General features: G+C 73.2%; 54 protein-coding genes and 1 tRNA gene (2 of these 55 only partly in view). 34 read left to right on the top strand and 21 right to left on the bottom strand.

Going from position 1 to position 56,103, the window contains the following annotated elements; genetic code table 11:
- The 4 genes from O7603_RS21385 to O7603_RS21370 all read left to right on the top strand — a co-directional run.
- Positions 1–400 carry the 3' portion of a GAP family protein gene (locus O7603_RS21385; RefSeq protein ID WP_281571581.1) on the top strand. Its footprint begins 251 nt before the window's first position, so the window shows 400 of its 651 coding nt (coding positions 252–651); the start codon falls outside the window, past its left edge; it ends in the stop codon at positions 398–400.
- A 136-nt stretch (positions 401–536) separates the two neighbouring features.
- Positions 537–1,322 (top strand): NAD(P)H-binding protein, encoded by a 786-nt coding sequence (locus O7603_RS21380; protein ID WP_281571580.1) that lies wholly within the window; start codon positions 537–539, stop codon positions 1,320–1,322.
- Between the two features lie 37 nt (positions 1,323–1,359).
- Positions 1,360–1,554 carry a hypothetical protein gene (locus O7603_RS21375; protein WP_281571579.1) on the top strand — a complete coding sequence of 65 codons (195 nt, stop codon included), beginning with the start codon at positions 1,360–1,362 and terminating at the stop codon, positions 1,552–1,554.
- A 158-nt stretch (positions 1,555–1,712) separates the two neighbouring features.
- On the top strand, positions 1,713–2,261 hold the full coding sequence (locus O7603_RS21370; protein WP_281576755.1) for a YbaK/EbsC family protein: 549 nt from the start codon (positions 1,713–1,715) through the stop codon (positions 2,259–2,261).
- Between the two features lie 81 nt (positions 2,262–2,342).
- Here O7603_RS21370 and O7603_RS21365 read toward each other — a convergent pair whose 3' ends face one another.
- From O7603_RS21365 to O7603_RS21350, 4 genes are all read right to left on the bottom strand, one after another.
- Positions 2,343–2,978 (bottom strand): DsbA family oxidoreductase, encoded by a 636-nt coding sequence (locus tag O7603_RS21365; protein WP_281571578.1) that lies wholly within the window; start codon positions 2,976–2,978, stop codon positions 2,343–2,345.
- A gap of 20 nt (positions 2,979–2,998) precedes the next feature.
- Positions 2,999–3,427 carry a SufE family protein gene (locus O7603_RS21360; RefSeq protein ID WP_281571577.1) on the bottom strand — a complete coding sequence of 143 codons (429 nt, stop codon included), beginning with the start codon at positions 3,425–3,427 and terminating at the stop codon, positions 2,999–3,001.
- Between the two features lie 58 nt (positions 3,428–3,485).
- The gene (locus O7603_RS21355) at positions 3,486–3,911 is read right to left on the bottom strand and encodes a CBS domain-containing protein (protein ID WP_281571576.1); all 426 of its coding nucleotides are present in this window, start codon (positions 3,909–3,911) and stop codon (positions 3,486–3,488) included.
- 67 nt (positions 3,912–3,978) lie between these two features.
- On the bottom strand, positions 3,979–5,736 hold the full coding sequence (locus O7603_RS21350; RefSeq protein ID WP_281571575.1) for a proline--tRNA ligase: 1,758 nt from the start codon (positions 5,734–5,736) through the stop codon (positions 3,979–3,981).
- A gap of 166 nt (positions 5,737–5,902) precedes the next feature.
- Between O7603_RS21350 and O7603_RS21345 the strand changes: the two genes are divergently transcribed.
- Complete coding sequence (locus O7603_RS21345) at positions 5,903–6,433, top strand: SigE family RNA polymerase sigma factor (protein ID WP_281571574.1); 531 nt, start codon at positions 5,903–5,905, stop codon at positions 6,431–6,433.
- Positions 6,430–7,596 (top strand): hypothetical protein, encoded by a 1,167-nt coding sequence (locus O7603_RS21340; protein ID WP_281571573.1) that lies wholly within the window; start codon positions 6,430–6,432, stop codon positions 7,594–7,596. The genes O7603_RS21345 and O7603_RS21340 overlap by 4 nt, the downstream gene beginning before the upstream one ends.
- Before the next feature lie 201 nt (positions 7,597–7,797).
- Here the strand turns inward: O7603_RS21340 and O7603_RS21335 are convergent, their stop codons facing one another.
- Both O7603_RS21335 and O7603_RS21330 read right to left on the bottom strand, forming a co-directional pair.
- Positions 7,798–7,983, bottom strand: a complete 186-nt coding sequence (locus O7603_RS21335) for a DUF397 domain-containing protein (protein WP_281571572.1) — start codon at positions 7,981–7,983, stop codon at positions 7,798–7,800.
- On the bottom strand, positions 7,974–8,777 hold the full coding sequence (locus O7603_RS21330) for a helix-turn-helix transcriptional regulator (RefSeq protein WP_281571571.1): 804 nt from the start codon (positions 8,775–8,777) through the stop codon (positions 7,974–7,976). The genes O7603_RS21335 and O7603_RS21330 overlap by 10 nt, the downstream gene beginning before the upstream one ends.
- A 159-nt stretch (positions 8,778–8,936) precedes the next feature.
- Between O7603_RS21330 and O7603_RS21325 the strand changes: the two genes are divergently transcribed.
- From O7603_RS21325 to O7603_RS21315, 3 genes are all read left to right on the top strand, one after another.
- The gene (locus O7603_RS21325) at positions 8,937–9,287 is read left to right on the top strand and encodes a hypothetical protein (RefSeq protein WP_281576754.1); all 351 of its coding nucleotides are present in this window, start codon (positions 8,937–8,939) and stop codon (positions 9,285–9,287) included.
- 96 nt (positions 9,288–9,383) lie between these two features.
- Positions 9,384–10,151: an SGNH/GDSL hydrolase family protein gene (locus O7603_RS21320; RefSeq protein ID WP_281571570.1), complete on the top strand. Its 768-nt coding sequence runs from the start codon at positions 9,384–9,386 to the stop codon at positions 10,149–10,151.
- Between the two features lie 94 nt (positions 10,152–10,245).
- The gene (locus tag O7603_RS21315; RefSeq protein WP_281571569.1) at positions 10,246–11,148 is read left to right on the top strand and encodes a sulfurtransferase; all 903 of its coding nucleotides are present in this window, start codon (positions 10,246–10,248) and stop codon (positions 11,146–11,148) included.
- Positions 11,149–11,266: 118 nt separating this feature from the next.
- On the opposite strand, the gene O7603_RS21310 is transcribed toward O7603_RS21315, so the two are convergent.
- The 3 genes from O7603_RS21310 to O7603_RS21300 all read right to left on the bottom strand — a co-directional run bounded on the left by O7603_RS21310 (position 11,267) and on the right by O7603_RS21300 (position 13,626).
- The gene (locus tag O7603_RS21310) at positions 11,267–12,457 is read right to left on the bottom strand and encodes a hypothetical protein (protein ID WP_281571568.1); all 1,191 of its coding nucleotides are present in this window, start codon (positions 12,455–12,457) and stop codon (positions 11,267–11,269) included.
- Positions 12,454–12,981 carry a SigE family RNA polymerase sigma factor gene (locus O7603_RS21305; protein WP_281571567.1) on the bottom strand — a complete coding sequence of 176 codons (528 nt, stop codon included), beginning with the start codon at positions 12,979–12,981 and terminating at the stop codon, positions 12,454–12,456. Before O7603_RS21305 ends, O7603_RS21310 begins: the two co-directional genes overlap by 4 nt.
- Positions 12,982–13,050: 69 nt before the next feature.
- On the bottom strand, positions 13,051–13,626 hold the full coding sequence (locus tag O7603_RS21300; RefSeq protein WP_281571566.1) for a TetR family transcriptional regulator: 576 nt from the start codon (positions 13,624–13,626) through the stop codon (positions 13,051–13,053).
- Positions 13,627–13,733: 107 nt separating this feature from the next.
- Here O7603_RS21300 and O7603_RS21295 point away from each other — a divergent pair, with 107 nt between their 5' ends.
- A complete protein-coding gene (locus tag O7603_RS21295; protein WP_281571565.1) occupies positions 13,734–14,924 on the top strand; it encodes an FAD-dependent oxidoreductase in 1,191 nt (396 codons plus the stop codon).
- A gap of 9 nt (positions 14,925–14,933) precedes the next feature.
- Positions 14,934–15,503, top strand: a complete 570-nt coding sequence (locus tag O7603_RS21290; RefSeq protein ID WP_281571564.1) for a VanZ family protein — start codon at positions 14,934–14,936, stop codon at positions 15,501–15,503.
- On the opposite strand, the gene O7603_RS21285 is transcribed toward O7603_RS21290, so the two are convergent.
- Positions 15,394–16,731 carry an MFS transporter gene (locus O7603_RS21285; RefSeq protein WP_281571563.1) on the bottom strand — a complete coding sequence of 446 codons (1,338 nt, stop codon included), beginning with the start codon at positions 16,729–16,731 and terminating at the stop codon, positions 15,394–15,396. The genes O7603_RS21290 and O7603_RS21285 overlap by 110 nt on opposite strands.
- Positions 16,732–16,853: 122 nt before the next feature.
- Here O7603_RS21285 and O7603_RS21280 point away from each other — a divergent pair, with 122 nt between their 5' ends.
- The 8 genes from O7603_RS21280 to O7603_RS21245 all read left to right on the top strand — a co-directional run bounded on the left by O7603_RS21280 (position 16,854) and on the right by O7603_RS21245 (position 30,725).
- On the top strand, positions 16,854–18,641 hold the full coding sequence (locus tag O7603_RS21280) for an HSP90 family protein (protein ID WP_281571562.1): 1,788 nt from the start codon (positions 16,854–16,856) through the stop codon (positions 18,639–18,641).
- 3 nt (positions 18,642–18,644) lie between these two features.
- Positions 18,645–21,557 carry a hypothetical protein gene (locus O7603_RS21275; RefSeq protein WP_281571561.1) on the top strand — a complete coding sequence of 971 codons (2,913 nt, stop codon included), beginning with the start codon at positions 18,645–18,647 and terminating at the stop codon, positions 21,555–21,557.
- A gap of 155 nt (positions 21,558–21,712) precedes the next feature.
- Positions 21,713–22,312, top strand: coding sequence for a TetR/AcrR family transcriptional regulator (locus O7603_RS21270; protein ID WP_281571560.1), 600 nt, complete (start codon positions 21,713–21,715; stop codon positions 22,310–22,312).
- Positions 22,313–22,504: 192 nt separating this feature from the next.
- A complete protein-coding gene (locus O7603_RS21265; protein ID WP_281571559.1) occupies positions 22,505–23,842 on the top strand; it encodes a biotin carboxylase N-terminal domain-containing protein in 1,338 nt (445 codons plus the stop codon).
- A gap of 209 nt (positions 23,843–24,051) precedes the next feature.
- Positions 24,052–24,972, top strand: coding sequence for a hydroxymethylglutaryl-CoA lyase (locus O7603_RS21260; RefSeq protein WP_281571558.1), 921 nt, complete (start codon positions 24,052–24,054; stop codon positions 24,970–24,972).
- Between the two features lie 175 nt (positions 24,973–25,147).
- Positions 25,148–26,680: an acyl-CoA carboxylase subunit beta gene (locus O7603_RS21255; protein ID WP_281571557.1), complete on the top strand. Its 1,533-nt coding sequence runs from the start codon at positions 25,148–25,150 to the stop codon at positions 26,678–26,680.
- A 70-nt stretch (positions 26,681–26,750) separates the two neighbouring features.
- A complete protein-coding gene (locus tag O7603_RS21250) occupies positions 26,751–27,899 on the top strand; it encodes an acyl-CoA dehydrogenase family protein (RefSeq protein ID WP_281571556.1) in 1,149 nt (382 codons plus the stop codon).
- Between the two features lie 162 nt (positions 27,900–28,061).
- Complete coding sequence (locus O7603_RS21245; RefSeq protein ID WP_281571555.1) at positions 28,062–30,725, top strand: helix-turn-helix domain-containing protein; 2,664 nt, start codon at positions 28,062–28,064, stop codon at positions 30,723–30,725.
- A 269-nt stretch (positions 30,726–30,994) separates the two neighbouring features.
- Here the strand turns inward: O7603_RS21245 and O7603_RS21240 are convergent, their stop codons facing one another.
- On the bottom strand, positions 30,995–31,513 hold the full coding sequence (locus O7603_RS21240) for a MarR family transcriptional regulator (protein ID WP_281571554.1): 519 nt from the start codon (positions 31,511–31,513) through the stop codon (positions 30,995–30,997).
- A gap of 100 nt (positions 31,514–31,613) precedes the next feature.
- Here O7603_RS21240 and O7603_RS21235 point away from each other — a divergent pair, with 100 nt between their 5' ends.
- Positions 31,614–32,195 (top strand): YceI family protein, encoded by a 582-nt coding sequence (locus O7603_RS21235; protein ID WP_281571553.1) that lies wholly within the window; start codon positions 31,614–31,616, stop codon positions 32,193–32,195.
- Positions 32,196–32,484: 289 nt separating this feature from the next.
- Positions 32,485–33,963, top strand: coding sequence for a glutamate--cysteine ligase (locus tag O7603_RS21230; RefSeq protein ID WP_281571552.1), 1,479 nt, complete (start codon positions 32,485–32,487; stop codon positions 33,961–33,963).
- Between the two features lie 103 nt (positions 33,964–34,066).
- On the opposite strand, the gene O7603_RS21225 is transcribed toward O7603_RS21230, so the two are convergent.
- Positions 34,067–35,488, bottom strand: a complete 1,422-nt coding sequence (locus O7603_RS21225) for a hypothetical protein (protein ID WP_281571551.1) — start codon at positions 35,486–35,488, stop codon at positions 34,067–34,069.
- Positions 35,489–35,600: 112 nt separating this feature from the next.
- Here O7603_RS21225 and O7603_RS21220 point away from each other — a divergent pair, with 112 nt between their 5' ends.
- Positions 35,601–36,266 (top strand): PASTA domain-containing protein, encoded by a 666-nt coding sequence (locus tag O7603_RS21220; protein ID WP_281571550.1) that lies wholly within the window; start codon positions 35,601–35,603, stop codon positions 36,264–36,266.
- A 121-nt stretch (positions 36,267–36,387) separates the two neighbouring features.
- The gene (locus O7603_RS21215; protein ID WP_281571549.1) at positions 36,388–37,281 is read left to right on the top strand and encodes a PASTA domain-containing protein; all 894 of its coding nucleotides are present in this window, start codon (positions 36,388–36,390) and stop codon (positions 37,279–37,281) included.
- Positions 37,282–37,291: 10 nt separating this feature from the next.
- On the opposite strand, the gene O7603_RS21210 is transcribed toward O7603_RS21215, so the two are convergent.
- Together O7603_RS21210 and O7603_RS21205 are read right to left on the bottom strand one after the other, a co-directional pair.
- Complete coding sequence (locus tag O7603_RS21210) at positions 37,292–37,747, bottom strand: hypothetical protein (protein ID WP_281571548.1); 456 nt, start codon at positions 37,745–37,747, stop codon at positions 37,292–37,294.
- 100 nt (positions 37,748–37,847) lie between these two features.
- The gene (locus tag O7603_RS21205) at positions 37,848–38,132 is read right to left on the bottom strand and encodes a hypothetical protein (protein WP_281571547.1); all 285 of its coding nucleotides are present in this window, start codon (positions 38,130–38,132) and stop codon (positions 37,848–37,850) included.
- A gap of 659 nt (positions 38,133–38,791) precedes the next feature.
- Between O7603_RS21205 and O7603_RS21200 the strand changes: the two genes are divergently transcribed.
- The 3 genes from O7603_RS21200 (at position 38,792) to O7603_RS21190 (ending at position 40,529) form a co-directional block, all read left to right on the top strand.
- Positions 38,792–39,673 carry a helix-turn-helix transcriptional regulator gene (locus tag O7603_RS21200; protein WP_281571546.1) on the top strand — a complete coding sequence of 294 codons (882 nt, stop codon included), beginning with the start codon at positions 38,792–38,794 and terminating at the stop codon, positions 39,671–39,673.
- Positions 39,643–39,864: a DUF397 domain-containing protein gene (locus O7603_RS21195; RefSeq protein WP_281571545.1), complete on the top strand. Its 222-nt coding sequence runs from the start codon at positions 39,643–39,645 to the stop codon at positions 39,862–39,864. The genes O7603_RS21200 and O7603_RS21195 overlap by 31 nt, the downstream gene beginning before the upstream one ends.
- Positions 39,865–40,127: 263 nt before the next feature.
- Positions 40,128–40,529: a hypothetical protein gene (locus O7603_RS21190; RefSeq protein ID WP_281571544.1), complete on the top strand. Its 402-nt coding sequence runs from the start codon at positions 40,128–40,130 to the stop codon at positions 40,527–40,529.
- Here the strand turns inward: O7603_RS21190 and O7603_RS21185 are convergent.
- On the bottom strand, positions 40,497–41,096 hold the full coding sequence (locus O7603_RS21185; protein WP_281571543.1) for a hypothetical protein: 600 nt from the start codon (positions 41,094–41,096) through the stop codon (positions 40,497–40,499). The two genes, O7603_RS21190 and O7603_RS21185, sit on opposite strands and share 33 nt — an antisense overlap.
- Positions 41,097–41,306: 210 nt before the next feature.
- Here O7603_RS21185 and O7603_RS21180 point away from each other — a divergent pair, with 210 nt between their 5' ends.
- Complete coding sequence (locus O7603_RS21180; RefSeq protein WP_281571542.1) at positions 41,307–43,175, top strand: S8 family serine peptidase; 1,869 nt, start codon at positions 41,307–41,309, stop codon at positions 43,173–43,175.
- A 111-nt stretch (positions 43,176–43,286) separates the two neighbouring features.
- Here the strand turns inward: O7603_RS21180 and O7603_RS21175 are convergent, their stop codons facing one another.
- The 3 genes from O7603_RS21175 to O7603_RS21165 form a co-directional block, all read right to left on the bottom strand.
- The gene (locus O7603_RS21175) at positions 43,287–44,090 is read right to left on the bottom strand and encodes a WecB/TagA/CpsF family glycosyltransferase (RefSeq protein ID WP_281571541.1); all 804 of its coding nucleotides are present in this window, start codon (positions 44,088–44,090) and stop codon (positions 43,287–43,289) included.
- On the bottom strand, positions 44,087–45,160 hold the full coding sequence (locus O7603_RS21170; RefSeq protein WP_281571540.1) for an NAD-dependent epimerase/dehydratase family protein: 1,074 nt from the start codon (positions 45,158–45,160) through the stop codon (positions 44,087–44,089). The genes O7603_RS21175 and O7603_RS21170 overlap by 4 nt, the downstream gene beginning before the upstream one ends.
- A gap of 108 nt (positions 45,161–45,268) precedes the next feature.
- Positions 45,269–45,354: transfer RNA gene (locus O7603_RS21165), tRNA-Leu, on the bottom strand.
- A gap of 207 nt (positions 45,355–45,561) precedes the next feature.
- On the opposite strand from O7603_RS21165, the gene O7603_RS21160 reads away from it, so the two are divergent.
- From O7603_RS21160 to pknB, 7 genes are read left to right on the top strand one after another with little or no spacing between them, the layout of a single operon-like run.
- A complete protein-coding gene (locus tag O7603_RS21160; RefSeq protein WP_281571539.1) occupies positions 45,562–46,350 on the top strand; it encodes a DUF3662 and FHA domain-containing protein in 789 nt (262 codons plus the stop codon).
- Between the two features lie 6 nt (positions 46,351–46,356).
- Positions 46,357–46,842: an FHA domain-containing protein gene (locus O7603_RS21155; RefSeq protein ID WP_088996760.1), complete on the top strand. Its 486-nt coding sequence runs from the start codon at positions 46,357–46,359 to the stop codon at positions 46,840–46,842.
- The gene (locus tag O7603_RS21150) at positions 46,839–48,293 is read left to right on the top strand and encodes a protein phosphatase 2C domain-containing protein (RefSeq protein ID WP_281571538.1); all 1,455 of its coding nucleotides are present in this window, start codon (positions 46,839–46,841) and stop codon (positions 48,291–48,293) included. The genes O7603_RS21155 and O7603_RS21150 overlap by 4 nt, the downstream gene beginning before the upstream one ends.
- Before the next feature lie 28 nt (positions 48,294–48,321).
- The gene (locus O7603_RS21145) at positions 48,322–49,815 is read left to right on the top strand and encodes an FtsW/RodA/SpoVE family cell cycle protein (RefSeq protein ID WP_281571537.1); all 1,494 of its coding nucleotides are present in this window, start codon (positions 48,322–48,324) and stop codon (positions 49,813–49,815) included.
- Entirely contained in the window at positions 49,812–51,320 is a 1,509-nt protein-coding gene (locus tag O7603_RS21140) for a penicillin-binding protein 2 (RefSeq protein ID WP_281571536.1), read from the top strand. The genes O7603_RS21145 and O7603_RS21140 overlap by 4 nt, the downstream gene beginning before the upstream one ends.
- A gap of 1 nt (position 51,321) precedes the next feature.
- On the top strand, positions 51,322–52,761 hold the full coding sequence (locus O7603_RS21135) for a serine/threonine-protein kinase (protein ID WP_281571535.1): 1,440 nt from the start codon (positions 51,322–51,324) through the stop codon (positions 52,759–52,761).
- Entirely contained in the window at positions 52,758–54,572 is a 1,815-nt protein-coding gene (gene pknB / locus O7603_RS21130; protein WP_281571534.1) for a Stk1 family PASTA domain-containing Ser/Thr kinase, read from the top strand. The genes O7603_RS21135 and pknB overlap by 4 nt, the downstream gene beginning before the upstream one ends.
- Positions 54,573–54,772: 200 nt before the next feature.
- Here pknB and O7603_RS21125 read toward each other — a convergent pair whose 3' ends face one another.
- The 3 genes in view from O7603_RS21125 to O7603_RS21115 are tightly spaced (at most 6 nt apart) and all read right to left on the bottom strand, a layout consistent with a single transcriptional unit that may run on beyond the window.
- The gene (locus tag O7603_RS21125) at positions 54,773–55,423 is read right to left on the bottom strand and encodes an aminodeoxychorismate/anthranilate synthase component II (RefSeq protein ID WP_281571533.1); all 651 of its coding nucleotides are present in this window, start codon (positions 55,421–55,423) and stop codon (positions 54,773–54,775) included.
- 4 nt (positions 55,424–55,427) lie between these two features.
- The gene (locus O7603_RS21120) at positions 55,428–55,718 is read right to left on the bottom strand and encodes a hypothetical protein (protein WP_281571532.1); all 291 of its coding nucleotides are present in this window, start codon (positions 55,716–55,718) and stop codon (positions 55,428–55,430) included.
- A gap of 6 nt (positions 55,719–55,724) precedes the next feature.
- Positions 55,725–56,103, bottom strand: partial view of a class E sortase gene (locus tag O7603_RS21115; protein ID WP_281571531.1) — the end only. Its footprint extends 1,553 nt past the window's final position; the window shows 379 of its 1,932 coding nt (coding positions 1,554–1,932); the start codon falls outside the window, past its right edge; the stop codon is at positions 55,725–55,727.

The raw sequence follows: 56,103 nt of genomic DNA, 5'->3' as shown, positions 1-56,103 counted from the left end.
GGTGCTGGCGCTGCTGGTCGTCCTCGCGGTGATCGTCTACCTGCGCCGGCACGAGACCGGGCCGCCGCGGTGGATGCGCCGGCTCCAACGCGCCACGCCGGGCGACGCCGCGCGGTTCGGGGCGATCCTCCTCGTGACCTCGCCGACGGACGACCTCACGATGGCAGCCGTCGGCGCCAGCGCCGCCCGGCACGATCTCGCGTGGTGGCATCTGCTGCCGTTCGTGCTGCTGACCCTCGCGCTGCTCGCCCTGCCCCTGCTGGTCCTGCTGCTGGCCGGCCGGCGGGCGACCAGCGCCCTGCCCCGACTGCGGGACCGGGCCAACCGGCACGCCTGGGTGGTCAGCGAGGTGGTGATCGCGTTCTTCGCGCTGGTGACCGTGCTGGACCTGCTGCGGTGAGGCCGGCCGCGATGATCTGCCGCACAGGCCGTCACCTCGGGCGGGCCGGTCTCGTCATGGCGGCGCAGGGGCAGTGCCCGGCGGCGACGAGGCCCGCGAGCGGTGCCGGCCGCCGAGGCCGACGAAGGAGGACGAGATGAGGGTGCTGGTCACCGGGGCCGGAGGTCACCTTGGGCGCGCCGTGCTGCCGCGGCTGCTCGATGACGGCTTCACCGTGCGGGCGACGAGCCGGCGGCCGCGTACCGATCCGGTGGTGGAGTGGACGGTGGTCGACCTGGCCACCGGGACCGGGCTGGCCGAGGCGGTGGACGGGATCGACGCCGTCCTGCACCTCGCGTCGTTGCCGCGCCCGGGGCGGCGTACGCACCAGGTCGACGTGCTGGGCACCCGCCGGCTGGTGGTCGCCGCCGGGCAGGCGGGGGTCCGGCACCTGGTCTACATCTCCATCGTCGGCGTGGACCAGGTGCCGTTCCGGTACTACCGGCACAAGCTCGCCGCCGAGCAGGTCGTCGCGGCCGGTCCGGTGCCCTGGTCGGTGCTGCGCGCCACGCAGTTTCACCAGTTCCTCGACGACCTGCTGAGCACGGCGAGCCGGCTGGGCCCGACGATCGGTGACCGGTCGATCCTCGCCCAGCCGGTCGACCCGGGCGAGGTCGCGGCCCGGCTCGCGGCCCGGCTGGTCGCGGGGCCGCTGCGCGGCATCGAGGAGTACGGCGGGCCCGAGGTGCTCCGCTTCGACGAGGCGGTACGCGCCTGGCGGGCCGCTCGGCACTCGCGCCGGCCGCTGCTGCCGGTCCACCTCCCGGGGCGGCTCGGACATACCCTGCGCGCCGGCGGGCTGGTCAGCGATGCCCTGCCCCGGGGCAGCCGGACCTGGGCCGACCACCTCGCAGACACGTACGGGGGAACCGGCGGGAGATGAGAACCTGTCCCGTTCATGTTCGGCCTAGCGTGACCGCATGTTCGCTGTCGTCACCGCTGTCATCCTGTACTGCTTCGGATTCGTCTTCCTCTACGGCGTGATCCGGCTCGCCGTCCGGCACGGGCTGGAGGACCTGGAGGTCCGCCGCGCCCAGGTCGCGCGGGCCGAGGAGCTCGCAACCCACCGGGACCGCACGTTCCTCAAGGAGAACGCCTTCCTCGCCGGCAGCTGAGCCGGTCCGCGCCGGCGGCCGAGCCAGTTAGCGCGGCCGTCGCCAGTCGGGCGGCCGCGCCCGCGTCGGCCAGCCAGGCCCGCGAGCGTGGCCGATCCGGCGGTCGCGGCGCTTCGGGTGGGCGGTACGGCGTGGCGGGTGCGAGGATCGCACCCGTGATGGGGACGCTGAAGACCGAACCCGCCCGGACCCGCCTCGACCTGCTCGCCCCGCCGGTCGCCGCGGCGCTCGGGCAGTGGCCCGCCGACGCTCCGGTGGACGTGGACGACGTGCTGGTCGCGCCGATCGACGCCGACCTCGCCGACACCGCCGCGTTCTGCGCGGCGTACGAGGTGGGGCTGGATGTGTCGGCCAACTGCGTGGTGGTGGCCGGCAAGCGGGAGGGCGTGGTCCGCTACGCGGCCTGCGTCATCCTCGCCACCACCCGGGCCGACGTGAACGGGGTGGCCCGGCGGGCGCTCGACGTGCGCAAGGCCAGCTTCGCGCCGATGGCGGAGGCGGTCGATCTGACCGGCATGGAGTACGGCGGGATCACCCCGATCGGCCTGCCGGAGGAGTGGCCGATCCTGGTCGACGCCCGGGTGGTCGCCACGCCGCACGTGATCATCGGCTCCGGCGTGCGGCACAGCAAGATCGCGTTGCCCGGCCCGGCGCTCGGCGCGCTGCCCGGCGCGCGGGTGATCGAGGACCTGGCCCGCCCGGCCTGACCGGCCACTCGCCGACATCGATGCCGTTTCACATGAAACATCATCGATGTCGATGTCCGGCCGGTCAGCAGCCGGTCGTGGTCAGTCGGTGCCGGACTCCCGGCGCTCGACCTCGGCGAACGCGGCGAGCAGGGTCGCGCTGTCCTGGGCGCCCTGGATGCCGTACTTCCCGGCGAGCACGAAGGTCGGCACGCTGCTGACCCCGAGGTCGCGGGCGGAGGCCAGGTCGACGGCGACCTCCTTGGTGCCCTCGTCGGAGTCGAGGTAACGGCGGGCGTCGGCGCCGTTCAGGCCGACCTGCTCGGCGAGCGTGGCCAGGGCCTCGTGCGACCCCAGGTCGACGCCGTCGACGAAGTGCCCCCGGTAGAGCGCGTCCAGCATCTCGCTGGCCCTGCCGTGCTCGGCGGCGTACCGGGCCAGCCGGTGCGCGTCGAAGGTGTTTGCGGTGACCGCCCGGTCGTAGTCGAGGGCGAGACCCGCGCCCGCGGCCACCTGGGTCACCCGGTCGATCGCCTGCCGGGCGCTGTCCGGGCCGCCGAACTTCGCGGCGAGCGCGTCGCGCAGCGGCAGCGGCTCGGACACCGGCGACGGGTCCAGTTGGAACGGACGGAAACGGACGGTCACGTCGCCGTCGTACAACTCCAGTGCCTCGTCCAGCCGGCGCTTGCCGATGTAGCACCACGGGCAGACCACGTCGGCGTAGATCTCGATCTCCATGATCAGTCCCAACTCCCCGCTCAGCCGACTTGTTCCCGGACCTGGCGCTTGAGCCGGGCCAGGATCGCGGTGCCCCCGCGCACCCGCAGCGGGCTGATCGCCTGGGCCAGGCCCATCCGCTGGTAGAGGTCGTCCGGCACGGCGAGCACCTCGTCCGGGCTCGCCCCGGCCAGCCCCTCGGCGAGGATGCCGGCGAAGGCGCGGGTGGTCGGCGCCTCGGGCGGGCAGTCGAAGAGCGTCTCCACGGTCTTCTCCGGCGTCACCCGGGCGCGCAGGAAGAAGGCCGTCTGGCACTCCGGCACCTGTTCCATGCCCTCCCGCTCGGCGCTGTCGGGCGGCAGCGGCGGGAGGACGTCGGCGTACTCCAGCAGCATCTCGAGCACCACCTCCCGAGGGGCGGCGGCGAACTCGTCGACGATCTCGGCCAACCTGGCCGGCATGGCGGACATGACTCGAAGGCTACCGCCGGTGATCAGGGCTCCCCACCGCTACGGGCAGGGGCCCCGATCACACCGTCGGCGCCTGCTCGCTGATCTCGCTGAGCGCGGACTGCGGGTCGAGCTGCATCGCCAGGTCGCCGAGGGAGACGATCCCGACCAACTTGCGGTCGCTGTCGCAGACCAGCACCCGCCGGATCCCCCGCTCGCGCATCAGCGCCGCCGCCTCTCCGGCCGTGGCGTGCTGCTCGATCATCACCACCTCGCGGGTGATGATCGAGCCGATCGTGGTGGTGGCCGGGTTCGCGCGTTCGGCCACCGCCCGGACCACGATGTCCCGGTCGGTGAGCATGCCGGCGAGGCTGGCGCCGTCGGTGACGACGACGTCGCCGATGTCGGCCTCCTTCATCACCTTCGCGGCCTCGTCCAGGTTGGTCTCCGCAGGCAGGTAGACGACCTGCCTGGTCATCACGTCGCTGACCCGGTAACCGGTCATGAGATCCTCCGAAAACGCATACGCCGATCGGAGTGCGGTACCCCGTGACGTGGCGGATACACCAGGTTCACACGCTCGCGGCCACCTCGTCGACCAAACGGGCCACCAACCCGTCGACCGGTAGTTCGGTCCGCTCGCCGCTGGCCCGGTCGCGCAGTTCGACGTACCCGTCGGCGAGGCGGCGGCCGACCACGACGGCGCGCGGGATGCCGATCAGCTCGGCGTCGGTGAACTTCACCCCGGCGGACACCGCCGTGCGGTCGTCCACCAGCACCCGCAGGCCGGCCGCCGAGAGCTGACCGCCGAGGTCGAGCGCCGCGTCCAGCTGCGGCCCCTTGCCGGCGGCCACCAGGTGTACGTCGCACGGCGCGACCGCCGCCGGCCAGACCAGGCCCCGGTCGTCGTGGTGCTGTTCGGCGACCGCGGCCACCGCGCGGGACACCCCGATGCCGTAGCAGCCCATGGTGGGCCGGACCGGCTTGCCCTGCGGGCCGAGCACGTCCACGGCGAAGGCGTCGGTGTAGCGGCGGCCGAGCTGGAAGATGTGCCCCACCTCGATGCCCCGCCGGATGGTCAGCTCGCCCTCGCGGCAGCTCGGGCAGGGGTCGCCGGCCCGGACCTCGGCGGCCTCGACGGTGCCGTCCGGGGTGAAGTCGCGGCCGCAGACCACGTTGGTGGCGTGCCGGCCCGGCTCGTTCGCCCCGGTCAGCCACGAGCTGCCGGCCACCACCCGGGGATCCACCAGGTAGCGGAACCCGAGCTTCGACATGAGCTGCGGGCCGATGTAGCCGCGGACCAGCTCCGGGTGCGCGTCCCACTCCTCGAAGACCGCCACCGTCGCGGGGGCGAGCGCGGCGTCCACCCGCTTGAGGTCCACCTCCCGATCACCCGGCACCCCGATCACCAGCAGCTCCGTCTCGGCCACCCCCGGCCGGCGTACGGTCAGCACCACGTTCTTCAACGTGTCGGCGGCGGTCCAGTCGGTGCGCCCGGCGAGGGCACGCGCGTTCGCCAGCTCGACCAGCGACGCGATGGTCGGCGTCTCCGGGGTGTCGTACACCTCGGTGGCCGGGTGCGCCTCCGGGTCGCCGGCCGCCGGGGCCCGGGTGGTGACCGCCTCCGTGTTCGCCGCGTAGTCACAGGCGGTGCAGCCGACGAAGGTGTCCTCGCCGACCGGCGTGGCGGCCAGGAACTCCTCGGACGCCGAGCCGCCCATCGCACCGGACATCGCGCGCACCACCGTGTAGTCCAGGCCGAGCCGGTCGAAGATCCGCTGGTACGCGACCCGGTGCCGGTCGTACGCGGCCTGGAGACCCGCCTCGTCCAGGTCGAACGAGTAGGCGTCCTTCATCAGGAACTCCCGCCCGCGCAGCAGGCCGGCGCGGGGCCGGGCCTCGTCGCGGAACTTCGTCTGCACCTGGAAGAGCGTCACCGGGAAGTCCCGGTAGGAGGTGAAAAGGTCCTTCACCAGCAGCGCGGCCAACTCCTCGTGGGTCGGGGCGAGCAGATGCTCGGCGCCCTTCCGGTCGGCGAGGGTGAAGATGTCGTCGCCGTACTCCGTCCACCGGCCGCTGGTCCGGTACGGCTCCGCCGGCAGCAGCGCCGGGAAGTGCACCTCCTGGTCGCCGATCGCGGTGATCTCCGAACGCACCACCGCGGCGATCCGGTCCAGCACCAGCTTGCCGAGCGGCAGCCACGTGTAGCCGCCCGGGGCGGCGCGGCGGACGTAGCCGGCGCGCAGCAGCAGCCGATGGCTCGGCACCTCCGCGTCCGCCGGGTCCTCGCGCAGGGTCCGGAGCAGCAGGGTCGACATCCGTAGCAGCATTGCCGCAGCGTACGACCGGCGGTTCCGCGGCGGCGACGCAATTCGTCCGGGTTGCCGGCCGGGACTGTCGGAAATCGGCGTGCGGAACGGCAACCACCGTCGCCCGGGGAGGCGTCTGGGAGGGCGTCAGAATGCTGCGCACCACTACCCCCAAGGATCGGCTCGTGTGGACCCTCTGCTGAGTGAGTTCGACTCGTTCGTCCGTACCCGAACGCCGGCGCTGCTGCGCTCGGCCTACCTGTTGACCGGCGACCAGCACCTCGCCGAGGACCTGGTCCAGTCGGCGCTGGCCAGGACCCACCGCTCGTGGAACCGGCTGCACCACAGCGGCAACGCCGAGGCGTACACCCGCCGGACGATGTACCACCTCCAGGTCTCCTGGTGGCGGCGGCGCCGGGTGGCCGAGTCGATGCCGGGCGACCTGCCCGAGCCACGCGGAGGCGACTCGGCCCCCGACCACGCCCACCAGACGACCCTGCGGCTCACCCTGCGGGCCGCGCTGGCCAGGCTCTCCGCGAAGCAGCGCGCCGTGCTGGTGCTGCGCTTCTTCGAGGACCGCACCGAGGTCGAGGCCGCCGACCTGCTCGGCGTCACCGTTGGCACCGTCAAGAGCCAGACCGCCAAGGCGCTGGCCAAGTTGCGCACCGTCGCCCCCGAACTCGCCGAGCTGTACGTCCTGGAAGGGAGCACCCGATGAACGACGACCGTCTCCGGCTCGACCTGGCCAGCCTGGCCGACGAGGTCACTCCGGTCGACCTGCGGGACCGCGCGTTGCGGACCTCCCGCCGGCTCGGCATCCAGCGGGCCGTGGCCACCACCGCGGCGGCGTTCGTGCTCGTCGGAGCGGCGACCGGCACCGCCTTCGCCATCCGCCCGGACGCGACCGCGCCGACGCCGCTGCCCGCCGACTCCCCGTCGATCGTCGACACCACTCCGCCGGCTCCACCCGCTCCGCCGACGCCGTCGGTCGCGCCCAGCACGCCCACCCCGCCGGCGGCGCCCACCGCGACCATCGGCCGGCTCCAGTACGGCCCCGGCCCGGGCACCCTCGGCGAGGGCAGCAGCCCCACCGCCCACCTCTACTCGTGGCAGCCGGGCAGTGGGCCGAAGCAACTGCTGGCGATCCCACGGGAGGTCGCCGTGCTCAACGCGGCGGTGTCTCCCGACGGCCGCCGGGTGGCCTGGGTCGTCGAGGACGCGCTCTGGGTGTCCGACGTGGACGGTTCCGGAAAGCGGAAGCTGCGGGACGGTGTCGACCGGCACTGCTGGACCCCGGCCTGGTCGCCGGACTCGCGGCGGCTCGCGATCGGCACGCTCACCAAGACCCACCCGGACGACTACCGGGCCGGCGTCATCGACGTCGCCTCCGGCACGTTCACCGAGTCGGGCGAGCTGCCGGGATGCCACCCCGTCTGGTCCGCGGACGGCGACTTCATCGCGTACGCCGACGGCTCGACCGGTGCGGTGCTGCTCACCCGCCTCGACGGCCCGGTCCGACGTGCCATCCCCGGTCTCGGTAGCGGTTCGAACTACCGCAGCTTCGACCTGGCCAGCCTCTCGCCGGACGGTGGACGGATCGCGCTCCACCGCCGCAGCCCGGACATGGAGGCCGGCGACGTGGCCCGGGAACTGGACGCCAACGTCGTGCTCGACACGCGCACCGGCAAGGAGGTGCGGCTGCCGCTCGGCGGGCGGGAACTGCGGCAGGTGTACTTCCAGGCGGACGGGACTCTGGTGGCCCGGGTGAAGTCGGGTGGCGGCTTCGCGGTGGTGCTGGTCGACGCCGAGGGGCGGAAGATCAGTGAGTCGGCCGAGCCCGCGGCGCTGAAGGACATGCAGATCCTCGGGGTGGCCGGCTAGGTCACCCGCGACCGTCACGGAAGGCCCTCGGCGACCGCGCCGGGGGCCTTTCCGTGAACCGGCGCCGGGGATTCGGCCAAACCGTGCCGAGGCTCGGTCAAACCGTGCCGGGGTTTGTCGGTGATCGACTCCGTATCCCTGATATCGGGGTGTCCGAGTGTCGGGGATACCGCGATATCGCTGACACGGAGTGGACCTTGGTCAGTGGCGCTTGGCGTACTCCACGAACGACCGCCAGGTCCGCGGGTCGAGGGTGAGCACCGCGCCGGACCGATCCTTGCTGTCGCGCACGAGCACCACACCGGGCAAGTTGTCGGCCACCTCGACGCACTCGCCCTGGGTGCCGCTGCGAGTGGACGTGCGCCAGACGGCTCCGATCAGCTCCATGACGTCATCACTTCCTTCATCAGCTCGATCGACTGCCGGCGAGGCAGTGCCTCACTTCGGACGCTCTCCCACCTCGACAGCAGGATAGACAGATCCTCATCCCTGTCGACCACCATGCCGCCGAGCTGGGTCTCCAGGTGACCGATCCATCCGCCATCGTTGCCGAGGGCCAGAACGAAGGGCCCGACCAGGCCGACGTGCACACTGACCACCGCGGGAATGACGTGCACGCTGATGTGCGGGTTCTCCGCGCACCCGATCAGATGGTCGATCTGCTGGGTCATCAGTCCACGAAAGCCCTCGTCCGCGCGCCGCAGCACCGGCTCCTCGATGACCGCCACGAACATGGGCGGATCGGCGCGGAGGAAGATGGACTGGCGGTCCATCCGCACGGCCAAGCGCCGCTCCACCTCGTCATTGGTGATGCCGTCGTCGCACCGGATCAGCGCCCGGGCGTAGTTCTCGGTCTGGAGCAGGCCGGGTACCAGGCTCGGCTGATAACAGCGCAGCTGCTGGGCGTTGCGCTCCGCTTCGAGCCAGGGGCGGAACCAGCTTGGTTGGCCGTCGCGCTCGGCCATCTTCAGCAGGGAGCTGAGCAGGCCGCCGGTCTTCAGCACCTCGTCGGCCCGCCCGAGGATGAACCGGTCGAGCGGCCGTTGGCCCAACTCGACGGCGGACACCTGCGAGCCCGAGAAGTGCACGAGCTTCCCGAACTCCTCCTGACTCAGGTCGGCGTTCAGCCGCAGCCGCCGCAGTTGTGCCCGGATCAGCTCGGCCGTCGGTTCACCTTCCACAGTTCCTCCACACCGGCACCCCTCCCCGAGGCGCGCCTCCCGGCCGGTCGGCCGCCCACCCGGCCCTCGCCCCGACCTCCGCCGATCTCTATCCGACCGTAGTCAGTCGGACGCACAGTGTCACGTGACCGTGTCCCCGGAGAGGAGGTCGTCGTGGATCTGCCGATCCGCCACCTGCCGGTGCCCCGCCTCGGGCCGTACGCCGATCGACCCCGGCCGTACCCGCCGGGCCATCCGCCGCACCAGCCCGTACGCCCGCTCTGGCTCTGCCGGGCCTGCGGCGGGCCGTGGCCCTGCGCGGAGGCTCGGCTCCTGCTCCGGGTCGAGTACGACGGCCGGTACCTCGACCTCGCGATCTACCTCTCCGGGCTGTACCACGAGGCGACCCACGACCTGTTCCGGCTGAACCCGGACGACGGGCCGACTCCTCGTGAGCTGTTCGAGCGGTTCGTCGCCTGGGGGCCGTACCGCAGACCGATCGTCGATCCGCCCGGTGGCGTGCCGCGATGACCTGTGCCACGTTCGGCCGGCGAGGGGAACCACGGCCGCCGGTCGCGGTGCAAAACTGGTCGCCGCAGGCAACGAGGGAGCGTTGAGGGGGGCCCGGTGCGCTGGCGGAGTTTCGTGGCGGTCGGAGACAGCTTCACCGAGGGAATGGACGACCCGTACCCGGACGGCACCTACCGGGGCTGGGCCGACCTGGTCGCCACCCGGCTGGCGGCCGAGGCCGGGCCGGACTTCCGCTACGCGAACCTCGCCATCCGGGGGCGGCTCTTCCCGAACATCGTCGACCAGCAGGTGCCGGAGGCAGTCGCGATGAAGCCGGACCTGATCAGCTTCGCGGCCGGCGGCAACGACGTGCTGCGCCGCACCTTCGACGGCGCGGACCTGATCAGCCGGTTCGACGAGGTGGTCCGCGAACTCCGCTCCGGCGGCGCCGACGTGATCGTCTTCCGGTTCGCCGACGTGATGGCCCGGCTCCCCGGCCAGCGTCTGGTCGCGCCCCGGGTCGAGCTGCTCAACCAGGCCGTCGGCGAGACCGCCGAGCGGCACGGGGCGATCCTGGTCGACCTGTACGCCGACGACACGTACCTCAACCCGATGCTGTGGAGCACCGACCGGCTGCACCTCTCTCCGGCCGGGCACCGCCGGGTGGCCGGCCAGGTGCTGACCGCGCTGGGCGTGGGCTGCGACGAGGAGTGGCTGATGGTGCCGCCGCACCCGGCACCGACGCCGTGGCTCGCCTCCCGCGCGGCCGACCTGCGCTGGGTCGGCCAGCACCTGGCGCCCTGGCTCAAGCGCCGGCTGACCGGCCGGTCGTCCGGCGACACCGTAACCGCGAAACGCCCGGCGCTCGGCCCGGTCGGCGACTGACCCGGCGGCCCGACCGAGCCCTGCCCACTATGCCGGATGGGGGGCCGGTCACGTTTTCCGGTTGGTCTCCGGGATCCGGCGTAGGTTGGGGATCATGTCTGTGCCGAGCGATCCTGATCCGCGCCTGCAGGCGTACGCGGATCCGCAGCGCCTGGTCACCACCGAGTGGCTGGCCGAGCACCTGGGCGACGAGGGCCTCGTCGTCATCGAGTCCGACGAGGACGTGCTGCTCTACGACACCGGGCACATCCCGGGCGCCGTCAAGGTGGACTGGCACCTGGAACTGAACGACCAGGTGACCCGCGACTACCTGGACGCCAAGAGTTTCGCGGAGCTGTGTGCCGCCAAGGGCATCGGCCGCAACGACACGGTGGTGTTCTACGGCGACAACTTCAACTGGTGGGCCGCGTACGCCCTCTGGGTCTTCTCGCTCTTCGGCCACCCGGACGTGCGGCTGGTCGACGGCGGTCGGCAGAAGTGGATCGCCGAGGGGCGGGAGCTGAGCCGCGAGAAGGTGACCCGGCCCCGGGCCGACTACCCGGTGCCGCAGCGGGACGACGCGCCGATCCGGGCCTACCGCGAGCAGGTGATGGCGCACGTCGCCGCCGGGCGGCCGCTGGTCGACGTCCGTTCGCCCGGCGAGTACACCGGCGAGATGCTGCACATGCCGGACTACCCGCAGGAGGGCGCGCTGCGCGGCGGCCACATCCCGGGGGCGGTCAACAAGCCGTGGAAGTCCGCGGCCAACGACGACGGCACGTTCAAGTCCCCGGACGAGCTGCGGGCGATCTACGCCGACCAGCTCGGGTTGACCCCGGACGACGACATTGTGGCGTACTGCCGGATCGGTGAGCGGTCCAGCCACACCTGGTTCGTGCTGCGGCACCTGCTCGGCTACCTGCAGGTGCGCAACTACGACGGCTCGTGGACCGAGTGGGGCAACCTGGTCCGGGCTCCCGTCGCCAAGGGCGACCAGCCGGGCGGCCTCAACCCCTGAGCGGCGACCGGCCCGGCGGCCTCGACCCCTGAGCGGGCGACCGGCCCGGCGGGATCAAGGCCGGCCCCGCGCGACGGCTTCCGCCCCACGCGCGGGGCACGGCCTGGCCCGCCGGGGGTCAGCCGGTGGCGAGCGAGACCTGGCCGTAGAGATCGCGGACCACGCCGGTGACCGCCCCGGTCGACGGCTGCCAGCGGACCAGCCCGCCCGGGTTGTGCCGCAGCAGCACGGCGCCGTCCCGGTCCCAGCCGAGCACCTCGCAGCAGCCCTTCCAGCGGTCCCGGCCGAGGTCGAGCAGGCGGGTGACCACGCCGGTCCCGGTGTTCAGCACCGCGGCCCCTTCCAGCCCGCTCGTGTTGCCGCTGGTGATCCAGCCGGCCCGGGCCACCTGGTCGCCGCGCTGCCAGCCACGCCCGTAGAACTCGTCGACCCGGTTGTCGGCGGGTAGTGCGCGGAAGTCGAGCGGCTGGTCGTGTCGCTGCGTGCCGGCGGCCGTCGACGTCCGCCGGCTCAACGTCATCCCCTCCCGCATTCCACCCACCGTCAGCAGGTCGTCGGTGCGGGCGGACGGGTCCGGGGTGACCACGTCCCAGGGCGACACCGTGGGCACCTCCCGGGTCGCGCCGGTGCCCCGGTCCACCTCGTACAGGGTGTCGTCGTCACCGACGAGCAGCCGGTCGCCGGCCCAGACGACGTGCTCCAGGTAGCCGCTGAGCGGGTAGCGGCGGACACCCGGGGTGGCCAGGTCGACCACGATCACCTCGTTCGTCTGGGCGAACGCGGCCAGCCGCCCGTCCGGCGAGAGGCTGCCGCTCTTCAGCGCGACCGCCGTGTTGCCGGCGGCGTCCCGGGTCGGGGCCGGAGTGACCACGTCGAGATCCCGGACGAGACCGTCGTCGCCGAGAACGCGGATCCGTCCCTCGACGCCGGTGTTCCGGTCGACCGGCTGGTACAGGGCCAGCGCCTGGCGAACCGGTCGGGCGGACAGCGGCGCGATCGGCGGGTCGCCGAGGCGACCGAGCGGGCCACCCGGATAGGTCAACTGGTCCGGCGGCCGCTGCACCGGCGAGGCGCTCGGGACCGGAGCCGCGGTCACCGTGGCGGGGCCGACGGGCGGCGGCCGGTCCGCGGGCCGCAGGGCCAGCGCCGTGGCCGCGGTGAGCAGGACGACCGCCACGGCGACGGCTCCGGCGGCCCGGCGGGTGCGGCGGGTGCGGCGGGCCCGCTCCCAGCCGGTGGACGCGGGGAGCGTCGGCCGTACGTCCTCGGTGGCCAGCGTCAGCAGTCGGGTCAGCTCCTCCTCGCTCACGGGTTCACCTCCATCCCGCTGGTCAGGCCGTCCTCGCGGCCCAGTTCCGGCGCCACCTCGCGGAGCCGGCGCAGCCCGGCGTGGCACTGGCTCTTCACCGTGCCCACCGTCACGCCCAGCACCTGGGCGGTCGCCGTCTCGGTCAGGTCCTCGTAGTAGCGCAGCACCAGCACCGCCCGTTGGCGCGGCGGCAGTTGGCTGAGCGCGTCGTGCAGCGCGAGTCGGAGCGCGCCGTCCCGGTCGGCGCCCACCTGGTCCGGAGGTTGCGCGCTCAGCCACTCGCGGCGTCGTCGCCGCCACCAGGACACCGCGTCCCGGTAGAGGATCGTCCGCACGTACGCGGCCGGGTCGCCCTCGCGCACGCTGGTCCAGCGCAGCGCCAGCTTCAGCAGCGCGTCCTGGAGGAGGTCCTCGGCCTGGTGCCGGTTGCCGCAGACCAGGTAGGCCGCGCGCAGCAGCCGGTGCTGATGGTTCTCCACAAAGGCGACGTAACCGTCCCGCCCGTCGCTTGCCGTCGGTGCCATCCGCCCCCTCCCCGGCCGTCGCGTACCCGCGTCATCTGGCAGACGCACGGGAGGCGGGAAAAGGTTGGGTCACTCCTCGGGCTGACCGGTCAGGTAGCGCTGGATCGTCGGCGCGACCCAGGCGACCAGCTCGTGCGGCGTCATCTCGGCCATCGGCGGCAGACGGACGATGTAGCGGGTGAAGGCGAGGCCGAGGATCTGACTGGCCACCAGCCCGGCCCGTCGGCCGGTGGTCGCCGGGTCGGTGCCGAACCGGGCCACGGCCGCGCTGAGCTGGCTGGCGAAGAGGTCGCGCATCTTCTCGGCCGCGCCCGGGTTGGTGCTGGCGGCCCGCAGCAGCGCCGCGAGGGTCTCGTCGCCCTCCCAGCGGTCGAGGAAGTGGCCGACGAGCACTCGACCGAGCCGGGCGGGCGGGACGTCGGTCAGGTCGGGCAGCCGCAGGTCGAACTCGGCCGCCGCCGCGAACAGCCCCTCCTTGCTGCCGTAGTAGCGCATCACCATCGACGGGTCGATCCGCGCGTCGGCCGCTATGGCCCGGATGGTCGCGCGCTCGTACCCGTCGGCGGCGAACCGCTCGCGGGCCGCACGCAGGATGGCGGCGCGGGTGGCGTCGGAGCGGCGGGTGCGAGGAGCTGCGGCGGTCATGCCCACAACTGTAGGCCAACAGGCGTTGACATCCGCGGCGACCCACCTCTAGCGTCAAGTCAACAAGTGTTGGCAAACGTACGTTGGCACATCGGAGGTGGGTCATGATGCCCGAGCGCACCGACGTCCTGGTCGTGGGAGCCGGCCCGACGGGTCTCGCCACCGCGCTCACGCTGGCCCGTCGCGGGGCGGCCGTGACGGTGGTCGACCAGCAGCCCGAGCCGCCGGTGACCTCCCGGGCGGCCGTCGTGCACGCGTACACCCTGGAGGTGCTGGACCGGATCGGCGCGGCGACGCCACTGGTCGCCCAGGGTGTGCGGGCGCCGCGATTCACCGTGCGGGACCGGGACCGGGTGCTGCTCGCCGTGCCGTTCCACCGGCTGCCGTCCCGGTTCCCCTACGCGCTGATGGTCTCCCAGTCGGTCACCGAGGCGGTGCTCACCGAGCGGCTGGCCGACCTCGGGGTGCGGGTGCGCCGGCCGTGCCGGCTCACCGGCCTGACCCGCACCGGCGGCGGGGTCGTCGCCGAGGTGGACGGCACCGCCCTGCGGGCCCGGTTCGTGGTCGGCGCGGACGGCCTGCACAGCACCGTCCGCCAGTCGAGCGGCATCGGCTTCACCGGCCCGACCGGCGCCGAGTCCTTCGTGCTCGCCGACGTCCGGGTCCGCAGCACGCTGCCGCGCGACGAGGCGGCGCTCTTCCTCGCGCGCTCCGGGCCGCTGGTCTGGGCGCCGCTGCCGGACGGGGTGGTCCGGCTGGTCGCCGCCGTGCCGAGCGCCCCCGCCGAGCCCGACGTGGCCCACCTCCAGGCGCTGCTCGACGAGCGCGGGCCGGCGCGGCGACCCGACCGGGTGACCGAGGTGCTCTGGGGCTCCCGGTTCCGGGTGCACCACCGGATCGCCGACACCTTCCGGCGCGGGCCGGTGCTGCTCGCCGGGGATGCCGGGCACGTGCACAGCCCGGCCGGCGGCCAGGGCATGAACCTCGGCATCTGCGACGCGGTGGCCGCCGGCACCGCCCTGGCCGACGTCCTCGCCGGCGGGCCGGAGACGCTGCTCGACGACTACACCGCGCGGCAGCGCCCGATGGCCGAGGACGTCCTGCGCTTCGCCGCCGGGCTGACCCGGCTGGCCACCCTGCCCCCGGCCGGCCGGCCGGTGCGCGACGCGCTGTTCCGGGTGCTCGGCGCCCTGCCGCCGGCCCGGCAGCGGATCGCCCTGCGGCTCTCCGGGCTGTCCCACCGGGAGGCCCTGCCCGGCGATTCGGTGCCGGCGGCTGGTCAGCACCCCGCCGGCTAGGCTGCGCCGATGGGGCAGGCGTGGCGAGACTGGGGCGACGTCGTCCTCGCCGTGCTGGCCGGCCTGCCGCCGCTGGTGCTCGTGGTCGCCGGGCTCGCCCGGGTGCGCCGCGACGCCGCGACGGCCCGGGACGCGTGGCGGCGCAGCGTCGCCGAGGTGGGCGCGGTCGCGGGCACCCTGCCCTGGGTGTGGATGATCCTGACCCCGCGCGACGCGCCCCGCGACGTCGCCCTGGTGCCGCTGCGCGACCTGGCCGACCTGCTCACCGGGCCACCGGCGACCGTGGTGGTGCAGGTCGTCGGCAACCTGCTGGTCCTCGCCGCGCTGGGCTTCTTCGCGCCGGTACGCGTGGCCGCCCTGGCCGGCGCCGGCCGGCTCTTCCTGCTCGGCGCGGCCGGTGCGGTGCTGGTCGAGTCCCTCCAGTACGCCCTGGACCTCGGCCGGGTGTCCTCGGTGGACGACGTGCTGCTCAACGCGACCGGTGCGGCCCTGGCCGGGCTGCTGTCCCGACGGTGGTGGGCGGGGCGGCGACCGGCGGTGCCGGGGCCGGCCGCAGCACCCGCCACGCCGCGAGGGTGACCACGACGAACGTCGCGGCGGCCCCCACGGCCACCGGAACCGTCCCGTACGCCGCGCCGACCAGCCCGGCGAGCGCCGCGCCGACCGGTGCGGTGACCAGCCCGAGCATCCGTTGGACGGAACCCACCCGGCCGAGCAGACCGGCCGGCACGTGCCGCTGCCCGTACGACGACCAGAGACTGTTCCAGACCGACGTGCCGGCGGCGAACACGGCCAGCGTGATCCCGCCCGGCACCGGATGCCGGGCCAGCGCGAACCCGGCGAGCGCGACGGTCTGCACGGCGAGCACGGCGCGTAGCGCGGGCACCGTGCCGAGCCGGGCGGCGAGCCGGCCCGCCCCGAGCGCCCCGCCCACCCCGCCGAGGATGGCCGCCGCGGCGAACAACCCGTACCCGGCCGGCGGTACCCGCAGCACGTCCAGCGCGTAGAGCACCATGACCGCGAGCAGCCCGCTGATCGCCAGGTTGCTGGCCGCGGTCAACAACGTGACCCGCCACAGTGTCCGGTCCCCCCGCACGAACCGCACCCCCTCCCGCACCTCCCCCCACACGGACCCCCGCCGGCCCGCCCCCGCCCGCTCTTCCGCGATCTTGCAGTTTTGGCCCTTGTTACGCGGCTTTGCGGGCGATTCGCCGGGGCGGAAAGTGCACGATCGCGGGGGGCTGTGGAGGGTGAGGATCAGCGCGGCGGCCAGCGCGAAGGTCAGGGCGTCGAGGACGAACGGGAGGGCGGGGGTGGTGGTGAAGAGCAGGCCGGCCGCGGGCGCGCCGAGGAAGCCGCCGGCCACCGCCGCGCCGGCCTGGAGGCGGCCGTTCGCGCGGGGCAGCGCCGTCGGAGGCACCACCGCCGGGAGCAGCGCGAAGGAGGCGGCGTCGAAGAGGGTGCCCAGGGCGGCGAGCAGGAATGCCGCCGCCAGCAGCACCGGGATGCCGGCCCGGTGGACGGCGACCGCCACGGCGAGCGCGGCCACCAGGGCGGCTCGCAGCCCGTCCACCAGAGCCATCGTCCGCCGGCGGTCCCAGCGGTCCGCGTACACGCCGCCGAGCAGGCCGAACAGCAGCGGCGGCAGTTGACCGGCCACGGTGACCGCGGCGATCACCCGCGGGTCCCGGGTGAGGGTGGCGGCCAGCAGGGCCAGCGCGGGCGTGCGCAGCGCGTCCCCGAGCCGGGAGCTGACGGCGGCGGACCAGAGCAGGCGGTAGTCGCGGCCGAGCGGGGAGGCGGTCATGCCGGCGATCCTGCGGGCTCGACCGGGTCGAGGGTCAAAACCGCCGGATGAAAGGGGGACGCGGATCGTCGGTGATCATCGGTACGGTGAGCGCCGGCATCGGACCGGGGGAGCATCCAGTCGTGGACCACACCTTCCAGGTCGACCTCCGTGGCGTGGTCGACCTGCTCAGTCACCATCTCTACGGCAGCCCGCGGGTCTACGTCCGCGAGCTCCTCCAGAACGCGGTGGACGCGATCACCGCCCGCCGGGCCACCGAGCCCGACGCGCCGGCGCTGATCCGCATCGAGCCGCCGGCGGTGACCGGCGACGGCACGCTACGCGTGCACGACACCGGCATCGGCCTCACCGAGGCGCAGGTGCACGAGTTGCTGGCCACCATCGGCCGCAGCTCCAAGCGGGACGACCTGGGCTTCTCCCGGCACGAGTTCCTCGGTCAGTTCGGCATCGGCCTGCTCTCCTGCTTCCTGGTGGCCGACGAGATCCGGGTGCTCACCCGGCACGGCGACGAGCCGACGGTGCGCTGGACCGGGCACTCCGACGGCCGCTACGCCGTCGAGTTGGCCGCGCCGGGGGCCGGGCGGAGCGAACCGGGCACCACCGTCACGCTGGTCCCGCGCCGGGACGCCGACCAGTGGTACGCCACCCCCACCGTCACCGACCTGGCGCGGCTGTTCGGTTCGCTGCTGCCGGTCACCGTCCGGGTCGGGGACGTGGTCACCGCCGCCGGGCCGCCGCCGTGGCCGACGACGCCGGGCGCGCCGGTCGACCGCGCCGCCCTGATCCGGTACGCCCGCGAGGCGCTCGGCTTCGACCCGTTCGACGTGCTGCCGCTGTCGGTGCCGGAGGCCGGGCTGACCGGCGTCGCGTTCATCCTGCCGGAGCCGGTGAACCCGGCGGCCCGCGCCGGCCACCGGGTCTACCTCAAGCGCATGCTGCTCACCGAGCACGCCGACGGCCTGCTGCCGGACTGGGCGTTCTTCGCGCACTGCGTGGTGGACGCGAGCGAGCTGCGCCCGACCGCCAGCCGCGAGGCGCTCTACGAGGACACCCTGCTCACCGCCACCCGGGAGGCGCTCGGCGACCAGGTGCGCGGCTGGCTGGTCCGGCTGGCCAAGCACGACCCGCGCCGGCTGGCCGAGTTTCTCCAGGTGCACCACCTGGGGGTCAAGGCGCTCGCGCTGCACGACGACGAGATGCTCCGCCTGGTCGACCAGTGGTGGCCGATGGACACCAACGTCGGTACGCTCACCCTGGCCGAGTTCCGGGCGCGGCACGGCCTGGTCCGCTACGCGGCCAGCCTCGACGAGTTCCGCCAGCTCGCCGCCGTGGCCGCGGCGCAGGACCTGGCGCTGGTCAACGGCGGCTACACGTACGACACCGAGCTGATCGAGCGACTGCCCACGGTGGACCGCTCGGTGCTCATCGAGCGGCTGGAGCCGAGCGACCTGACCACCCGCTTCGACAGCCTCGACCCGCAGGTCGAGCTGGCGCTGCGGCCGTTCCTCACCGCCGCGCAACGGTCGCTGGAGCGCACCGGCTGCGAGGTGGTGATCCGGGCGTACGACCCGGTGTCGCTCCCGGCGCTCTACCTGGTCAGCCGCTCGGCGGCGTTCAACGACCAGCTCGCGGCCAGCCGGGACCGGGCCGACGAGTTGTGGGGCGGCGTGCTCGACGCCCTCGCCGCGTCGGCGCCGCCGGACCGTCCGCAGCTGGTGCTCAACCACCGCAACCCGCTGGTCCGCCGGGTCACCACGCTGACCGACCCGGAGCTGGTCGGGCTCGCCGTGGAGGCGCTCTACGGGCAGGCGCTGCTGCTCGGGCACCATCCGATCCGCGCGGCCGACGCCGCGCTGCTGAACAGTTCCTTCCTCGGCCTGCTCGGTCGGGCCGTACCGGGACGGGAGTGAATGGTGGCCACCAGCGACGAGGACCTGTGGCGGGTGCTGCGCGAGGTCAGCAACATGCCGTACGGGGCGGGGCAGATCGCCGCGCTGGAGCAGCTGCTCCGGCGGGTGGACGCCGCCGACGACCGGGAGCTCGGCTTCGTCACCCGCATGCAGGCCACCACCGGGTACATCTACGGCGGTGAACCGGTCAAGTCCTTCGTGACCTTCTCCTGGTGCCTGTCGGAGTACGACCGGCATCCGCAGCCCTACCACACCCGCTACAGCCGGCAGCTCCTCTGGCACTTCAAGTACATGGTCAACGGGATGCTGAAGTTCCCGGAGCTGCCGCTCGACCGCACGTACGCCGTGCTCGACGACATGGAGCGGCGCTACCGGGCCGGCGGCCACAGCCTCCAGGCGGTCCACAAACACCGGTTCCGGGTCGCCGACCACGTCGGTGACGTCGAGGCGGCGGCGCACTGGTACCGGCTCTGGCAGACCACCCCGCGGGACGACCTCAGTGACTGCGCCGGCTGCGACCCGAGCAGCCAGGTGCAGTACCTGACGGACACCGGCTCGTACGCCGAGGCGGTGACGCTGGCCGAGCCGGTGCTCGCCGGGCGGCTCACCTGCACCGAGCAGCCGCAGGCCATCCTGACCGCGCTCCTCGTGCCGTACCTGCGCACCGGCCGGCACGAGGAGGCGCGTACCGCCCATCGGGAGGCGTACCGCCGGCTGCGCGGCAACCTCTCCGACCTGTGGGACATCGGTGACCACATCGAGTTCTGCACGCTGACCGGCAACGAGGCCCGCGCCCTCGAACTGGTCGAGCGACACCTGGACTGGCTGGACCGGGCCCCCTCGCCGGCCGCCGCGATGCACTTCGCGGCCGCCGCGTCCGCCGCGCTGCGGCAGGTGGACGGGGAGCTGACCGTCTACCGGCGGGCGGCCGGCGACCGGCCGGCCGGCGACGTTCCGGCGGCCCGGCTCGCCGCCGAGCTGGCCGAGACCGCCACCGCGTTGGCCGCCCGGTTCGACGCCCGCAACGGCACGGGTCACCAGTCCGAGCTGATCGCCGGCCGCCTCGCGGTGCGGCCGACCGGTGAGCACCTACCGCTCTCGGCGAGCCTGCGCCGCCGCCCGGCCCGCCCGGCCGACCCGACGTCCTCGCCCGGCTCGGTCGCCGCGGTCGTGGGCGCCGCGGACCGGACGGGCTCGGGCGCTGACGGGGCCGCACCGGTCGTGACGCCCGCCCGGGTGGAGGTGCCCGCCGACGCCGACGCCGACGAGCTGCTGGACCTCGCCGAGGAGCGCTGGCGCAAGCACGACCGGGACACCTTCCGAGCCGCCGTGGCCGCGTACGACGAGCGGTTCGGCGCGGCGGAGCTGCCCCCGGCGACGGTCGCGCACCGGCTGGAGCTGCGGTCGGCCGAGCTGAGCGACGCCGAGGAGATGCCGGCCGCGATCGAGGCCGGCCGCGCGGCGCTGGCCGCGTACCGGGAGCTGGGCGACGAGGTCCGGGCCCAGGTGGTCGCCGGCCGGCTCGGCGTGCTGCTCACCATGACCGAGGAGGGCACGGAGGAGGGGCTGGCGCTGGTCGCCGCCTCCGCCGCCGCGTTGGAGACGATCGGGGACGACCGGCTGCGGGCCGCCGCGCACGACCGCGTCGCGCTGGCGCTGGTGCACGGCCAGCGGTGGGAGGAGGCGCTCGCCGCGCTCGACCGGGTTCCGGCGGACGCGGGCGGCGACCCCTACCTGGCGTTGCGGGTGGCGCTGCACCGCACGCACCTCCTCGAGGAGCTGGACCGGGACGAGGAGTTCCGCGCGGCGGCCGAGCGGGCCCGCGGGCTGGCCCGGGACCTGGGCGTCGGCGAGCTGCTGATGACGGCCTGCCTGGCGTACGCCCGGGCGGCCGGCGACCCGGAGGCGGCGGTGGCCGCCTGCGACGAGGCGCTGCGGGTGGCGCCGGCCGAGGCGCTCCTGGCGACCCGGGTCACCCGGGCCCGGGCGCTGATGGCCGCCGACCGTGCCGGCGAGGCGGTGGACGACTTCGCCGAGGCGGTGACGCTCTGCGTGGAGCGGGGCGCCGACGGGGACGCCTTCCTGCGCTGGGAGCTGGCGAACGCGTACCGGGTCGCCGGTCGGCTGGGCGAGGCGGCCGAGGTCGCCGAGGAGGCCGTGCTCGGGCTCGACCGGCTCGGCGCCCAGGCCGAGGCGGACCGTTGCCGGCACCTGCTGGCGGGCGTCTACCAGCGCCTCGGCGAGATCGATCCGGCGCTGGCGCTGCTGGATCAGCTCGCCGCCAATTTCGACGGGCCGGACAACCTCCCGCACCGTGGGCAGGTGCTGGAGGAGGCCGGCGGGATCCTCTACGACGCCGACCGGGACGCGCTGGCCGCGCAGAAGTTCGCGGCGGCCGGGCGCGCGTACGAGCTGGCCGGGCTGCCCCTGGACCAGCTGCGGGCCCGCCGCCGGGAGGCGTACGCGTGGCTCTGGTCCGGTGACGGCCCGGCGGGGGCACGCACGGTGGAGGTGGTGGACCGCCTCGCGGCGACGTACGCCGGCCGCACGGACCTGTCGCCGCCGGAGACGTACGAGCTGGCGATGGCGGCCGAGGCGGGCGCCCGGGTGCTGGCCGGCGACGGCCGGGAGGGCGACGCGCTCGACCGGCTGGCCGGGGTGCCCGACCGACTCCGGTCGATCGAGGCGTTCGGCGAGGCGGCCCAGACGGAGATGTTCACCGGCGAGCTGCTGCTGCGGCTGGATCGGCCGATCGAGGCGGAGCGGGTGCTGCGCGGCGTGCTCGGCGGGCTGCCAGAAGGCCGCGGGCCGGCGCAACAGGCCGCCTGGCTGCTGGCCCGGGCGCTGGACGAGCTGGGCCGCCCGGAGGAGGCCGCCGCGCTGCGCGAGGAGCACGGGCTCGACCACGAGCACTGATCGTCGCCGGGGGCGGGCGTCGCCCGTCCCCGGCGCGTCGCCCGTCCTGGGGTGGCGGTCCGTCCCTGGGGTGGCGGGGCCGTCCCCGTCAGGTGTGACGAACCGGTCGGTAACCGAGCCTCCACCTCGCGCTGCCACGGGTCTACGCTTGCCCGGTGACGGTGGAGCAACAGGCACGGGGCACGGCGGGCGCTGGTCGGCGCCGCTCCCGCAAGGACGAGATCCTGGAGATCGCGGTCGGTCTCTTCGCGGCCCGGGGCTACCACGGCGTCTCCATGGACGACATCGGCGCGGCCGCCGGGGTCACCGGTCCGGCGCTCTACCACCACTTCGCCGGCAAGGAGGCGATGCTGGCCGCCGCGCTCATCCCGGTGAGCGAGGGGCTGCTCGCCGGGGGCCGGGAGCGCGCCGCGGGCCGCCCGGACGACCCGCGCGGCGCGCTGGAGTCCCTGATCGACTTCCACGTCGACTTCGCGCTCGCCAACCCCGCGGTGATCGCCCTGCACCTGCACGAGTTGGACCGCCTCCCCGACGAGCCGCGCCGCCGCATCCGCCGGCTCCAGCGGCTCTACGTCGAGCAGTGGGTGACCGTGCTGACCGCGCTGCACCCAGGCATGCCGGACGGCGAGGGGCGGGTGCTGGCGCACGCCGCGTTCGGCCTCATGAACTCCACCCCGTTCCTCGGCGGTGAGGTGGACCGGCGACGGCGTGCCGAGCTCCTGCGCGGCGCCACCCTGGCCGCCCTCCTGGCCTGACCCATCCCCACCCCGACTTCCCCTCCGGCCCCCACCTCGGTGATCAAGAGGTCCGCCTCATCTTCGGGGCGAACCATGACGCAAAGCTCTTGATCGATCTGGCTCGGGCTGGACGATGCGGGGCCACTCGCGGGGGGTCCGGGTGGCATGGTTTCCTGACAGCGTCCCGACATCTGGACGCTGGGAGGAAACATGATCGAGTCACTGCTGGTCGCCAACCGGGGCGAGATCGCCCGTCGGGTCATCCGTACCGCCAAGCGGCTCGGTATCCGCGCGATCGCGGTGCACTCGGAAGCCGACGCCGGCCTGCCCTTCGTCACCGAGGCCGACGAGGCGGTCTGCGTCGGCCCGGCCAATCCGGCGCAGAGCTACCGCAACACCGAGGCGATCCTCGCCGCCGCCAAGTCCACCGGCGCACAGGCGATCCACCCCGGCTACGGCTTCCTGTCGGAGAACGCCGACTTCGCCCGTACCGTCGAGTCGAGCGGCCTGATCTGGGTCGGGCCCGGCGCGGACGCGATCACCGCGATGGGCGACAAGATCAATGCCCGGAACCTGATGGCGGCGGCCGGGGTTCCGGTCGCACCCGGCGCCACCGAACCGGCGGCCGACCTGGCCGCGGCGGTCGCCGCGGCGGCGGAGGTCGGCTACCCCGTCATGGTCAAGGCGGCGGCCGGCGGTGGTGGTATGGGCATGGGCGTGGCCGCCGACGAGGCCGCGCTGCGCACCGAGTACGACAAGGTGCGCTCGTTCGCCGAGCGGATGTTCGGCGACGGCTCGGTGCTGATCGAGCGGTACTTCCCCCGGGTGCGCCACGTCGAGGTGCAGATCCTCGGCTTGGCCGACGGGCGGGTCGTGGCGCTCGGCGAGCGCGAGTGCTCGGTGCAGCGGCGCAACCAGAAGCTGGTCGAGGAGTCCCCGTCCCCGGCGGTCTCGCCGGAGCTGCGGGAGCGGTTCCTGGCCGCCGCCGTGCGGGCCGGCGAGGCGGTGAACTACCGCAACGCGGGCACGGTGGAGTGCCTGTTCGATCCGAGCACGAGCGAGTTCTTCTTCCTGGAGATGAACACGCGGCTCCAGGTGGAGCACCCGGTGACCGAGCTGGTCTACGGCCTGGACCTGGTCGAGGAGCAGCTGCGGGTCGCCTCCGGCCTGGCCCCGACGTTCGACCCGGCCGCGCTCGCCCCGCGTGGGCACGCCATCGAGCTGCGGATCAACGCCGAGGACCCGAAGCGCTTCCTGCCCGGGCCGGGCGCGATCACCGCGTGGACCGAGCCGATCGGCGCGGGGGTGCGCGTCGACTCCGGGTACGTCAACGGCAACACCGTCACCCCGTTCTACGACAGCCTGATGGCGAAGCTGATCGTCAGCGGCGCGGACCGGGCCGAGGCGATCGAGCGGGCGAGGGCGGCGGTCGCGGCGTTCGAGATCGCCGGTCCGAAGTGCAACCTGCCCTTCTTCGCCGAGCTGCTGGAGAACCCCGAGTTCCTCTCCGGCGACTACGACACCGCCATCGTCTCCCGCATGCGCTGACCCCCCACCGCCCCGGCCCCCCGGTCATCCCCGTGTTGATCATGAAGTTATTGCCCATCACGTCGGCGTGTCGCGGCAATAACTTCATGATCAACCCGCCGGCGGGCCATCGGGGGGCGAGGGTGCGGCGAGGGTGCGGGAGTGGCCTGCGGGGGTGACATGCTGGGGGGACCAGGACCAGCACCGTGTCACAGTGAGGTGACCCCTTTATGACGAGCCTGCCGAACTCCGTGTCGATCCGGGAGGTCGGGCCCCGCGACGGGCTGCAGAACGAGGACCCGATCCCGACCGACGCCAAGGTGCGCCTGCTCGACGCGCTCTCCGGCACCGGCGTGCAGCGGATCGAGGCCGTGTCCTTCGTGCACCCCAAGGCGATCCCGCAGATGGCGGACGCCGACGAGGTGTGGCAGCGCGCCCGTAGGGTCGAGGGGGTGCGCTACTCGGCGTTGGTGCCGAACAGCCGAGGAGCGCAGCGCGCGCTGGCCGCCGGGTTCACCGAGATCGAGGTGGTGGTCTCGGCCAGCGACACGCACAACCGGCGCAACGTCAACCGCTCGACCGACGAGTCCCTGGACGACATCGCCGAGCTGATCGACCTGTTGCACGGCGCGGGCGCCCGGGCCGAGGTGATCGTGGCGACCAGCTTCGGCTGCCCGTACGAGGGGGACGTCGACCCGCAGCGGGTGGCGGGGATCGTGGACCGGGTGGTCCGGGACGGCGCGGACCGGGTGGCGTTCGGCGACACCACCGGCATGGGTACGCCGCGCCGGGTCCGCGACCTGCTGACCGCCGTACGCGACCGCAACGCGCACGTCCCGGTGCTGCTGCACTTCCACAACACCCGGGGCACCGCGCTGGCGAACCTGCTGACCGCGCTCGAGCTGGGGGTCACCGAGTTCGACGCCAGCGTCGGCGGTCTCGGCGGCTGCCCGTACGCCCCGGGGGCGAGCGGCAACCTGGCCACCGAGGAGGCGGTGCACATGCTGCACGACATGGGCATCGACACCGGCATCGACCTGGACGCGCTGGTCGAGGCCGCCGAACTCGCCGAGCGCCTGGTCGGCCGGCAGCTCCCCTCCGGCGTCCTGCGCGCCGGCCCCCGCACCCGCCTGACGCCGATGCCCGCCTGACCCAGGCCCCTGCCTCGCTCGCGTTGATCAAGAGGTTCGCGTCAGGATCCGGCCCGGATCCGACGCGAACCTCTTGATCAACGCGGACGGGAACGGGCGGCGGGTGGGCTCGCCGGTCGGGGCGTGGATGCGCTAGCCTAACGATCGTTCAGGTCGGTACGGCGAGGGAGTCGGCGTGACGCTCGACGGTGAGGCACTGGAGCAGCTGCGGAAGCACGCCAAGGCCGGCGGTGCGGACAAGTACCACGCGGCGAACGCCGCCAAGGGCAAGCTCTTCGCCCGCGAGCGGGTCGCGCTCCTGGTCGACGAGGGCAGCTTCGTCGAGGACGGCCTCTACGCCAACGCGATGGCCGAGGGCCTGCCCGCCGACGGCGTGGTCACCGGCACCGCCACGATCGACGGGCGGCCGGTCTGCCTGATGGCCAACGACTCGACGGTCAAGGCCGGCAGTTGGGGCGCCCGCACCGTCGAGAAGATCATCCGGATCATCGAGCGGGCGTACACGACCGGCGTCCCGATGGTCTACCTGGTCGACTCGGCCGGGGCCCGGATCACCGACCAGGTCGACCTCTTCCCCGGTCGCCGCGGCGCCGGCAAGATCTTCTGGAACCAGGTCCGCGCCTCCGGCTCGATCCCGCAGGTCTGCGCGCTCTTCGGTCCCAGCGCCGCCGGCGGTGCGTACATCCCGGCGTTCTGCGACGTGGTCGCCATGGTGGACGGCAACGCCAGCATGTACCTCGGCTCGGACCGGATGGTCGAGATGGTCACCGGCGAGAAGACCACGCTGGAGGCGATGGGCGGCGCCAAGGTGCACTGTGCCGAGTCGGGTGTCGGGCACTTCCTGTGCAAGACCGAGGCCGAGGCGCTCGACGTGGTGAAGAGCTACCTGTCGTACCTGCCGGCGAACTGGACGCAGGACCCGCCGGCGGCCGAGGCCACTCCCGCGCCGGAGAAGGCCGACCTCGCCGCGCTGGTGCCGGCGAGCGAGCGGCAGGCGTTCGACATGCGGCGGTACGTCAAGGGCCTGCTCGACGAGGGTTCCTTCTTCGAGATCCAGGCGCTCTGGGCCAAGGAGCTGACCATCGGCTTCGGCCGGTTGAACGGCGAGGTCGTCGGCGTGGTCGGCAACAACTCGATGTTCAAGGGCGGGGTGCTCTTCGTCGACTCGGCCGACAAGGCGACCCGGTTCGTCCAACTCTGCGACGCTTTCAACGTGCCGCTGCTCTTCCTCTCCGACGTGCCCGGGTTCATGGTCGGCAGCGCGGTGGAGAAGCAGGGCATCATCCGGCACGGCGCCAAGATGATCACGGCGATCTCCGAGGCCACCGTGCCGAAGATCTGCGTGGTGGTCCGCAAGGCCTACGGCGCCGGCCTCTACGCGATGGCCGGCCCGGGCTTCGAGCCGGACGCCACCATCGCGCTGCCCACCGCGAAGATCGCCGTGATGGGTGCGGAGGCCGCCGTCAACGCGGTCTACGCCAACAAGATCGCCGCCATCGAGGACGAGGCCGAGCGCGCCGCGTTCGTCGCGGCGCGGCGCGAGGAGTACGAGCGGGACATCGACGTCGTCCGGCTCGCCAGCGAGCTGGTGATCGACGCGATCGTCGAGCCGCACGAGCTGCGGGCCGAACTGGTCCGCCGGTTCGCCGCCGCACGCGGCAAGGAACGGCACTTCTCCCGGCGCCGGCACGGCGTCACCCCGGTCTGACCCGCACGACCCACCGCGTCCCGGCCGGCGTCACAAGCGCCCGGCGGGCCCGTCCCACAGGAGGAACCCGATGGACTTCCGGCTCACCGAGGAGCAAGAGGCGCTGCGGGAGAGCGTGCGGGACTTCGCCCGCGAGGTGGTCGCGCCGGTCATCGCCGAGCACTACGAGAAGCACACCTTCCCGTACGAGGTGATCCGGCAGATGGGCAAGATGGGTCTGTTCGGGCTCCCCTTCCCCGAGGAGCACGGCGGGATGGGCGGCGACTACTTCGCGCTCTGCCTGGCTCTGGAGGAGTTGGCCCGGGTCGACTCCAGTGTGGCCATCACGCTGGAGGCCGCGATCTCCCTCGGCGCCATGCCGATCTTCCGGTTCGGCAACGAGGAGCAGAAGGCGCAGTGGCTGCCGAAGCTGCTCACCGGCGAGGCCCTCGCGGGCTTCGGGCTCACCGAGCCGGGCACGGGTTCGGACGCCGGCGGCACCCAGACGCGGGCGGTGCTGGACGGCGACGAGTGGGTGATCAACGGCTCGAAGGCGTTCATCACCAACTCGGGCACCGACATCACCACGCTGGTCACGGTCACCGCGGTCACCGGCACCCGGCCGGACGGCTCGAAGGAACTCTCCACCATCATCGTGCCGTCCGGCACCCCCGGCTTCACCGTGGCGCCCGGCTACTCCAAGGTCGGCTGGACCGCCTCGGACACCCACGAGCTGACCTTCGACGACTGTCGGGTGCCCGCGGCGAACCTGCTGGGCGAGCGCGGCCGGGGCTTCGCCCAGTTCCTGCGCATCCTCGACGAGGGCCGGATCGCCATCGCCGCGCTCGCGGTCGGTCTGGCACAGGGCTGCGTCGACGAGTCGATCAAGTACGCCAAGGAGCGGCACGCCTTCGGCCAGCCGATCGGGAACTACCAGGCGATCCAGTTCAAGATCGCCGACATGGAGGCGAAGGCGCACATCGCCCGCCTGGCGTACTACGACGCCGCGGCGCGGATGCTCGCCGGCGAGCCGTTCAAGCGGCAGGCCGCGATCGCCAAGCTGCACGCCAGCACGATCGCGGTCGACAACGCCCGGGAGGCCACCCAGATCCACGGCGGCTACGGCTTCATGAACGAGTACCCGGTGGCCCGGTTCTGGCGGGACTCCAAGATCCTGGAGATCGGCGAGGGCACCAGCGAGGTGCAGCGGATGATCATCGCCCGGGACCTCGGCCTCTGACGTCACCGGCGGGCCCGCCCGACGGGCCCGGCAAGCGTCGGCCCGCCGGGTAGAACCGGGCTCGGCGAGGCGGCGCGTCCGCTGTCGGATATCGGCAGCGGGGCGTCGGCAGCCCGACGCTCGACTGCCGGAGGTCGGACCCGATCCGTAGTCTTCCTGCCCATGACGCCGGCTCATGATCGCTCGCCCGGTCCGGGCGGTCGTCCCGTTCTGCCGGACCTGCTGCGGGGGCACCGGCTGGCCGCCGGCCTCACCCAGGCCGAGCTGGCGGACCGCGCGGGCGTGGGCGTCCGGACGGTGCGTGACCTGGAGCGGGGCCGGGCCTCACGACCCCAGCGGACCACCGTCGAACTGCTCGCCGACGCGCTCGATCTCGACGGCGCCGCGCGGGCGGCGTTCTTCGCCACGGCCCGGGGGCCGGCCGCCGAGCCGCCCGCGCCGGCGTCCGCCCTGTCGGAGTCCGAGGTCGCCGGGGAGCCGGACGACAGTGGGCCGCCGGTCGCCCTCCCACCGCCGGTCGAGCTGATCGGGCGGGACCGGGACGTGACCGAGCTGATCGGGATGCTCACCGACGAGCTCGGACCGAGGCTGGTCAGCCTGGTCGGGCTGGCCGGTGTCGGCAAGACCGCGCTGGCCCTGACGGTGGGGCACGCGGTGGCCGGGAGCCACCCCGGCGGCGTGGCGGGGGTCCTGGTCGGGGAGGGGACGGACGGGGCCGACGTGCTCGCCGCCTCGGTGGCCGTGCTCGGCGCGACCCGGGTCTCGGACCTCGCCGGCCGGCTCGCCGGCCGTCCAGCGCTGCTCGTGGTGGACGCCGCCGAGCGGGCGCCCGACCCGGTCGCCGAGGCGCTGCACCGGCTGCTCGCCGCGGCACCGTCGGTGCGCGTGCTGGTCACCGGGCGGCATCCGGTCGGTCTGCCCGGGGAGCGGGTCTGGCCGGTGGCACCGCTCGAGGTCCCGCCGCCCGAGGCCGACCGGTACGGGCCGGCGGCGCTGGCCGGCTGGCCGGCGGTGGCTCTCTTCACCGCCCGGCTCGCGCAGGTGCGCCGGGAACCGCCCGAACCCGACGAGCTGCCGGCCCTGGCGGCGCTGGTCCGCCGGCTGGGCGGGCTGCCGCTCGCCATCGAGCTGATGGCCGCCCGCGGCCGGATCCTCGATCTGACCGAACTGCTCGACCGCTACGGCGACCGCGTCCTCGATCTGGCCACGCCCGGCGACGCCGGGAAGCACCCCGGCTGGGACGGGCCGGGCGGCGCGGAGACCTTCCGCCCGGCGGTCGCGGTCACCCTGCGGGACGCGGTGGCGGCCAGCTACCGGCTGCTCGCGTCGGACGAGCAGGCCGCGCTACGCCGGCTGGCGGCGTTCGGCAACCGCTGGTCGGTCGACCTGGCCGAGGAGATGTTCGGCGACGTGGCGGACGCGGACGGCACGGTGGCCGTCGACCCGGTGCCGGTGCTGGACCGGCTCGCCGAGTTGGGCCTGCTGAGCGTCCGGGGTGCCGGGCCGTTCCGGTTCCGCCTGCTGGACGCGGTCCGGGACTTCGCCACCGAACAGGCCGCCGGGGCCGGTGAGCTCACCTGCATCCGGCGTCGGCACGCCACCGTGATCGCCCGGCTGGTGGCCCGGACCGCCCCCGACCTGGTCGGTGCCCGGCTCACCGATGCCGTCGGGCGGCTCGACCAGGTGAGCAGCGACATCAGCGCCGCGCTGGCGCACGCTGCCACCGACGATCCGCTGACGGCGTTGCGGCTGGCGGCCGGGCTCTCCCGGTGGTGGCGGTTCCGGGGACGGGACGTGGCCGGACGGCAGTGGCTGCGCCGGCTGCTGGCCGACCCGCGTACCGCCGATGCCGACCCGGTGCTGCGGGCCTGGGCGTCGATCGGCGTGGCCCAGCTCGCCGCCGAACACGGGGCCGGCGCGGAGGAGTTGCCCACGGCGCGGACGGCGCTGGACGCGTTCCGCCGGGCGGGCGATGTGACCGGCGAACTCGCCGCGCGTACCGTGCTCGGCGCCCTGCTGGTCGGTGCCGGGCGCCAGGACGAGGCCCGGGAGCAGGCCGAGTCGGTGCTCCGGGTGGCCGCTCGCAACGGCCGGGTGCGGGACATGGCGGTGGCGCAGAACAACCTGGCCTGGCAGGAGATCCGGGTTGCCGACCTGGCCGCCGCCCGGCGTCGGCTCGCCGCGGTCGACCGGCTCGCCGCGCAGTGCGGGGAACAGCGGCTGCGGGTGCTGGCGAGAGCGAACCTGGCCGAGGTCGCCCGCCTGGGAGGCCGGTACGCCGACGCCGTGGACCAGGGCCGCCGGGCGGCGGCGGCGCTGGCGGAGCTGGGTGATCCGGGGCACCGTCGCCGGGTGCTCGGTCGGGTCGGGATGGCGCTTGCCCAGGACGGACGCGGGACCGAGGCCGCCGAGGTGCTGGCCGAACTGCGCGCGTCCAACCCGACGCGGGTCGGCCAGCCAGCCCGACCGGACAATCCCGTACCGCGGCAGCGGACCGGCGGACCGGCGTCCCACCCGGGCGGTGCGGTCGCCGCGCACCCCGAGGAGGGGATCTGCGCGCTGATCGAGGGGAACCTCGCGCTGCACCGGGGGGACCGGGAGTTGGCGGCGGAGTGGTTCGCCGCGGCCGTCGAGGCGGGCGCCGAGGGGCCGGACCGGCGGGACCTGGTCGAGGCGTTGGTGGGGCTGGCTGCCAGCACCGCCGACCCGATGGTGCTCGACCGGCTGAACCGGGCCTGCCGCGAGAACGGGATCCGGCTGCTGCCACAGGAGGAGGGCCTGCTGTACGCGCTGGTGGTGGGACGCGGCGGACGCCTGCCTCGGTGAGAGTGCCCTCGTCGGGGTGCGGCCAGCCGGGCGGCGCGGGCCCCTGTCGGGGTGGGACCAGCTGTGCGGTGGGACGGGGCCGGAGGTGGCGCGAGCGAAGAGCCCCCTGTTGCTACCCCTCGCTGTTCGCCCGCGCCGTCACCCCCCGGTGAATCCCCGCTGATCGAAGACTAGCCAGCGCCGTCCAGGCGGCTTGTCCGATTTCGGGGGCTGTATCCGGATGGCGCGGGCAGTTCTGCCGCTCTTTCTGCCGGTCCGTGGGGTCGGGCTCAGCCGCGGGTCGTGGCCGCCCGGTCGTCGACCGCCTTGTCCTCGGGGTGGGTGGTGCTGCCGGCGGTCGCGCAGGGGTGCACGGCGTCGCGCACCCGGCGGAGCCCGTCGAGGAGCGCCCGCAGGGCCTCCGCGTCGAGTTGGCCGGTGAACCACTCCTCGATGATGCGCAGATGCCCGGGCAGCGCCTCGTCCAGGCGCTGCATGCCGGCGGCGGTGACGACCGCGTACGAGCTGCGCCGGTCGGAGGGGCAGGCCCGGCGCCGTAGCAGGCCGTCGCGTTCCATCCGGTCCACCACGCGGGTCACGCCGCTGGTGGAGAGGGAGGTCTGTGCCGCGAGGTCGGTCATCCGCAGCTGGTTGTCGGGCGACCGGGCCAGCCGGGTCAGCACCTCGAACTCGACCGAGGAGAGGTCGTGCTCCTCGAACTGGGCGGCGAACCGGGCGGACAGTCCGGCGTGCACCTCGTAGAGGAGACCGACGGCGGTGATCCGGGGATCGTCCAACGCGTTTCTCACCCGTTCATCGTACCAGTCCTTGACACGGGGAATATTGCAGCCGCTATAGTTGCTGCGGCAGTCGTTGGGCTACTAAACATTCCCCCTGGAGGAGAGCACCATGACCAGCAGCACCGATGCGGTTACCCGCGACTGGGAGGGTCTCACCATCCCGACCGCCGGCACCTACCTGCTGGATGCCGCGCACGCGCGGGTCGGCTTCGTCGCGCGCCACATGATGGTGAGCAAGGTCCGCGGCGAGTTCGCCGACTCGACCGCCACCATCACCATCGCCGAGGACCCGCTGCAGTCCTCGGTCACCGCGACCATGCAGGCGGACAGCATCAACACCGGCCAGGCCGACCGGGACGGTCACCTGCGCAGCGGCGACTTCCTCGACGTCGAGAAGTTCCCGACGCTGGAGTTCCGCAGCACCGGTGTGAAGTCCCGCCGGGGCAGCGAGTTCGTCCTGACCGGCGAGCTGACCGTCAAGGACGTGACGCGGCCGGTCGAGCTGGAGGTCGAGTTCGAGGGTGTCGGCCGCAGCCCCTTCGGCCAGGACATCTTCGGCTTCTCCGCGAGCACCGAGATCGACCGCGAGGAGTTCGGCCTGACCTGGAACGTCGCCCTGGAGACCGGCGGCGTGCTGGTCAGCCGGAAGATCAAGATCGAGATCGAGGGCGAGGCCATCCGTCAGGCCTGATCCCTCGGATCGCCGTACGCCGGGTCCGCGCCGCACGACGGCGCGGGCCCGGCGTTGCTCCACGTGCGAATTGTCACGACATGTTCGCGGGTCGAGGCGGTGGTGGGCCGGCCGGGCGGGGTAGTGATCCCGCCGGGAGCACACCGCCCGGGCCCGGCCGGGACCGCTCCGGCGCGGGATACCGGAGTCGGCCTCTGGTCCTGGTGCGGTGGGCGCTCTTACCGTTGATGGCTGACAACGCGCGTCCGGGGCGGCTCGGTCCCGACAGCGCCTCGTGCCGGGAGGACACATGGGCAGGGACGTCTCGCAGGGCGCCTTCACCCGCGAGGACCGGGTCCGCTACCGGCAGAAGGTCCGGCGGTGCCTGGACGTCTTCGCGCTGATGCTGGACGACTTCGGCTTCGACGCCGACCGGCCGATGACCGGGCTGGAGATCGAGCTGAACCTGGTCGACTCGGCGGCCGAGCCGGCGATGCGCAACGAGGAGATCCTCGCCAACATCGCCGACCCGCTGTTCCAGACCGAGCTGGGGCAGTTCAACCTGGAACTGAACGCGCTGCCCCGGCTGATCGAGCGCGCCGGCTTCGCCGACTACGAACAGGACCTGCGCAGCAGCCTGTCCCGCGCGGACGAGCGAGCTGCGAAGTCGGACGCGAAGATCGTGCTGGTCGGCATCCTGCCGACCCTCACCGAGGGGCACCTGGTCGAGGACAACCTCTCCACCAACGAGCGCTACCGGGTGCTCAACGACCAGATCGTCGGCGCCCGGGGCGAGGACATCGAACTCGACATCCGCGGGGTCGAGCGACTGCAGACCCACACCGACTCGATCGCGCCCGAGGCGGCCTGCACCAGCCTCCAGTTCCACCTCCAGGTCGCGCCGGACAGCTTCGCCGACTACTGGAACGCCTCCCAGGCCATCGCCGGGGTCCAGGTGGCCATCGGTGCGAACTCGCCGTTCCTGTACGGACGGCAGCTTTGGGCGGAGACCCGGATCGCCCTCTTCGAGCAGGCCACCGACACCCGTCCGGACGAACTCAAGGCGCAGGGCGTACGGCCCCGGGTGTGGTTCGGCGAGCGGTGGATCACCTCGATCTTCGACCTGTTCGAGGAGAACGTCCGGTACTTCCCGCCGCTGCTGCCGATCTGCGAGGACGAGGACCCGGTGGAGGTGCTGCACGCCGGCGGGGTGCCCCAGCTCGGCGAACTACGGCTGCACAACGGCACGGTGTACCGGTGGAACCGGCCGGTCTACGACATCATGGACGGCCGCCCGCACCTGCGGGTGGAGAACCGGGTGCTGCCGGCCGGCCCCACGGTGGTGGACATGCTCGCCAACGCCGCCTTCTACTTCGGCCTCGCCCGCGCACTGGCCGAGGCGGACCGGCCGATCTGGAGCCAGCTCACCTTCAGCTCCGCCGAGGAGAACTTCCACGCCGCCGCCCGCCGGGGGATGGAGGCGGTCCTGCACTGGCCCCGGCTCGGCGACGTCCCGGTGACCCAACTCGTCCTCAACGTGCTGCTGCCCAAGGCCGCCGCCGGGTTGGACGGGTTCGGCGTCGCCCCGGCGGAACGGGACCGCCTGCTCGGTGTCATCGAAGAGCGCTGCCGGACGGGGCGCAACGGCGCCGTCTGGCAGACCGAGTCGGTCTGGGCCGCCGAACGCCACCGGGGCCTGGACCGGACCGCGGCGTTGCACCACATGCTCCAGCGCTACGCCGAACTCCAGCGCAGCAACGAGCCGGTGCACACCTGGCCGATCGACTGACCGGTCGTCACTCCCGGCCGATCGACTGACCGGTCGTCACTCCCGGCAGATCGACGGACCGGTCGTCACCAGCGGCAGATCGGCTCCGCCGCGCGGGCGGTCGTCACTCCGGACGGCGCGGGGATCGGCCGCGCCGTCCGGCCTGCTTCGAGGCCGCTTCCGCCGTCGCCGGTCCGCTGTTGTCCGTGCCGGCCGGCGCCAACCGGTCCGCCTCGCCGGTGCGCGGGGCCGGGACCCGGGGGTCGGCGGCGGGTGACGCGCCGGCGGCCGGTGCCGGACCGGGGTCGCCCGCGGTGCCGGTCTTCGTCGCGGACGCCAGCCGCCCGCGACCGCTCGCGGTGGACGTCTTCGGCTCGCCGGTGCTCGGGCCGGCCGTGGCCAGCTGTCCCGTGCTCGGGCCGGACGTCGCCGGCTGGCCCGTCGTGGGGCGGAACTGCGGGGTGGGAACCGGTGCCGCCGTCCGCCGGTCGGCGCGCTGGGCGAACGCGGCGACCAGGACCGAGCCGCCGATGCCCCCGATCACCGCGTACGGCGCGATGAGGTGCGCGGACACCTGCTCCGGGCTGATCGCCGACAGTCGCGGCACGGCCAGCAGATACCCGAGCGCGACGAGCAGCGGCCCGGCCGCGCCGGAGATCGTCGCGCCCACCCGGCGATCCGTCGACCGGGCCGCGCGCCGGGCGGCCAGCACGCCGATCACCAGCGCGGAGCCGAGCGAGAGCACGGCCCCGGGCCAGTAGAGGTAGTCCCGGATCCAGAAGCCGGGCCGATCCGCGCTGATCTGCCAGATGCCGAGCTGAGCGGTGGTCAGCCCGCGGCCGGAGAGCACCCCGTCGACCACCGCGATCACGGCGAGCAGCCACAGCCAGGCCACGGTCGCGATGATGTTGGCGGCGGCGGCGCGCGACCGCAGCGCCCAGAGCGCGGAGAGCACGCCGAGCAGCACACCGATGGCCGCGTACGCAGCGGCGACGCGCTGCGGAGTCGCCGTGTCCGGCGCCTCGGCGACCCGGGCCGGCACCCCGACCAGCAGCACGGTCACCAGGGCGCCCAACCCGGCGGCGACGGCCAGGCCGACGTGCGCCAGGCCGGCGTGCCGGCTGCCGCCGCCCGCCCGTGCGGGGGTCCGATCCCCGGCCACCGGTCCGGTCGACGCATCGTCCACAGTGCCCTGAAGCGGAGCGGACTCGCGGTCGGTGGCGTCGAGCGGTCGGGCCGGGTCGGCGCCGTCCGGCGTCGCCGTGCCGGAGCCGGTCGTGGTGTCGCTCCCGGCGGCCGCCGGGGTGGTCGCAGGAACCCGCTCGCGAAGCCGGTGCGCGCAGACAGCGCCGAGAATCGTCGAGGTCGCCGCGATCCAGGTGGCCCAGATCAGGCTGGCGACCCAGGCCGCCGGTGCCACGCCGGCATCGGCCGGCGCCCAGTTGATGATGCCCAACCCGTAGCCGAAGCCCAGTTGAGCCGCGCCGGTACCGGCAGCAACGCCGATCGCCGTCGCGATCGATCCTCCCCAGCCGCGTCTGGCCATGCCGGGCAGCGTAACGTCCCGTCGGCGGCGCGGCGAGCCGTCGGCGCCCGGCTTGGCGGTGATCGGCTTGGCGGTGACCGGTACGGTCGCCGGTGACTGAGGCGGTGGCGGTGTGACGGACGGGAACACGAACGGTGGCGGCGAGGCCGGACCGGGACGGCTGAACATGGTGCTCGGCGGCGGCCTGGCCGTGGTGCTGCTCGCCGCGATCGGCGCGACCGGGGGCTGGTTGCTGGCCGGCGAGGACGACGTACCGCCGGATGAGCCGGCGGTGGCGGGGAGCGCGACCGGCGGTCCCAGCGCCTCCCCCACGCAGCGGCCGACAGCCACCCGGACGACGCCGTCCGCACCCCGCACCTCGGCGTCCAGCGGTACGGGTCTCGCCGTGCCGCCGGTGATCGGCACCGACTTCGAGACCGCTCGGGATGAGCTGCACGAGCGGAAGCTGGGCTGGCGGTTGGTGTTCGGCAGCGGCGCCGGCCGCACGGTCGAGCGGACCGCGCCGGAGGTCGGCGCCCCGGTGAAGCGCGGGGCGACGGTGACCCTCTACGTCACCGGACCGGCACCGGCCACCATCGTGCCGGACCTCGTGGGCGACAAGTGCGACGAGGCGGCGGAGGAGTTGGGCGACGACGGCCTCTACCCGCGGTACCCGGCGGGCCGCAGCGGCGCCATCGTCCGGCAGGAGCCGGCGGCGGGAACCACGGCCCGGTGGAACGATCAGGTCCAGATCTGGTGCGGGGCCGAGCCGGCGGATTCGACGACCCCGGCCCCGTGACCGCCCGACCGGCCGTCGGACCGGGCGGGTCGGGACCGTGATCCGCGGCGACGGGCGCCCGGACCGCTAGGTTGGCGGTCGAGGGCCAGGGCGCCCGCCCGGTTCGGGAGAGGACGGTGCGATGAGCGACGACCGCCAGGAACCGCCCGCCGGGGAGCACGACGGCGACCAGACCCGACCGCTGCCGCGCTCCGGCGAGGAGCCGGCCGACCACACCCAGCGACTGCCCGGCCCGGCCAACCGGCCCGGGTCGGCACAGCCGGCCGAAGAGCAGCCCCGACCCACCCCACCGGATGCGACCGCGCCGCTGGGACGGCCGGCGGACGAGACCGCGCCACTGGACCGTGCCGCGCCGACGGGGCGGCCGGCAGACGAGACCGCGCCGCTGAACCGCGCCGGACCGGACCGGACCGCGCCGCTGCCGCCGGAACGGTCCGCGCCGTGGTCCGGGCGCGCCGAGGTGCCACCGCCCCGACCCGCGGACTACCGGGAGCCGGCCGGTGAGTGGTACGCCGAGGACCAGGGCGGCCGGCGCTGGTGGCTACCGATCCTCTGGGGCATCCTGGCGCTGCTGCTCGTCGCCCTGCTCGGCACCGCGCTGTGGCTCGTGCTCAGCGCGGACGACGACCGGACCGGCCCGGAGCCGACCCTGTCCCCCTCGCTGACCACGGCCGCGGCGACCAGCGCCGCCCCGACGTCGGCCGCCCCGACGAGCGAGTCGCCGAGCGCGCCGCCGACCACCGAGGCCGGGGTGCCGGTGCCTCCGCTGGTGGGGTTGTCGCAGGCGACGGCCGAAGGGCTGCTCGACCGGCTCGGGCTGAGCTACCGGGTGGAGTACCGCACGTCGGAGCTGCCACCGGGACGCGTGATCGCCAGCGAGCCGGAGGCGGGTGAACCGGTGCCCGACGGCGAGGAGGTCGTGCTCGTCGTGTCGCGGGCCGCCGAGCCCACGTCCTCGGGCCCGCTCACGTCGAGCCCCACGGCGACCGGCCCCACCGCGACCGCCACGTCCTGACCGCCGGCCGTCACCACATTCGTCGTCTGGTGCCGACCAGGCCGAGGCCGACGAGCGAGATGGTCAGGCCGATGATGCCGGACCAGAACAGCGAGCGCCGGATGTCCGCCGCCGAGTGCGGTCCGGTGCCCGTGCCGTTGTCGCCGGCCAGCGCGCCTGCGTCGGGCCCGGAACCCTCGTCCGGCGCGGTGCCGGCGTCGGCCGTGGAGCCGGCGTCCGCGTCGCCCGCGTCGTCGGGCGAGCCGTGCCAGCCGGGCATGTCCTCCTGGTCGGGCGGGTCGTCCTCGCCGATCACGGTGATCTCCGGTGCCGGCACCGGTTCCTGCAACTGGGTGGAGGAGAGAGCGGGGTCGCGGACCACGATCACGAGCGTGGTGGCGGCGCCGAAGAGCGCCAGGATCCCGAAGGCGTAGCCGAAACGTGAACGGTGGTGCCGCCGCGCGGCGGGCAGATTGACCATGACCATCCCAGGGTCTGGGTCCTGGACGCGCGGGGTGGAACATGCCGGGGTGGGCGTGCCTCGATTCTATGGCGAGGACACGCCCGCCGACGGCGGTTTCGGCTGGTCAGCCCACCCGGACCGGAGTACGGACGACCGGCCGGCGAGGTCGTACGGTGTGCGAGCGCTGTTCCGGCGCGGCACGCAGCTGCCGCAGCCCTTCGCGCTGCACGTAGATCGACCGCCGGTTGACCGCGTCCCCCGCCGCGTTCAACTCGTAGCCGTCGAGCCAGAGCCAACCGTCGTAGGTCGGCCAGTCGAGCACCCGGATCACCCGGAACGTGATGGGCCGGAAGAACTGGACGCTCGCCGCGCGAGTCACGTGCAGTACGTCACCAGAGCGGGGAAGCACATGGGCTCCTGAAAGGTTCGGCCGGCGGACGCGCCGGCGATGTCGGGTCGGGGGACGTCTCGGCCGGTGAACGGGGTCGTGCCTCGTGGACCGGTGTCGTGCGGGTGGTGGTGGTCGGGCCGTACCCGCTGGTGGCGCGCCGCCACCCGACCATCACCCGGCTGCTCCGGGTATCGCGCCCGCCGCCGCAGCCAACTGACGTGCAGCGGCGGGGTCTCACCCCGGTGCAGCTCTGGTTGTCGCAGGCCCGGGCCACCGGGATCCCGTCCGCCCCGACCAGTGATGATCACGATCGGGGATCGGGCGGAGACGGTGAGTAACCCGTGCCATACCGAACAGGGTGCACCAGTGGCGTGCTTCATGCAAGTTGCACGTCGACTTTTGCCGATACGTGAGTGCGCCCCGCAAACCGGCGCTTGATGCCTTACACGTCGGGACGGCACACTGAGGGCCGGTTTCGCCCGTCGCGGCCGGCCGAGGACCGGCACCACCCCCAGCCGCGAAACGTTCGCCGACGAGGGTCGCGCCCACGGCGGGCGGCGACCAACGGCGCGTCGACCGGAGGTAGGCCGGGTGACAGCGAGCAGCCAGCGTTCCGAGGTGGCGCCCGTGCGCGCGGACAGCGGGGCGGGCCCGCGATCGCGGAGCGAGGTGAACCGGTGAGCGAACGGCGCAGCCCGACCATCCGGCGTCGCCGGCTCGGCGCGGAACTGCGCCGACAGCGCGAGTCGGCGGGCATCACGATCGAGGCGGTGGCCGAGCAGCTGGAGTGCTCGGCCTCCAAGGTCTCCCGGATCGAGACCGGCCACACCACGGCCACCCCGCGAGACGTACGGGACATGCTCCGGATCTACGGGGTGGTCGGCGCGGAGAGCGACGAACTGGTCCAGATCGCCCGCGAGGCCCGGCAGAAGGGCTGGTGGCATCCGTACAGCACCGTCCTGGTCGGCGCGTACGTCGGGCTCGAGGCGGCGGCCAGCTCCATCCGGGCCTACGAGCAGCAGGTGGTGCCGGGCCTGCTGGAGACCGAGGAGTACGCGAGCGCGATGATCCGGGCCGCCCGGCCCGACTTCACCCCGGACCAGGTCGCACAACGTGTCCGTGTCCGCCTGGGTCGACAGTCGTTGCTGACTCAGGATGATCCGGTCGATCTGTGGGTGGTGCTCGATGAAGCGGTGGTGAGCCGTCCGGTGGGCGGGGACGAGGTGATGCGCGACCAGCTCAAGCGGCTGGTCGAGGTTGCCGAACTGCCGAACGTGACGTTGCAGATCCTGCCGTTCGAGGTGGGGGCGCACGCCGGCATGGACGGGACCTTCACGATCCTCAGTTTCCCGGAGCCGGGTGATCCGGATGTCGTGTACGCGGAGAACGCCACGGGTGGGCTCTTCCTGGAGAAGAGCGACGAACTGCAGAAGTACAGCTTCATCTTCGATCACATCCGAGCAGCGGCCATTCGCCCCGAGGAGTCCATCGCACACATCGCGAAACTGGCAGAGGAGCCGTTGTGGAAATGGCGACCAAGAGGTTCCCCGTGGACCTGACGCAGGCAACGTGGTTCAAGAGCTCGAAGAGCGGGCCGAACTGTGACAACTGCGTGGAGGTGGCGTACGTGACCGGCGCGGTCGGAGTGCGGGACTCCAAGGACAGGACCGGGCCGGCTCTGATCTTCGCTCCGGGTGACTGGCGTGAGTTCGTCGCCCGCACCAGGGAGGGCTCGTTCGGCCCGGCCTGAGTCGCCGGGCAGACGCTGACGGGCGGCCCCCGTCCGGGTAGGTCACCGGACGGGGGCCGGGCCCTGCCGAGCCGACGTCGGTGCCCGGATCCGTCCGCTCGCCCGCCCGGATCGAGCACGCCGGACCGGCGTACTACCCGACGGGCCAGGATCCGCCGGGATTCCCGTCGCCACATCGGTCCCGCCTCGTTGAACCGGTCGGTACGGCGCTGGTCGACAAACCCGCCGCAGGGATCCGCAACCGAGCGAGGTAGGCGAGACGGATGACGACGATCGGGTCAGACAACCTCACGAACGGTCCCGGGAAGCCGGAGCGGTTCGGTGGCAAGTACCGGGGGGCGCGCCGGGACACCGTCCTGACCGAGGTGGTCTCGAGCGATTCCGACCTTGACGCGCGGGAGACGCCGGCACCCGAACAGTCCGGCCCGCCGCTCTCCCTTCCGTCGCTGGACCCGAACCCGCTCACCGAGCCGTCCTTCCCGCCGACCGGCTGGTCGACGGAGCCCGGCGAATCGCTGGTCGACCACCCGCTGCTGCGCGGCCTGCTGATGGAGCTGCCGCCGAAGGGCAGCGTGCCGCCCCCGGGCTGGCTGGACCGGTGGTTCGAGGCGACCCGCGCCATCCTGGAACTGCTATACGTGCAGGGGGCTGGCCGCTCGCGCTGAGGCCGGTTCCGGCCGCCGGGCCCGCTCGGCGAGCCGGTTGTGCCGCAACGCGTGCCGGACGCCGACGGCCAGGACGACGAGCGCGCCGACGGTGATCGCCGGACCGGTGACGCCCGGCGCGGCGAACAGACCGCTCCCGCTCGCCGTGATCAGCGCCGGCACGGTGAGCAGGCCGGTGACCTGCAACGGCAACCCGATCAGCGGGTGTGCCGCGGCCGCCCGCAGACCGTGCGGCGCGGGTGTGTCCGGCGCCGTGGCGAACGCGCGGGCACCGGCCCACAGCCGGCGTACCCGGCGTACGGTGCAGGCCGCCACCACGAGCGCGGGGAGCGCGGCGAGATCCAGCGCGGCGGCGGCCCGGTCGGCCGGGGCGTCCCCGGCGCTGAGCAACCCGGCGCCCAGTACGCCCAAGGTCAGCGTCAGGCCGGCGAGGGTCAGGGTGAGCAGCCACCCGGCGCGCCGACGCAGCGCGCAGGCGCGGTCCAGCCGGGGCAGGCGGTCCGCGACCGCGCCGGCGGCCAGCCACACGGTGGCGATCGGCAGCAGGACGGCGAGGTGGCTCTCCATGCTGGACAGTTTTGCCCGGTCACGGGCTCCGCGAATCCGGGGCGCGCCCCCGTTCGCCCCGGACGCCGTCCCGTAGGGGGTCATCGTCCCGCGTTATGAAAGATTCGACATGTTTAACTTCGTCGTTCTTCTGATCTACCCTCGGCTATATTGGCCGCCGTCGATCTGAGCGGGACCCGCGTCGGGCGGCTGCCGGTAGGAGGTAGAGACATGGGTCTTGCCCACAGGTCCGTACTCGTCGGGGTGGCCACCCTGACCATGCTGGCCGCCGCCACACCCGCACTGGCCGCCGAGCCGACCGGCGCGATCCGCGCGGCGGGTGGCGACACGGCCGTCGCCGACAGCTACATCGTCGTCTTCAAGGACAGCGCCGTCAGCCGCAGCACCGTCGGCGACAACGCGAGCCGGCTGGTCGGACGGCACGGCGGCGCGGTGGCCCGCACCTACGGGGCGGCGCTGCGCGGCTTCGAGGTCCGGGTCGGCGCCAAGGCCGCCGCGCGGATCGCCGCGGACCCGGCCGTGGCGTACGTCGAGCAGAACCACACCGTGTCGATCGCCGGCACCCAGACCAATCCGCCCTCCTGGGGTCTGGACCGGATCGATCAGCGGAACCTGCCGCTGAACAGCTCGTACACCTACCCGAACACGGCGTCCAACGTCCGCGCCTACGTCATCGACACCGGTGTCCTCTACGGGCACAACGACTTCGGCGGCCGGGCCGTCTCCGGCTTCGACGCGGTGGACGGCGGCTCCGCCGACGACTGCAACGGCCACGGCACGCACGTCGCGGGCACGGTCGGCGGGTCGGCGTACGGCGTGGCGAAGGGCGTCCAGATCGTCGGCGTCCGGGTGCTCAACTGCCAGGGCAGCGGCACCAACGCCCAGGTGGTGGCCGGGATCGACTGGGTGACCGCGAACGCGGTCAAGCCGGCGGTCGCGAACATGAGCCTCGGCGGCGGCGCCAACAGCTCGATCGACACGGCGGTCACCAACTCGATCAACTCCGGCATCACCTACGCGGTGGCGGCGGGCAACGGCGATATCTTCGGCAACCGGCAGAACGCCTGTAACTACTCACCGGCCCGGGTCCCGGCGGCGATCACCGTCGGCGCCACCCAGAACAACGACGCCGCGGCGAGCTTCTCCAACTTCGGTACCTGCGTCGACATCCTGGCGCCGGGCGTCAACATCACCTCGGCCTGGTACACGGGCAGCAGCGCGACGAACACGATCAGCGGCACCTCGATGGCGTCGCCGCACGTCGCGGGCGCCGCGGCGCTGGTGCTCTCGGCGAACCCGTCGTGGAGCCCCCAGCAGGTGCGGGACAGCCTGGTCAACAACTCCACGCCCAACGTCGTGACCAACGTGGGCACCGGCACCCCGAACCGGCTGCTCTACGTCGTGAACGGCACCCCGCCGGCCAACGACTTCTCGGTCTCGGTGTCGCCGACCTCCGGCTCCACCGCGCCGGGCGGCTCGGTGACCACCACCGTCGGCACGGCCACCACCGCCGGCTCGGCCCAGTCGGTCAGCCTCTCCGCCAGCGGCCTGCCGTCCGGCGCGACCGCGTCGTTCAACCCGGCCACGGTGACCTCCGGCGGCTCGTCCACCCTCACTATCGCCACCTCGGCGAGCACCCCGGCCGGCACCTACCCGGTCACGATCACCGGCACCGGCACGGCGGGCGCCCGTACGGCCACGTACACGCTGACGGTGACCGGCACGGGCGGCGGCTGCTCCGGCACCAACGGCACGGACGTCGCGATCCCGGACACCGGCGCCACGGTGGCCAGCACGATCACGATCGCCGGGTGCAACCGCAACGCCTCGGCGTCGTCGACGGTCGCGGTGAACATCGTGCACACCTACCGCGGTGACCTGGTGATCGACCTGGTGGCCTCGGACGGCTCGTCGTACCGGCTGAAGAACAGCAGCTACTTCGATGGCGCCGACAACGTCAACACCACGTACACCGTCAACCTGTCGGGCGAGGCGGCGAACGGCACCTGGCGGCTCCAGGTGCGGGACGTCTACGCCGGTGACACCGGCTACATCAACACCTGGACCCTGACCCTCTGAGGCCGGGATCCACCGGGGCCCCTTCCGACCTGGGCGGGAGGGGCCCCGTCGCGTCCGGCCCGGGGAACGAGGTGGGCAGTCCCGCGCCGGAGACCGCGACGGGTCGGGCGGTCAGACCGCGAAGCCGGTGGGACGCTCGGTGGCGGGCGCCGGCGGGGTGGCCTTCCACAGGCCGAGCTTCTGGGCGGCCAGGCGGCTCAGGTAGACCGGGTTGAGGATCACGTAGCGCCGCCAGAGCCGCTTCGGCTCCTGGCCGAGCCGCCAGAGCCACTCCAGGCCGGCCCGCTGCATCCACGGCGGGGGCTGGCGCAGCAGTCCGGCGTGGTAGTCGAACGCCGCTCCGACGGCCATCAGCGGCATGTCGAGCAGCGGCCGCATGGCGTACGCGAAGACCTCCTGGCGGGGGCAACCGAGCCCGACCAGGACGAGCCGGGCGCCGCTGGCGCGGATCCGGTCGGCGATCTCGGCGTCCTCGCCCGGCTGCGCGGCGCGGAACTTGGACGGCTCCACGCCAGCGATCTTGAGGGCCGGGAACATCAGCTCGAGCGCCGGGATCAGCCGCGCGAGGGTCTCCTCGGTCGAGCCGTAGAGGTAGACCGGCAGGCCCTCGTCGGCGAACCGGGAGAGCACGTGCAGGGTCAGCGTCGGGCCGTAGACGCGGTCGGTGAGACCGGCGCCGTGCAGCAGGTTGAGCGCCCAGCGCACCGGTTGCCCGTCGGGGGTGACCACGTCGAACGAGTTCAGCCGGGCGTTGTGCGCCCGGTCGAGCACGCCGGTCATCACCCCGTGCACGGCCAGCGCGGTCAGCGCCAGCGGTCGACGCTCCCGGGCGGCCTCCACCACCCGCTGGGTCGCGCCCTCGTAGTCGGTCGCGTCGACCAGGACGCCGAGGACGTTCCGCTTCCGCTCGGTCATGCGCCCGGCACCCACTTGTCGACGTTGGCCTCGTGGATCTCCCGCATGATCATGGGCACGTCGTAGACCTGCTTCCAGTCGGGGTAGTCGACCTGGAACGCCTCGTTCGAGCCGATCCACCACTTGTGGTCGCCGACCCGGTTCTCCTCGACGTACTCCGAGATCATCTCCTGGCCGGTGATCCGTTCGGCCTCGGCGAACGCCTCCCGCATGGAGGTGTTGGAGTGCCGCCCCCCGCCCAGGTTGTAGACCGCGGACGAGCGCGGGTTGCGGAAGAACGCCTCGAACGCGGAGACCACGTCGGAGCTGTGGATCGCGTCCCGGACCTGCTTGCCCTGGTAGCCGTAGATCCGGTACATCCGGCGCTCCATGTTGGCCCGCATCACGTAGCCGAGGAACCCGTGCAGCTCGGTGGCCGAGTGGGCCGGGCCGGTCAGCGTGCCGCCCCGGAAGCAGGCGGTCCGCATGCCGAAGTACCGGCCGTACTCCTGCACCATCACGTCCGCGGCGACCTTCGAGGCCCCGAAGATCGAGTGCAGGGAGGAGTCGATCGACATGTCCTCGCGGATGCCATGCTCGTACGGGTGCCCCGGCTCGATCTCCCAGCGCGTCTCCAGCTCCACGAAGGGGAGGCTGTTCGGCCGGTCACCGTAGACCTTGTTGGTGGAGCAGTGGATGACCGGCGCCTCGATGCAGTGCTCGCGGACGTTCTGCAGGACGTTCAGCGTGCCGCCGGCGTTGACGTCGAAGTCGGTGAACGGGTCGCGGACCGCCCAGTCGTGCGACGGCTGGGCGGCGGTGTGGATCACCACGGCCACGTCGTCGCCGTAGCGCCGGAACAGCTTCCCCAGCGCGCTGCGGTCCCGGATGTCGATGCTGTGGTGCGAGTAGGCCGGGCCCAGCTCGTCGGTCAGCCGCCGGACGTTCCAGGCGGTCGACGCCTCCGCGCCGAAGAACTCCTGCCGCATGTCGTTGTCGATGCCGACCACGTCGAGGCCCAGGCCGGCGAAGTGCCGGGCCGCCTCGGAACCGATCAGACCGCCCGACCCGGTCACCAATGCGACACTCACACGCCACTCCCGGTCTCTCGGAGGCAGAGAACGATCGGAGCATAGCGTGACGCCCGGCACGCCCCGATATGCCGCGAGGGCCCCGCAATCTGCGGAGCCCTCGACTTCTGGTGGGGAAGGGGGGAGTTGAACCCCCACGCCCTTTCGGGCACACGGACCTGAACCGTGCGCGTCTGCCATTCCGCCACTTCCCCGTGGCAAGACCTGACTACTGTAATCCGCCCTGACCTCGCCGTCGCCGGCGGGGCCCGGAACATATTACGCTGTCCCGGTCATCGCTACGAGCGGTTACCGCTCGCGGCGGACGAAAGAGTAGCACGACAGGAGCGGCCCGTCCGAACGGGCCGTGAGCAGGCGGCCGAGCGGCGTGTGAGCTGCGCGCGCGCCGGCCGGATACCATCATGTCCTCGGGACCCGAGGAGGAGCCGGTGAGCGTGCTGCAACGCTTCGAGAAGCGTCTGGAAGGCCTGGTCGAAGGGGCCTTCGCCAAGGTCTTCAAAGGGGTGGTCCACCCCGTGGAGATCCTCAACGCCATGCAGCGGGAGGCCGAGGCGCACAAGGCCATCCTGGCCGGTGGGCGCACGTTGGTGCCCAACCGCTACGTGATCGATCTCTCGCCGTACGACCACAGTCGCCTGGCGCCGTACGCCGCCGCGCTGGCCCAGGAGCTGGCCCAGTCGCAGGCGGAGTTCATCGGCGAGCAGGCCTGGACGGTCTACGGCGACGTGATCGTCGAGATCGAGCGCGGTGAAGGGCTGGACACCGGCATGTTCCGGGTCACCGCCGAGGTCTACACCGGTGGCGAGGTGGCTCCGGCCCCGGGCCCCGGCTACGACGCCGGCCCGCCCGCCTACCCCGCGTACGACCAGGGCGGCGGCTACGGCCCTCCGCCCGGCCACGGCGGCACGCGCAACGTGCGGTTGGTCTCCGGCGACGGGCGCACCTACCCGCTGCAGATGGGCTCGACGGTCATCGGCCGCGGCGACCAGGCCAACCTGCGCCTGCCCGACGTCGGGATCTCCCGGCGACACGCCCGGCTGGACTTCGACGGCGGTCAGGTCGTGCTGACCGACCTCGGCTCGACCAACGGCACGATGGTCAACGGCCAGCGGGTCTCCGCCGTCGCCCTCAACCCGGGCGACATGATCCAGTTGGGCACCACGACGCTGACCTTCCGCGTGGACGGCTGACCCGCCTTGCCGGAACTGGTCATCACCGTCGCTCGGTTCGGGTTCCTGATCCTGCTGTGGATCTTCGTGTTCACGGTGGTCGGCGTCATCCGTCGGGACCTCTTCGCGGGTGCGCGTTCGGGCCGGCTGGTGGCCGCGCCCCGGGCGGTCGGCGCCTCGACGGGGCAGCCGGCGAAGCCGGCGAAGGTGAAGCGGGGCAGGGCGGCGCACCAGTTGGTGGTGACCGCCGGTCAGCTGGCCGGCACCCGGATCACGCTCGGTGAAGCGCAGATCACCATCGGTCGGGCCGAGGACTCCACCCTCGTCATCACCGACGACTACGCCTCCGCGCGACACGCCCGGCTCGTGCCGCGCGACGGGCAGTGGTTCGTCGAGGACCTCGGTTCGACTAACGGCACGTACCTGGATCGCGCTAAGGTCACCGGACCGACCCCCGTTCCCCTCGGCGTGCCGATCCGGATCGGCCGCACTTCCCTCGAATTACGGCCATGACTCTGACCCTGCGCTACGCGGCCCACAGCGACCGCGGTCTGATCCGAGACGGCAACCAAGATTCCGTCTACGCCGGGCCGCGGCTACTCGCCGTCGCCGACGGCATGGGCGGCATGGCCGCCGGTGACGTCGCCAGTAACATTGTCATCGGTGCCATGGCGCCACTCGACGAGGACGTCCCTGGTGACGCCCTCGTGGACGCTCTGCGTTCCGCCGTGGGCACCGCCAACCAACAACTCCGCGACACCGTGGACGCCAATCCCCAACTGGAGGGGATGGGCACCACGCTGACCGCGACGCTCTTCTCCGGCAGCAAGCTCGGCATGGTGCACATCGGCGACTCCCGGGCGTACCTGCTGCGCAACGGCGAGTTCGCGCAGATCACCAAGGACGACACGTACGTCCAGATGCTCGTCGACGAGGGCCGGATCAGCGCCGAGGAGGCGAGCAGCCATCCGCAGCGGTCGCTGCTCACCCGCGCGCTCGACGGCCGGGACATCGACCCGGAATACTCCGTCCGCCAGGTGCTCCCCGGTGACCGCTACCTGATCTGCAGCGACGGGCTCTCCGGCGTGGTCAGCGCGGACACCATCGCGGAGACCCTGCGGGAGTACGTCGACCCGCAGCAGTGCGTCGAGCGGCTGGTGCAGCTCGCGCTGCGCGGCGGCGGCCCGGACAACATCACCGTGATCATCGCGGACGCCACCGACCAGGACATCGTCGAGGCGACGCCGATCGTCGGCGGTGCCGCCGCCCGCGACCGCGGCATGGCCACGTCCGCCGACGACTCCACCCCCGCCGCACGGGCCTCCGCGCTCTCCGCGCCCCGGCCCGCCGCGCCGGAGGAGCCGGCCGCCAGCGCCGACGACGAGCCCGAGCGTCGCCGGCACCGGCCGGTACGGGCCGCCGCGATGGCGCTGGCGCTGCTGGTCATCCTCGGTGGCGGGCTCTTCGCCGGGTGGAGCTACACCCAGCGGCAGTACTACGTCGGCGCCACGGAGGACGGTCAGGTGGCCGTGTTCCGCGGGATACAGGGCCAGATCGCCGGCATGGACCTGTCCGACGTGCACTCCACCAGCCCCGCCGAACTGGACGACCTGACGCTGGCCGCTCAGGAGCAGGTCAAGCAGGGCATCCCGGCCAAGAGCGAGCCGGACGCCGAGCGCCGGCTCGCCGAGCTGACCAGCGACAGCCCGACCAACCCCAATCTGAAGCCGATCTGTCCGCCGAGCCCGACCGCCGGGACCGGCGCGGAGACGCCGACGCCGAGTGCCGTCGCCACCTCGCCCACCCCGGGCGGCTCCGCGACGGCCACGCCGCCGGCCGCCAGCGGCGCCCCCAGCCCCAGCAACAGCCCCGGGGGCGCCGAGCCGACGCCCACACCCGACGCCCCGCCGTCCGACTCGGCTCCGCCGGCGCTCGACCCGGCCACCTGCCGGTCGCCCGAGTGAGCGCCGGCCCGACTCCGAGGATCCATCCGTGACCGCAGCGGCCACACCGGCAGCCTCGCCCGCCACCACGGGCGAGCAGCCCGGCGTACGCCTGGCCCGGTCCCGGCGCAACGCGGAGCTGTCGCTGCTGCTGCTGGCCATGGTGCTGGTGGCCGCGTACGGGGCGACCGTCGAGGCCAACATGCTCGACACGGTCACCCCGGACTTCTGGCTGCCCGCCGCCGCGCTGGGCGCGGTCTTCCTCGGCCTGCACCTGGTCATCCGGTTCCTCGCCCCGTTCGCCGACCCCGCACTGTTGCCGGCGGTGGCGCTGCTGAACGGTCTCGGGGTGGGCTTCCTGCGCCGGATCGACCTGGGCGAGGCGCCGCCGGTCGACCGGGAGGAGCTGGCCATCTTCGCCGGCATCGGCGGGCGGCAGCTGGCCTGGACGCTCGTCTCGGTGATCCTCGCCGCCGGCCTGCTCGCCATCATGCGCGACCACCGGTCGATCTCCCGGTACGCGTACACCCTGGGCCTCGGCGGCATCGTGCTGGTGATGATCCCGGCGGTGCTGCCGAGCCGCTATTCCGAGATCAACGGCGCCAAGCTGTGGATCAAGTTCGGCGACTCGTTCTCCATCCAGCCGGGTGAGTTCGCCAAGCTGGCGCTGCTGGTCTTCTTCGCCTACTACCTCGTCCGCAAGCGCGAGGTGCTCTCGCTGGCCAGCCGGCGCTTCCTCGGCATCGACTTCCCCCGCGGCCGGGACCTCGGCCCGGTGGTCGTGGTCTGGCTGATCAGCCTCCTCGTCCTGATCTTCGAGAAGGACCTGGGCACGTCGCTGCTCTACTTCGGCATGTTCGTGGTGACGCTCTACATCGCCACCGAGCGGGTCAGCTGGCTGCTCATCGGTCTGGTGCTGTTCTTCGGCGGCGCCTACCTCGCCTACTTCCTCGGCGAGATGGTCGGTGGGCCGTTCGCGAACTTCTACCTGCGCGCGCAGATCTGGCTGGACCCGTTCGCCGACCCGACCGACAAGGGCTACCAGCTCGTTCAGGGGCTGCTCGCCCTGGGCACCGGCGGGCTCTTCGGCGCGGGGCCGGGCGGCGGGCAGCCGGACATCCTGCCCGAGGTGCAGAACGACTTCATCTTCGCCGGCGTCGGTGAGGAGATCGGCCTGTTCGGGCTCTCCGCGCTGCTGGTCGTCTACCTGCTGATCGTGGAGCGGGGCCTGCGGGCCGCGCTGGCCGTGCGGGACTCGTTCGGCAAGCTGCTCGCCGGCGGCCTCGCCTTCACCCTCGGGCTCCAGGTCTTCGTCATCGTCGGCGGGATCAGCAAGCTCATTCCGCTGACCGGTCAGACCACCCCGTTCCTCTCCGCCGGTGGCTCGTCACTGATGGCGAACTGGCTGCTCATCGCGGTGCTGCTTCGCGTCTCCGACGGCGCCCGGCGGCCGGTCAGCGGTGGCGGTGGCAAGGCCACCCGGCCGTCGGGCGGCCCGCCGGAGCAGCTGCACGGTGCCCCCACGGAGGTGATCAGGCCGTGAACGCACCACTGCGCCGCGTCGGCGTCGTCGTCATCGTCCTCTTCGGGTTGCTCTTCGCGAACCTGAACTGGATCCAGGCCTACAAGGCCGACGAGTACCGCAACAGCGACTACAACGGCCGCGTCCAGGTCGCCGAGTACGAGCGCAAGCGCGGCAACATCGAGGCCGGCGGCACCGCCCTGGCCACGAGCAAGGAGACCAGCGGCAAGCTGAAGTTCCAGCGCACCTACCCGGGCGGGGCCAAGTACGCGCACGTGCTCGGCTACAAGCCGGTCAACCTGGCCGACACCGGCATCGAGCGGGCCGAGAACGACTTCCTCGCCGGCACCAGCGACCAGCTGCTCGGCGACCGGATCAAGGACATGTTCACCGGTGACCAGACCGCCGGTGGCAACGTTCTGCTCACCCTCTCCAAGCGGGCCCAGGACGTGGCGTACGAGCAGCTGCGCACCAACCAGGTCGGTGCGAAGCGGGGCGCGGCGATCGCCATCGATCCGCGAACCGGCGCGGTGCAGGCCCTCGTCTCGATGCCCAGCTTCGACCCGAACCCGTTGGCCAGCCACGAGACCGCCGAGGCCGCGGCCGCGTACAACCAGCTCGAGCAGGACCCGAACGGGCCGCTCAAGAACCGGGCGCTCTCCGAGACCCTGCCGCCGGGCTCCACCTTCAAGATCGTGGTGGCCGCCGCCGCACTGGAGAACGGCGTCAGCAAGGACACCGAGATCCCGGCCGGGTCCAGCTACACCCCGCCGACCTCGGGCAGCCCGATCCGCAACGCCGCCGCGTCGATCTGCCCCGAGTCCGAGGTGACCCTCATGGAGGCGGTCACCGAGTCGTGCAACACCGGCTTCGCCCAGCTCGGCGTGCGGCTCGGAGCCGAAACCCTCAAGGAGAAGGCCCGGCAGTTCGGCTTCGAGCAGGAGGACCTCACCGTCGGCCAGCTCGGTGAGGACGGGCTGACCGTGGCGGCGAGCCGGACCGGGGACATGCAGAACCCGGACGGCAGCACCGACCCGGCCGCACTGGCCCAGTCGTCCATCGGCCAGAACAACGTCCGGATGACCCCGCTGGAGGGCGCCCTGATCGCCGCGTCGGTCGCCCAGAAGGACGGCAAGCAGATGCGGCCGTACCTGGTCCGGCAACTGCTCGCACCGGATCGCACCACCAGCTACTACACCGCGAACCCTCGAGAGTTGCGGCAGCCGATCAGCGGCCAGGTCGCCGCTGACCTGCGGGACATGATGGTCAGCGTGGTGGAGAACGGCACGGGCACCCGGGCCAAGATCAGCGGCTACACGGTCGGCGGCAAGACCGGCACCGCCCAGTCCGCGCCGGACCGCCCCGACCACGGCTGGTTCATCGGCTTCGCCATCGACAAGAACGGCAACGCGGTCTCCGCCGTCTGCGTCGAGCTGGAGCAGGCGGGCCCCGGCGGCAGCGCCGAGGCGGCCCGGATCGCCGGCCAGATCATGCGGGCGGCGATCGCCGACCCGGGGGGGCGCTGACATGCTGAGCCCCGGTGTCCAGCTCGGCAACCGCTACCGGCTCGACGAGCGGATCGCCAGCGGCGGCATGGGCGACGTCTGGCGCGGCACCGACCAGGTGCTCGGCCGGACGGTCGCGGTGAAGAGCCTGCTCCCGGCGCTGCTGGACGAGCCGGGCTTCGCCGAGCGGTTCCGCGGCGAGGCCCGCACCATGGCCACCATCAACCACCCGGGCGTGGTCGACGTCTACGACTTCGGCAACGACCAGCAGATCGCCTTCCTGGTGATGGAGTACGTCGAGGGCGACGCGCTGTCCGCCACGCTGAGCCGCGTCGGCCGGCTCACCCCGGCCCGCACCATGGCGCTGGTCGCCCAGGCGGCCGACGCGCTGCACGCCGCGCACGAGAAGGGCATCGTCCACCGCGACGTCAAGCCGGGCAACCTGCTCGTGCGGCCGAACGGCACGCTGGTGCTCACCGACTTCGGCATCGCCCGCTCCGACCTGGTGGGCCAGCTCACCGCCGCCGGCTCGGTGCTCGGCACCGCCTCGTACATCGCACCGGAGCAGGCCACCGGCGGGGTGGCGACGCCGGCTTCCGACGTCTACGCGCTCGGCGTGGTCGCGTACCAGTGCCTCGCCGGCCGCCGCCCGTTCGAGGGTGACAACCCGCTCGAGATCGCCATGCGGCACGTCCAGGAGACGCCCCGCCCGCTGCCGGCCGACATCCCGCCGCAGGTCCGGGCCGTGGTCGAACGGGCCATGGCCAAGGATCCGGCCGCCCGGTGGCCGAGCGCGGCGGCGCTCGCCGGGGTGGCCCGCCAGATCAAGGTGGCGCTCTCCCAGCAGGCCCGCGCCGGCGGCCAGGCCCGGCCGATCTCCGGCGCCCCGGCCTCGCCGGCCGCCCCGGGCCGCGCACAGGTGCCGTCCGCGCAGCAGTCGCACCCGCCGGCGGCCCCCTCCCGGCCGCCCGTCGCCGCGCCGGCGCGTCCTGCGGCCACGGCGCCCCGCCCCACCACGGCGGCGCCGGGCCAGCCGCCGCGGCCGACCGTGGTCGCCCCGGCCGCGGGCCAGTCCCGGCCGCCGGTGGCCCAGGCCGGCTACCCGCGCGGCGCCGCCGCGGTGCCGCCGACCCCGACCCGGCACGACCCGCCGCCGGCGTACGCCCGGCAGGCCGGCCCCGCGATGCCGGCGCCAAATGCAGGTCGGTCCCGGCCCGGAATGGTGCTCGTCGCCATCCTCCTGGCCGTACTGGTCCTGCTCTGCTCCGGCGTGATTTCCTACAACCTGCGGAAGAATGCGCTGTCCGGTGAACCCGGAGCGCCCACTCCGCGGACCGTGACGTCCGGCGCGCTGCGGCCCGACGGACGCGACGATCTGAGCCAGACGTCGTACCGTCGGGAGGAGCGGCTCCGGCAGGTAAGCGGCAAGACGACGACGAGCGAAGGACGACAGACGCGATGACAGCGCAGGCCCGCCTGCTCGGTGGCAGGTACCAGGTCGGCGAGCTGCTCGGCTATGGCGGCATGGCCGAGGTGCACCGCGGTCGCGACCTCCGGCTCGGTCGGGACGTCGCGATCAAGATGCTCCGGACCGACCTGGCCCGGGACGCGACCTTCCAGATGCGGTTCCGTCGGGAGGCGCAGAACGCCGCGTCGCTGAACCACCCGGCGATCGTGGCCGTCTACGACACCGGCGAGGAGACCGCGCCGACCGGCGAGACGCTGCCGTTCATCGTCATGGAGTTCGTGAACGGGCGGACCCTCAAGGAGGTGCTCGGCGCCGAGGGGCGGCTCCAGCCCCGGCGGGCGCTGGAGATCTGCGCCGACATGTGCGCGGCCCTGGAGTTCAGCCACCGGCACGGGATCATCCACCGGGACATCAAGCCCGGCAACGTCATGCTGACCCAGACCGGTCAGGTCAAGGTCATGGACTTCGGCATCGCCCGGGCCCTGGCGAGCGGCGCCACCACCATGACGCAGACCAGCGCGGTCATCGGCACGGCCCAGTACCTGTCGCCCGAGCAGGCCCGGGGCGAGGCCGTCGACGCCCGCTCCGACGTGTACGCGGCCGGCTGCGTGCTCTTCGAGCTGCTCTGCGGTCACCCGCCGTTCGTCGGGGACAGTCCGGTCAGTGTCGCCTACCAGCACGTACGGGAGGCGCCGCCGACGCCGAGCGACATCAACCCGGACGTCAACCCCGCAGTCGACGCGATCGTGCTCAAGGCGCTCTCCAAGAACCCGCTCAACCGCTACCAGAGCGCCGGCGAGATGCGGGCGGATCTGCTCCGCGCCGCCGCCGGCCGGCCGGTGCTGGCCACCCCGGTGATGCGCGAGCAGGAGACCATGCCGATGGCTCCGGCCGCGGGGGCGGCCGGTTACCCGGCCGGTGGCGGTGCCGCCCCGCCCACCCGGCAGATCCCGGCCCGGGTCGGTGACCCGCGCCGCCGCAAGGCGTCGTCCTGGCTGATCGCCACGTTCGCCGCGGTCGGTGTGCTGGCGGTGATCGCCCTCGTCGCCGCGCTGCTGTGGAGCCAGCAGGACGACAAGCAGGTCAGCGTCCCGACGGTGACCGGCCTGACCCAGCAGCAGGCCTTCGCCGAGATCCAGAAGGCGGGCCTCGCTGCGCAGGCCGGCGACCAGGTCTTCAACGCCACCTGCGAAAAGGGCAAGGTCGTCGCGCAGAACCCGGTCCCGAACACCCGGCTGGAGCCGAGTCGAACGGTGACCGTCCAGGTCTGCGCCGGCCCCAACGTGAAGCAGTTCCCCAATGTGGTCGGCTCTTCCTTCGAGAACGCCAAGGAGCTGCTGGAGGGGCAGGGCTACAAGGTTGCCAAGCCGGTCGAGAAGGACAGCCCGAAGGAAGCGGGCACGGTCATCGCGTCGTCACCCGAGGCCGGGAAGCAGGTAGCCGAAGGGGCCGAGGTGACCTTGACCGTCTCCAAGGGCAACGTGGGCGAGGTGCCTAGGGTGATCGGCTCCACCGAGGACGACGCGCGGGAGGAGCTCGAGGACGCCGGCTACCGGGTCTCGGTCCGCCCCGGTGACGAGGTGCCTGCGGATCAGGCCGGCCGGGTCCAGCGGCAGAACCCCGAGCCCGGCAAGGAGCTCGCCAAGGGCAAGACGGTGACGATCGAGGTCGGCATCCCCGAGCCCGAAGCGCCGCCGACCAGCGGCACGCCGACGCCGACGCCGACCACCTCGCCGACGACGCCGGGCACCGGCGGGGGCTTCCCGCTCCCCGGCAAGACACCGATCTGGTTCCCCGAGGACTGATCACCCGCCAACCCCGCTGCCGCCCTCGCGCGGCGGCGGGGCGGTCCACCGCGGTGCGGGGGACCCACCGCAGTGCGGGCGCAGTGCGGGCGGGTCCACCGCGATCTTGCAGTTTCTGCCCTCAGTTCGGGCGGTCTTGTCCCATTTTGTCGGGGCGCAAAGTGCAAGATCGCGGGTGCCGCGGGTGCCGCGGGGGTGGGTCAGGTGGTGGCGAAGGCGGCTCGGCGGCGGGCGTCCACCTCGGCGGCCAGCGCCGGTGCCCGCTCCAGCGCCTCCGGGTGGCCGCAGCCGGCGAGCCAGTTCGCGAGCATCACGTGCCCGCCCTCGGTGAGCACCGACTCCGGGTGGAACTGCACACCCTCGATCGGGAGGCTGCGGTGGCGCATCGCCATCACCACGCCCGACCCCGTCCAGCCGGTGACCTCCAGCTCGGCCGGCAGAGTGTCGGGCAGCACCGCGAGCGAGTGGTAGCGGGTCGCGGTGAACGGGTCCGGCAGGCCGGCGAGCACGCCGACCGACTGGTGCCGTACCTCCGAGGTCTTGCCGTGCAGCAGTTCCGGAGCGCGGGCCACGGTCGCGCCGAACGCCTCGCCGATCGCCTGATGGCCGAGGCAGACGCCGAAGATCGGCAGCTCGCCCGCGTAGCGCCGGACGACGTCCAGGCAGATGCCGGCCCGGTCGGGGCTGCCCGGCCCGGGCGAGAGCAGGATGCCGGCAGCTCCGACCCGCCCCACCTCGTCGACGTCGATCTCGTCGTTGCGCCGGACCTCGCAGTCCACACCGAGCTGGCCCAGGTACTGCACCAGGTTGAAGACGAACGAGTCGTAGTTGTCGATCACGAGGACGCGCATCGGCTCACCGGCTCGGAGACGCGGGCGGGGTGTTGTTCCGCTCGGTGTCGTACGGCAGGTCGTGCTCGTCGCCGGGCGGCGCGTCACCCGGCTCGTTGCCCGGGATCACGTCGCCGGCCGGATCGGTCAGGTCGGCGTCCTGGCTGACCTGCACGTCGTCGAAGGGCAGCAGCGGCTCGGCCCACGGGAAGACCACGTACCAGAGCAGGGCCACCGTGGCGGCGGCGAGCAGCACCGACCCGCCCAGCTTGCCGACCAGTCCGAACGGGAGCTTGCGCCAGATCCACAAGTACATCGCCGGTCAGCCCCCCAGCTCCGGCGGGCGACCCGCCGACTTCGGCTGGGTGCGGTCCAGTTCGGCGTGGATGATAAGCCGCTGATAGTTGTCGAACTTCGGGTTGCACGTGGTGAGGGTGAGCATCCGCTTGCTGGCCTTCTCGCCGGGCTTGCCCGGCACCGGCGCGACCACCTCGACCTGGGTCGGCTTGACGATCCGGGTCTGCGAGACCTTGTAGATGTACCAGTCGGTCTTGCTCTCGACCACGATCGCGTCGCCGTTGTCCAGCTCGTCCAGGCGCCAGAAGGTGGCCCGGTTCCGGTGTCCGGCGACGGAGAAGTTGCCCACCTGGCCCGGCAGCGCGCTCTTCGGGTAGTGACCCGGGGCGTACCGGATGTCGGCC

It is taken from the genome of Micromonospora sp. WMMD812 (assembly GCF_027497215.1).
Classification (GTDB): Bacteria; Actinomycetota; Actinomycetes; order Mycobacteriales; family Micromonosporaceae; genus Micromonospora.
This window is presented reverse-complemented; position numbering and strand designations above follow the sequence as displayed.

Excerpts from the sequence above, each read along its gene's own strand:
- O7603_RS21380 (WP_281571580.1), top strand. The coding sequence starts at position 537 with ATGAGGGTGCTGGTCACCGGGGCCGGAGGTCACCTTGGGCGCGCCGTG.
- O7603_RS21375 (WP_281571579.1), top strand. The coding sequence starts at position 1,360 with ATGTTCGCTGTCGTCACCGCTGTCATCCTGTACTGCTTCGGATTCGTC.
- O7603_RS21370 (WP_281576755.1), top strand. The coding sequence starts at position 1,713 with ATGGGGACGCTGAAGACCGAACCCGCCCGGACCCGCCTCGACCTGCTC.
- O7603_RS21365 (WP_281571578.1), bottom strand. The coding sequence starts at position 2,978 with ATGGAGATCGAGATCTACGCCGACGTGGTCTGCCCGTGGTGCTACATC.
- O7603_RS21360 (WP_281571577.1), bottom strand. The coding sequence starts at position 3,427 with ATGTCCGCCATGCCGGCCAGGTTGGCCGAGATCGTCGACGAGTTCGCC.
- O7603_RS21355 (WP_281571576.1), bottom strand. The coding sequence starts at position 3,911 with ATGACCGGTTACCGGGTCAGCGACGTGATGACCAGGCAGGTCGTCTAC.
- O7603_RS21350 (WP_281571575.1), bottom strand. The coding sequence starts at position 5,736 with ATGCTGCTACGGATGTCGACCCTGCTGCTCCGGACCCTGCGCGAGGAC.
- O7603_RS21340 (WP_281571573.1), top strand. The coding sequence starts at position 6,430 with ATGAACGACGACCGTCTCCGGCTCGACCTGGCCAGCCTGGCCGACGAG.
- O7603_RS21335 (WP_281571572.1), bottom strand. The coding sequence starts at position 7,983 with ATGGAGCTGATCGGAGCCGTCTGGCGCACGTCCACTCGCAGCGGCACC.
- O7603_RS21315 (WP_281571569.1), top strand. The coding sequence starts at position 10,246 with ATGTCTGTGCCGAGCGATCCTGATCCGCGCCTGCAGGCGTACGCGGAT.
- O7603_RS21305 (WP_281571567.1), bottom strand. The coding sequence starts at position 12,981 with ATGGCACCGACGGCAAGCGACGGGCGGGACGGTTACGTCGCCTTTGTG.
- O7603_RS21300 (WP_281571566.1), bottom strand. The coding sequence starts at position 13,626 with ATGACCGCCGCAGCTCCTCGCACCCGCCGCTCCGACGCCACCCGCGCC.
- O7603_RS21295 (WP_281571565.1), top strand. The coding sequence starts at position 13,734 with ATGCCCGAGCGCACCGACGTCCTGGTCGTGGGAGCCGGCCCGACGGGT.
- O7603_RS21290 (WP_281571564.1), top strand. The coding sequence starts at position 14,934 with ATGGGGCAGGCGTGGCGAGACTGGGGCGACGTCGTCCTCGCCGTGCTG.
- O7603_RS21285 (WP_281571563.1), bottom strand. The coding sequence starts at position 16,731 with ATGACCGCCTCCCCGCTCGGCCGCGACTACCGCCTGCTCTGGTCCGCC.
- O7603_RS21265 (WP_281571559.1), top strand. The coding sequence starts at position 22,505 with ATGATCGAGTCACTGCTGGTCGCCAACCGGGGCGAGATCGCCCGTCGG.
- O7603_RS21260 (WP_281571558.1), top strand. The coding sequence starts at position 24,052 with ATGACGAGCCTGCCGAACTCCGTGTCGATCCGGGAGGTCGGGCCCCGC.
- O7603_RS21250 (WP_281571556.1), top strand. The coding sequence starts at position 26,751 with ATGGACTTCCGGCTCACCGAGGAGCAAGAGGCGCTGCGGGAGAGCGTG.
- O7603_RS21245 (WP_281571555.1), top strand. The coding sequence starts at position 28,062 with ATGACGCCGGCTCATGATCGCTCGCCCGGTCCGGGCGGTCGTCCCGTT.
- O7603_RS21235 (WP_281571553.1), top strand. The coding sequence starts at position 31,614 with ATGACCAGCAGCACCGATGCGGTTACCCGCGACTGGGAGGGTCTCACC.
- O7603_RS21230 (WP_281571552.1), top strand. The coding sequence starts at position 32,485 with ATGGGCAGGGACGTCTCGCAGGGCGCCTTCACCCGCGAGGACCGGGTC.
- O7603_RS21225 (WP_281571551.1), bottom strand. The coding sequence starts at position 35,488 with ATGGCCAGACGCGGCTGGGGAGGATCGATCGCGACGGCGATCGGCGTT.
- O7603_RS21215 (WP_281571549.1), top strand. The coding sequence starts at position 36,388 with ATGAGCGACGACCGCCAGGAACCGCCCGCCGGGGAGCACGACGGCGAC.
- O7603_RS21210 (WP_281571548.1), bottom strand. The coding sequence starts at position 37,747 with ATGGTCATGGTCAATCTGCCCGCCGCGCGGCGGCACCACCGTTCACGT.
- O7603_RS21195 (WP_281571545.1), top strand. The coding sequence starts at position 39,643 with ATGGCGACCAAGAGGTTCCCCGTGGACCTGACGCAGGCAACGTGGTTC.
- O7603_RS21190 (WP_281571544.1), top strand. The coding sequence starts at position 40,128 with ATGACGACGATCGGGTCAGACAACCTCACGAACGGTCCCGGGAAGCCG.
- O7603_RS21185 (WP_281571543.1), bottom strand. The coding sequence starts at position 41,096 with ATGGAGAGCCACCTCGCCGTCCTGCTGCCGATCGCCACCGTGTGGCTG.
- O7603_RS21180 (WP_281571542.1), top strand. The coding sequence starts at position 41,307 with ATGGGTCTTGCCCACAGGTCCGTACTCGTCGGGGTGGCCACCCTGACC.
- O7603_RS21175 (WP_281571541.1), bottom strand. The coding sequence starts at position 44,090 with ATGACCGAGCGGAAGCGGAACGTCCTCGGCGTCCTGGTCGACGCGACC.
- O7603_RS21160 (WP_281571539.1), top strand. The coding sequence starts at position 45,562 with ATGTCCTCGGGACCCGAGGAGGAGCCGGTGAGCGTGCTGCAACGCTTC.
- O7603_RS21150 (WP_281571538.1), top strand. The coding sequence starts at position 46,839 with ATGACTCTGACCCTGCGCTACGCGGCCCACAGCGACCGCGGTCTGATC.
- O7603_RS21135 (WP_281571535.1), top strand. The coding sequence starts at position 51,322 with ATGCTGAGCCCCGGTGTCCAGCTCGGCAACCGCTACCGGCTCGACGAG.
- pknB (WP_281571534.1), top strand. The coding sequence starts at position 52,758 with ATGACAGCGCAGGCCCGCCTGCTCGGTGGCAGGTACCAGGTCGGCGAG.
- O7603_RS21125 (WP_281571533.1), bottom strand. The coding sequence starts at position 55,423 with ATGCGCGTCCTCGTGATCGACAACTACGACTCGTTCGTCTTCAACCTG.
- O7603_RS21120 (WP_281571532.1), bottom strand. The coding sequence starts at position 55,718 with ATGTACTTGTGGATCTGGCGCAAGCTCCCGTTCGGACTGGTCGGCAAG.